The organism is Pseudomonas entomophila, from assembly GCF_029193575.1.
GTDB lineage: Bacteria > Pseudomonadota > Gammaproteobacteria > Pseudomonadales > Pseudomonadaceae > Aquipseudomonas > Aquipseudomonas entomophila_G.
The window spans coordinates 57,303-113,148 of record NZ_JARGCS010000010.1 but is presented as its reverse complement, the minus strand read 5'-3'; the positions used below and the strand labels follow the sequence as shown (position 1 = coordinate 113,148).

General features: G+C 66.4%; 49 protein-coding genes and 2 tRNA genes (2 of these 51 only partly in view). 22 read left to right on the top strand and 29 right to left on the bottom strand.

Translation table 11 applies throughout. The features are described 5' to 3' along the window. A protein-coding gene (locus P0Y43_RS04355; protein WP_275636076.1) for a hybrid sensor histidine kinase/response regulator crosses the window boundary here: on the bottom strand, nt 1-1,823 show its 5' portion. 1,654 nt of this gene lie to the left of the window's left edge; only the first 1,823 of its 3,477 coding nucleotides appear in the window; the start codon lies at nt 1,821-1,823; its stop codon lies beyond the left edge, outside the window. Nucleotides 1,824-1,997: 174 nt separating this feature from the next. Then, the gene (locus P0Y43_RS04350; protein ID WP_275636075.1) at nt 1,998-3,185 is read right to left on the bottom strand and encodes an MFS transporter; all 1,188 of its coding nucleotides are present in this window, start codon (nt 3,183-3,185) and stop codon (nt 1,998-2,000) included. A 171-nt stretch (nt 3,186-3,356) separates the two neighbouring features. Between P0Y43_RS04350 and P0Y43_RS04345 the strand changes: the two genes are divergently transcribed. Then, nucleotides 3,357-4,496, top strand: coding sequence for a TDT family transporter (locus P0Y43_RS04345; RefSeq protein WP_275636074.1), 1,140 nt, complete (start codon nt 3,357-3,359; stop codon nt 4,494-4,496). 174 nt (nt 4,497-4,670) lie between these two features. Next, nucleotides 4,671-6,545: an MFS transporter gene (locus tag P0Y43_RS04340; RefSeq protein WP_275636073.1), complete on the top strand. Its 1,875-nt coding sequence runs from the start codon at nt 4,671-4,673 to the stop codon at nt 6,543-6,545. 16 nt (nt 6,546-6,561) lie between these two features. Here P0Y43_RS04340 and sugE read toward each other — a convergent pair whose 3' ends face one another. From sugE to rdgC, 3 genes are all read right to left on the bottom strand, one after another. Next, on the bottom strand, nt 6,562-6,879 hold the full coding sequence (sugE, locus tag P0Y43_RS04335; protein WP_275636072.1) for a quaternary ammonium compound efflux SMR transporter SugE: 318 nt from the start codon (nt 6,877-6,879) through the stop codon (nt 6,562-6,564). Nucleotides 6,880-7,067: 188 nt separating this feature from the next. Next, complete coding sequence (locus P0Y43_RS04330; RefSeq protein WP_275636071.1) at nt 7,068-8,030, bottom strand: bile acid:sodium symporter family protein; 963 nt, start codon at nt 8,028-8,030, stop codon at nt 7,068-7,070. A 158-nt stretch (nt 8,031-8,188) separates the two neighbouring features. Further along, entirely contained in the window at nt 8,189-9,109 is a 921-nt protein-coding gene (rdgC, locus tag P0Y43_RS04325) for a recombination-associated protein RdgC (RefSeq protein WP_275636070.1), read from the bottom strand. A gap of 206 nt (nt 9,110-9,315) precedes the next feature. Here rdgC and P0Y43_RS04320 point away from each other — a divergent pair. After that, nucleotides 9,316-9,391 (top strand) — tRNA-Val (locus P0Y43_RS04320). A gap of 13 nt (nt 9,392-9,404) precedes the next feature. After that, nucleotides 9,405-9,481 (top strand) — tRNA-Asp (locus tag P0Y43_RS04315). Between the two features lie 124 nt (nt 9,482-9,605). On the opposite strand, the gene P0Y43_RS04310 is transcribed toward P0Y43_RS04315, so the two are convergent. Beyond that, on the bottom strand, nt 9,606-9,986 hold the full coding sequence (locus P0Y43_RS04310; protein ID WP_275636069.1) for a COG4315 family predicted lipoprotein: 381 nt from the start codon (nt 9,984-9,986) through the stop codon (nt 9,606-9,608). A gap of 165 nt (nt 9,987-10,151) precedes the next feature. On the opposite strand from P0Y43_RS04310, the gene P0Y43_RS04305 reads away from it, so the two are divergent. Then, nucleotides 10,152-11,846 (top strand): molecular chaperone HscC, encoded by a 1,695-nt coding sequence (locus P0Y43_RS04305; protein WP_275636068.1) that lies wholly within the window; start codon nt 10,152-10,154, stop codon nt 11,844-11,846. Here the strand turns inward: P0Y43_RS04305 and P0Y43_RS04300 are convergent. The 4 genes from P0Y43_RS04300 to P0Y43_RS04285 form a co-directional block, all read right to left on the bottom strand. Beyond that, nucleotides 11,840-14,482, bottom strand: coding sequence for a molecular chaperone DnaJ (locus tag P0Y43_RS04300; RefSeq protein ID WP_275636067.1), 2,643 nt, complete (start codon nt 14,480-14,482; stop codon nt 11,840-11,842). The genes P0Y43_RS04305 and P0Y43_RS04300 overlap by 7 nt on opposite strands. Continuing rightward, nucleotides 14,479-15,171: a DUF1266 domain-containing protein gene (locus P0Y43_RS04295; protein WP_275636066.1), complete on the bottom strand. Its 693-nt coding sequence runs from the start codon at nt 15,169-15,171 to the stop codon at nt 14,479-14,481. The genes P0Y43_RS04300 and P0Y43_RS04295 overlap by 4 nt, the downstream gene beginning before the upstream one ends. A gap of 153 nt (nt 15,172-15,324) precedes the next feature. After that, a complete protein-coding gene (gene map, locus P0Y43_RS04290; RefSeq protein ID WP_275636065.1) occupies nt 15,325-16,101 on the bottom strand; it encodes a type I methionyl aminopeptidase in 777 nt (258 codons plus the stop codon). Continuing rightward, nucleotides 16,098-16,301, bottom strand: a complete 204-nt coding sequence (locus P0Y43_RS04285; RefSeq protein WP_275636064.1) for a ParD-like family protein — start codon at nt 16,299-16,301, stop codon at nt 16,098-16,100. The genes map and P0Y43_RS04285 overlap by 4 nt, the downstream gene beginning before the upstream one ends. A gap of 308 nt (nt 16,302-16,609) precedes the next feature. On the opposite strand from P0Y43_RS04285, the gene P0Y43_RS04280 reads away from it, so the two are divergent. The 8 genes from P0Y43_RS04280 to P0Y43_RS04245 all read left to right on the top strand — a co-directional run bounded on the left by P0Y43_RS04280 (nt 16,610) and on the right by P0Y43_RS04245 (nt 27,240). Continuing rightward, a complete protein-coding gene (locus P0Y43_RS04280; protein WP_275636063.1) occupies nt 16,610-20,626 on the top strand; it encodes a bifunctional nitrate reductase/sulfite reductase flavoprotein subunit alpha in 4,017 nt (1,338 codons plus the stop codon). Between the two features lie 327 nt (nt 20,627-20,953). Next, the gene (gene nirB, locus P0Y43_RS04275; RefSeq protein ID WP_275636062.1) at nt 20,954-23,506 is read left to right on the top strand and encodes a nitrite reductase large subunit NirB; all 2,553 of its coding nucleotides are present in this window, start codon (nt 20,954-20,956) and stop codon (nt 23,504-23,506) included. After that, nucleotides 23,506-23,859: a nitrite reductase small subunit NirD gene (gene nirD, locus P0Y43_RS04270; protein ID WP_275636061.1), complete on the top strand. Its 354-nt coding sequence runs from the start codon at nt 23,506-23,508 to the stop codon at nt 23,857-23,859. The genes nirB and nirD overlap by 1 nt, the downstream gene beginning before the upstream one ends. A 39-nt stretch (nt 23,860-23,898) precedes the next feature. Further along, the gene (gene pcaQ / locus P0Y43_RS04265; RefSeq protein WP_275636137.1) at nt 23,899-24,831 is read left to right on the top strand and encodes a pca operon transcription factor PcaQ; all 933 of its coding nucleotides are present in this window, start codon (nt 23,899-23,901) and stop codon (nt 24,829-24,831) included. A 151-nt stretch (nt 24,832-24,982) separates the two neighbouring features. Then, nucleotides 24,983-25,708, top strand: coding sequence for an FKBP-type peptidyl-prolyl cis-trans isomerase (locus P0Y43_RS04260; RefSeq protein ID WP_275636060.1), 726 nt, complete (start codon nt 24,983-24,985; stop codon nt 25,706-25,708). Between the two features lie 274 nt (nt 25,709-25,982). Further along, nucleotides 25,983-26,423, top strand: a complete 441-nt coding sequence (locus P0Y43_RS04255) for a YkvA family protein (RefSeq protein WP_275636059.1) — start codon at nt 25,983-25,985, stop codon at nt 26,421-26,423. Nucleotides 26,424-26,521: 98 nt separating this feature from the next. Then, nucleotides 26,522-26,869 carry a helix-turn-helix domain-containing protein gene (locus P0Y43_RS04250; RefSeq protein WP_275636058.1) on the top strand — a complete coding sequence of 116 codons (348 nt, stop codon included), beginning with the start codon at nt 26,522-26,524 and terminating at the stop codon, nt 26,867-26,869. Beyond that, the gene (locus P0Y43_RS04245) at nt 26,866-27,240 is read left to right on the top strand and encodes a hypothetical protein (protein WP_275636057.1); all 375 of its coding nucleotides are present in this window, start codon (nt 26,866-26,868) and stop codon (nt 27,238-27,240) included. The genes P0Y43_RS04250 and P0Y43_RS04245 overlap by 4 nt, the downstream gene beginning before the upstream one ends. A gap of 14 nt (nt 27,241-27,254) precedes the next feature. Here P0Y43_RS04245 and P0Y43_RS04240 read toward each other — a convergent pair whose 3' ends face one another. Together P0Y43_RS04240 and P0Y43_RS04235 are read right to left on the bottom strand one after the other, a co-directional pair. After that, on the bottom strand, nt 27,255-29,018 hold the full coding sequence (locus P0Y43_RS04240) for a GGDEF domain-containing protein (protein WP_275636056.1): 1,764 nt from the start codon (nt 29,016-29,018) through the stop codon (nt 27,255-27,257). A 111-nt stretch (nt 29,019-29,129) separates the two neighbouring features. Beyond that, nucleotides 29,130-31,211 (bottom strand): carboxy terminal-processing peptidase, encoded by a 2,082-nt coding sequence (locus tag P0Y43_RS04235; protein ID WP_275636055.1) that lies wholly within the window; start codon nt 31,209-31,211, stop codon nt 29,130-29,132. 140 nt (nt 31,212-31,351) lie between these two features. Between P0Y43_RS04235 and P0Y43_RS04230 the strand changes: the two genes are divergently transcribed. Continuing rightward, the gene (locus P0Y43_RS04230) at nt 31,352-32,314 is read left to right on the top strand and encodes an NAD(P)H-quinone oxidoreductase (protein ID WP_275636054.1); all 963 of its coding nucleotides are present in this window, start codon (nt 31,352-31,354) and stop codon (nt 32,312-32,314) included. 77 nt (nt 32,315-32,391) lie between these two features. On the opposite strand, the gene P0Y43_RS04225 is transcribed toward P0Y43_RS04230, so the two are convergent. The 6 genes from P0Y43_RS04225 to P0Y43_RS04200 all read right to left on the bottom strand — a co-directional run bounded on the left by P0Y43_RS04225 (nt 32,392) and on the right by P0Y43_RS04200 (nt 37,678). Further along, complete coding sequence (locus tag P0Y43_RS04225) at nt 32,392-33,045, bottom strand: HAD family hydrolase (RefSeq protein ID WP_275636053.1); 654 nt, start codon at nt 33,043-33,045, stop codon at nt 32,392-32,394. A gap of 15 nt (nt 33,046-33,060) precedes the next feature. Next, nucleotides 33,061-34,050, bottom strand: a complete 990-nt coding sequence (locus P0Y43_RS04220; protein WP_275636052.1) for an ABC transporter ATP-binding protein — start codon at nt 34,048-34,050, stop codon at nt 33,061-33,063. A gap of 1 nt (nt 34,051) precedes the next feature. Beyond that, nucleotides 34,052-34,846: an ABC transporter permease gene (locus tag P0Y43_RS04215; protein WP_275636051.1), complete on the bottom strand. Its 795-nt coding sequence runs from the start codon at nt 34,844-34,846 to the stop codon at nt 34,052-34,054. Further along, on the bottom strand, nt 34,836-35,675 hold the full coding sequence (locus tag P0Y43_RS04210) for an ABC transporter permease (RefSeq protein WP_275636050.1): 840 nt from the start codon (nt 35,673-35,675) through the stop codon (nt 34,836-34,838). The genes P0Y43_RS04215 and P0Y43_RS04210 overlap by 11 nt, the downstream gene beginning before the upstream one ends. Next, nucleotides 35,672-36,478: an alkaline phosphatase family protein gene (locus tag P0Y43_RS04205; protein WP_275636049.1), complete on the bottom strand. Its 807-nt coding sequence runs from the start codon at nt 36,476-36,478 to the stop codon at nt 35,672-35,674. Before P0Y43_RS04205 ends, P0Y43_RS04210 begins: the two co-directional genes overlap by 4 nt. 135 nt (nt 36,479-36,613) lie before the next feature. Beyond that, nucleotides 36,614-37,678, bottom strand: a complete 1,065-nt coding sequence (locus tag P0Y43_RS04200; RefSeq protein ID WP_275636048.1) for an ABC transporter substrate-binding protein — start codon at nt 37,676-37,678, stop codon at nt 36,614-36,616. 326 nt (nt 37,679-38,004) lie between these two features. On the opposite strand from P0Y43_RS04200, the gene P0Y43_RS04195 reads away from it, so the two are divergent. Beyond that, nucleotides 38,005-38,718 (top strand): UTRA domain-containing protein, encoded by a 714-nt coding sequence (locus P0Y43_RS04195; protein ID WP_275636047.1) that lies wholly within the window; start codon nt 38,005-38,007, stop codon nt 38,716-38,718. Nucleotides 38,719-38,764: 46 nt separating this feature from the next. On the opposite strand, the gene P0Y43_RS04190 is transcribed toward P0Y43_RS04195, so the two are convergent. The 7 genes from P0Y43_RS04190 to minC form a co-directional block, all read right to left on the bottom strand. Further along, nucleotides 38,765-40,906, bottom strand: coding sequence for a mechanosensitive ion channel family protein (locus P0Y43_RS04190; protein WP_275636046.1), 2,142 nt, complete (start codon nt 40,904-40,906; stop codon nt 38,765-38,767). A gap of 44 nt (nt 40,907-40,950) precedes the next feature. Beyond that, on the bottom strand, nt 40,951-41,118 hold the full coding sequence (locus P0Y43_RS04185; protein WP_170929313.1) for a hypothetical protein: 168 nt from the start codon (nt 41,116-41,118) through the stop codon (nt 40,951-40,953). A 111-nt stretch (nt 41,119-41,229) separates the two neighbouring features. Further along, entirely contained in the window at nt 41,230-42,519 is a 1,290-nt protein-coding gene (locus P0Y43_RS04180; protein ID WP_275636045.1) for a M18 family aminopeptidase, read from the bottom strand. 127 nt (nt 42,520-42,646) lie between these two features. Then, complete coding sequence (locus tag P0Y43_RS04175) at nt 42,647-43,282, bottom strand: RluA family pseudouridine synthase (protein WP_275636044.1); 636 nt, start codon at nt 43,280-43,282, stop codon at nt 42,647-42,649. Nucleotides 43,283-43,387: 105 nt separating this feature from the next. After that, nucleotides 43,388-43,642, bottom strand: coding sequence for a cell division topological specificity factor MinE (gene minE / locus P0Y43_RS04170; RefSeq protein WP_275636043.1), 255 nt, complete (start codon nt 43,640-43,642; stop codon nt 43,388-43,390). A 3-nt stretch (nt 43,643-43,645) separates the two neighbouring features. Next, on the bottom strand, nt 43,646-44,458 hold the full coding sequence (gene minD, locus P0Y43_RS04165) for a septum site-determining protein MinD (RefSeq protein ID WP_275636042.1): 813 nt from the start codon (nt 44,456-44,458) through the stop codon (nt 43,646-43,648). 95 nt (nt 44,459-44,553) lie between these two features. Further along, nucleotides 44,554-45,315 carry a septum site-determining protein MinC gene (gene minC / locus P0Y43_RS04160; RefSeq protein ID WP_275636041.1) on the bottom strand — a complete coding sequence of 254 codons (762 nt, stop codon included), beginning with the start codon at nt 45,313-45,315 and terminating at the stop codon, nt 44,554-44,556. 111 nt (nt 45,316-45,426) lie between these two features. Here minC and P0Y43_RS04155 point away from each other — a divergent pair, with 111 nt between their 5' ends. Continuing rightward, nucleotides 45,427-46,362, top strand: a complete 936-nt coding sequence (locus tag P0Y43_RS04155) for a lipid A biosynthesis lauroyl acyltransferase (RefSeq protein ID WP_275636040.1) — start codon at nt 45,427-45,429, stop codon at nt 46,360-46,362. 84 nt (nt 46,363-46,446) lie between these two features. Then, nucleotides 46,447-47,601 carry a patatin-like phospholipase family protein gene (locus tag P0Y43_RS04150; RefSeq protein ID WP_275636039.1) on the top strand — a complete coding sequence of 385 codons (1,155 nt, stop codon included), beginning with the start codon at nt 46,447-46,449 and terminating at the stop codon, nt 47,599-47,601. 78 nt (nt 47,602-47,679) lie between these two features. Here the strand turns inward: P0Y43_RS04150 and P0Y43_RS04145 are convergent, their stop codons facing one another. Both P0Y43_RS04145 and P0Y43_RS04140 read right to left on the bottom strand, forming a co-directional pair. Next, nucleotides 47,680-48,414 (bottom strand): MlaA family lipoprotein, encoded by a 735-nt coding sequence (locus tag P0Y43_RS04145; RefSeq protein WP_430540221.1) that lies wholly within the window; start codon nt 48,412-48,414, stop codon nt 47,680-47,682. A 73-nt stretch (nt 48,415-48,487) separates the two neighbouring features. Continuing rightward, a complete protein-coding gene (locus P0Y43_RS04140) occupies nt 48,488-49,786 on the bottom strand; it encodes a serine/threonine protein kinase (protein WP_275636037.1) in 1,299 nt (432 codons plus the stop codon). Nucleotides 49,787-50,009: 223 nt separating this feature from the next. On the opposite strand from P0Y43_RS04140, the gene P0Y43_RS04135 reads away from it, so the two are divergent. Then, nucleotides 50,010-50,372, top strand: coding sequence for a hypothetical protein (locus P0Y43_RS04135; protein ID WP_275636036.1), 363 nt, complete (start codon nt 50,010-50,012; stop codon nt 50,370-50,372). A 109-nt stretch (nt 50,373-50,481) separates the two neighbouring features. Here the strand turns inward: P0Y43_RS04135 and P0Y43_RS04130 are convergent, their stop codons facing one another. Beyond that, nucleotides 50,482-52,035: a beta (1-6) glucans synthase gene (locus tag P0Y43_RS04130; protein ID WP_275636035.1), complete on the bottom strand. Its 1,554-nt coding sequence runs from the start codon at nt 52,033-52,035 to the stop codon at nt 50,482-50,484. Between the two features lie 217 nt (nt 52,036-52,252). Here P0Y43_RS04130 and P0Y43_RS04125 point away from each other — a divergent pair, with 217 nt between their 5' ends. From P0Y43_RS04125 to P0Y43_RS04115, 3 genes are all read left to right on the top strand, one after another. Continuing rightward, nucleotides 52,253-53,101 (top strand): glycine betaine ABC transporter substrate-binding protein, encoded by an 849-nt coding sequence (locus P0Y43_RS04125; protein WP_275636034.1) that lies wholly within the window; start codon nt 52,253-52,255, stop codon nt 53,099-53,101. A 244-nt stretch (nt 53,102-53,345) separates the two neighbouring features. Beyond that, on the top strand, nt 53,346-53,657 hold the full coding sequence (locus P0Y43_RS04120; protein WP_275636033.1) for a DUF485 domain-containing protein: 312 nt from the start codon (nt 53,346-53,348) through the stop codon (nt 53,655-53,657). Beyond that, complete coding sequence (locus P0Y43_RS04115; RefSeq protein WP_275636032.1) at nt 53,654-55,318, top strand: cation acetate symporter; 1,665 nt, start codon at nt 53,654-53,656, stop codon at nt 55,316-55,318. Before P0Y43_RS04120 ends, P0Y43_RS04115 begins: the two co-directional genes overlap by 4 nt. A gap of 80 nt (nt 55,319-55,398) precedes the next feature. Here P0Y43_RS04115 and P0Y43_RS04110 read toward each other — a convergent pair whose 3' ends face one another. Further along, nucleotides 55,399-55,551 (bottom strand): DUF3309 family protein, encoded by a 153-nt coding sequence (locus tag P0Y43_RS04110; RefSeq protein WP_275636031.1) that lies wholly within the window; start codon nt 55,549-55,551, stop codon nt 55,399-55,401. Nucleotides 55,552-55,771: 220 nt separating this feature from the next. Here P0Y43_RS04110 and P0Y43_RS04105 point away from each other — a divergent pair, with 220 nt between their 5' ends. Beyond that, nucleotides 55,772-55,846: the start of an SDR family oxidoreductase gene (locus P0Y43_RS04105; protein ID WP_275636030.1), read on the top strand. It continues 735 nt past the right edge of the window; the window shows 75 of its 810 coding nt (coding positions 1-75); its start codon is at nt 55,772-55,774; its stop codon lies beyond the right edge, outside the window.

Sequence of the window (55,846 nt, the reverse complement as noted above, 5' to 3'; positions counted from 1 at the left end):
GCCTTGACCACGGCGCGGGTCGAGGAGGTGCCGAGGACACCGGCCAGGAGCCGCTCGGTGTGTTCGATCCAGTCGCTGTCGGCGTTCTGGTTGGGGTTGAAACCCTTGCCCTGGCGGTAGGCGAAGCGGATGAAGCTCTGCCGCGCGCGCTCCTCGCCGACGAAGCGCGCGGCGAGCTTGAGCAAATCGTCGATCTGCACCGCCAGCAGCGAGCGGCTGTTGGGGCGGGCGCTGGTCTGCTGGCCGATGAAGCGCCCGGCCTGCCAGTGCTCCGACACCCGTGTGCGCGAGAGAATCGACACCCAGGCGAACAGGGTGAAATTGCCCGCCAGCGACAGCACCACGCCCTGGGTCAGCGGGGTGATCGGCAAGCCCAGCGGGTTGCCGTGCAGCCAGGCCAGGCCAGGGAACAGCGTCAACGACCAGCCCAGGCTGTGGGCGGCGATCGGCAGCACCAGGGTGTAGAACCATAGGAAGATCCCGGCGGCCAGGCCCGCGAACACGCCACGGCGGTTGGCCTGCTTCCAGTACAACGCGCCGAACATGGCCGGGGTGAGCTGGGTGACGGCGGCGAAGGCGATTTGGCCGATGGTCGCCAGGCTCGCGGTGGAGCCGAGCAGGCGGTAGCTGACGTAGGCCAGCAGTAGGATCACCACGATGCTTACCCGGCGCACCGAAAGCATCCAGTGGCGGAAGGCCTCGAACGGCCGCTCGGCGGCGTTGCGGCGCAGCAGCCAGGGCAGCAGCATGTCGTTGGAGACCATGGTCGACAGGGCCACCGCCTCGACGATGACCATGCCGGTGGCGGCCGAGGCGCCGCCGATGAACGCCAGCAGCGCCAGGCTCGGGTGCGCCTCGGCCAGCGGCAGGCTGATGACGAAGGAGTCGGAGATGACGGTGCCCGGCAGCAGCATCTGCCCGGCCAGGGCGATCGGCACCACGAACAGCGCCGCCAGCGCCAGGTACAGCGGGAACACCCAGCGCGCCAGGCGCAGGTCCTGGGCTTCGATGTTCTCGACCACGGTGACGTGGAACTGCCGCGGCAGGCAGATGATGGCCATCATCGCCACGGCGGTCTGCACCACCATCGACGGCCAGTTGATGGTCTCCTCCCAGTAGCGCTCCAGGTGAATCGACTGGCGCGCCTGGCTGAACAGGTCGTCGAAGCCGTCGTACAGGTTGAACACCACGAAGGCGCCCACGGCGAGGAAGGCCAGCAGCTTGATCAAGGACTCGAAGGCGATCGCCAGGACCATGCCACGGTGGTGCTCGGTGACGTCCAGGCTGCGTGTGCCGAAGACGATGGCGAACAGCGCCAGCACCAGCGACACCACCAGGGCGGTGTCCTGCACCCGGGTGCCGGTGGCGTCGGCGTTGGCGCCGATCAGCAGGTTCACACCGAGCACGATGCCCTTGAGTTGCAGGGCGATGTAAGGCAGCACGCCGACCAGGCAGATCAGCGCCACCACCACGGCAAGGGTTTGCGACTTGCCATAGCGCGCGGCGATGAAGTCGGCGATCGAGGTGATGTTCTGTTGCTTGCTGATCAGCACCATCTTCTGCAGCACCCAGGGCGCGAACAGCAGCAACAGCACCGGCCCCAGGTAGATCGGCAGGAACGCCCAAAGCTGTTCGGCGGCTTGGCCGACCGCGCCGAAGAAGGTCCAGCTGGTGCAGTACACCGCCAGCGACAGGCTGTACACCCAGGCGCGCAGGCGCGGCGGCAGCGGCGTGCTGCGGCGGTCGCCGTAGAAGGCGATGGCGAACATGATGGCCATATAGGCCAGGGCGACCACGGCGATCAGCCCGCTGGACAACGACATGCAAACTCCGCAGCAAAAAGGTAAACGCAGTCCCGATCAATCAGTCTGGCACGCGGGCACGGGTTCGTCAGCGCAGACGATGGTCGCAGTGGCAGGGCGTCGCAGGGGCCCCACCGATATGGTGGGCTACCTGTAGAGGCGGTCTTGCCCCGCGACAGGGCTGGAATGAACACCCTATCCCCGCAACGCCCCTCGCGTCCCCAGGTAATAGAACAACCCCGCCAGCAGCACCGCCAGCACCAGCAGGTGGAACACCGCCACCGGCGCTCCATGCCCCAGCACGAACCCCACCATCACCGGCCCCAGCGCCGCCCCCAGGTTGGACAGGTTCTGCGCGCCGTAATACACCCCGCGCAGGTGCTCTGGCGCGATCAGGTCGATGAACATGTATTCGGCCGGGATCACGATGATCTCGCCCAGGGTGAACACCAGCATCGCCAGGCACCAGGCCAGCGCCGAACCCGCCACCGAGAAGCCCAGCAGCCCGACGACGAACAGCGCCATCCCCGCCATCAGCCAGGGCATCAGGCGCTGCCGGCTGATGCGTCGGCCGATCAGGTACTGCAGGGCGATCACCGTCACCGCGTTGGTGGTCACCAGCACCCCCACCAGGCGCGCGGCTTCGCTGGCGCTGGCGGTCACCACCAGGTACTGCGAAAGGTAGGCCGTGAACTGGCCGAACACCACGGCGCTGAGCACCCCGCCCAGGGTGAAGCACACCAGCCGGCGGTCCCGTGCCAGCCCCAGGCACACCTGCACGAAGCCCGCCCCTGGTTGTACCGCCGCGCTGGGGCGCAACGCGCGGTCGCCCAGGCGCTGGTAGGCCAGGCACATGCCCAGCCCCATCAGCGCCGACACCAGGAACGGCCAGTGCCCGTCCAGCTCCAGCAGCGCCACCCCCAACAGCGGGCCGACGGCGTAGCCGACGTTGCTCAGGGTGTACTTGATGGCGAACACCTCGGCGCGCTCCTCCACCGGCAACAGGGCGCAGAAGCCCGCCTTGCTGGCGATGTCCACCACCGCCAGCGCCAGGTTGATCAGCACCAGGCAGACGAAGAACAGCGCCGCCGAGCGGCTGGCCACCGCCACCACGAATGCGGCGGCGAACACCAGGGTCGAGGTGGTGATCACCCGGTGATTGCGCAGCGAGTCGACCAGGTGCCCGCCATACAGGCTCAGCAGCGAGGCGACGATCAGCGCGCCGCCGATCAGCAGGCCGATATGGCTGACCGACAGCTGGAAGCTGTCCGACAAGTACACCACCAGGTAGGGCAGGGTGATCGCCCGCGCCAGGGTCAGCACGAAGGTGGTGAGCAACAACAGGCGCACGGTGGCGGGGTAGCGTTTGAGAGCGGCGAGCATTGCCACGTCCTTGTAGTTCGAATGTTTGCCAGAGGCCCCACAGCATATGCCAGCGGCTCTGCATTGCGCTATATCCATAAAATAGATAATAGATAGAGAAATTAACCGTTATATGGATATTCTTCACAGGCATAGGATGAGTCCACCTTACACAAGGACCGGAGCCCTCCCATGCCCTGTATCCAGACCCGCGCACCGTCGTTGCGCCCGTTCAGCCACCTGGCCCACCCCCGTGAAGTGATTCGCCAGTTCACCCCCAACTGGTTCGCCGCGACCATGGGGACCGGCGTGCTGGCCCTGGCGTTTCATCAGTTGGGCATACCGATGCTGGACGGTCTTGCAGAAGGGTTGTGGTGGCTGACCGTGGGGCTGTTCGTCCTGTTCTGCATGCTTTACGGCGTGCGCTGGCTGCTGTTCTTCGACGAGGCGCGACGGATTTTCGCCCACTCCACCGTGTCGATGTTCTTCGGCACCATCCCCATGGGCTTGGCGACGATCCTCAACGGGGCCCTGGCGTTCGGCCTGGCGCGCTGGGGCGAGGGCGTGGTGCCGTGGGTCGAGGCTTTGTGGTGGCTGGACGTGGGCCTGGCGCTGCTGTGCGGGGTAGCCATTCCGTACCTGATGTTCACCCGCCAGGAGCACAGCATCGACCAGATGACCGCCGTGTGGCTGTTGCCGGTGGTGGCGGCGGAGGTGGCGGCGGCCAGCGGCGGGCTGCTGGCGCCGCACCTGGTGGATACGCATCGGCAGTTCCTGGTGGTGGTCACCAGCTACGTGATGTGGGCGGTGTCGCTGCCAGTGGCGTTCAGCATCCTCACCATCCTCATGCTGCGCATGGCCTTGCACAAATTGCCACCAGCCAACATGGCAGCCTCCAGCTGGCTGGCCCTGGGGCCGATCGGTACCGGCGCACTGGGCATGCTGTTGCTGGGTGGCGATGCCCCGGCGATCTTCGCCGCCAACGGTTTGGGAGGCCTGGGCGAGGTGGCGCGTGGCCTCGGCCTGGTGGCCGGGATGGTGTTGTGGGGGGCGGGCTTGTGGTGGCTGTTGACGGCGGTGCTGATCACCCTGCGCTACATGCGCCAGGGCATGCCGTTCAACCTCGGGTGGTGGGGGTTCACCTTCCCGCTGGGGGTGTACAGCTTGGCCACGCTCAAGCTGGCGGCTTGGTTGGGGCTGGGGTTCTTCCTGGTGTTCGGGCAGCTGCTGGTGGTGGCGTTGGCGCTGTTGTGGCTGCTGGTGGCGAGCCGAACCTTGCGCGGGGCCTGGCGGGGGGAGCTGTTCGTATCGCCGTGCATTGCGCAGAAATGAGGGTGACGTCGCTTGCCCCGCGATGACGTCGGTACGGTCAGCCTCGAACCTGACGGTCTGTTCCATCCGCTCGGCGGCAGCGCGCGACTTGCCAGGGTGGGCGTTCCCATGCAGATTTGTGGCTTCTCGCGCCGTGCGTGCCTCCAATGACAAAGCCACTCAGGAACAAGGACGATGAGCCACTCCTCGCAATTCACCTTGCTCGGCAAGCGACGCTTCCTGCCGTTCTTCGTCACCCAGTCGCTGGGTGCCTTCAACGACAACCTGTTCAAGCAGTCGCTGATCCTGGCGATCCTCTACAAGCTGAGCCTTGAAGGCGACCGCTCGATCTGGGTCAACCTCTGCGCGCTGCTGTTCATCCTGCCGTTCTTCCTGTTCTCGGCGCTGGCCGGGCAGTTTGGCGAGAAGTTCGCCAAGGACGCGTTGATTCGCGCGATCAAGCTGGCCGAGATCGTCATCATGGCCATCGGCGCCACCGGCTTCGTCACCCACAACCTCACGCTGATGCTGCTGGCGCTGTTCGCCATGGGCACCCACTCGGCGCTGTTCGGCCCGGTGAAGTACTCGATCCTGCCGCAGGCGTTGCGTGAAGAAGAGCTGGTGGGCGGCAACGGCCTGGTGGAGATGGGCACCTTCCTGGCGATCCTCGCCGGGACCATTGGCGCCGGGGTAATGATGTCCTCGGCCAGCTACGCCACGGTGGTCGCCGGCGGCGTGGTTGGCACGGCCGTGCTCGGCTACCTCGCCAGCCGCTGGATCCCGCGGGCAGCGGCGGTGGCGCCGGGGATGAGGCTGGACTGGAACATCTTCACCCAGTCCTGGGCCACCCTGCGCCTGGGCCTGGGGCAGACCCCAGCGGTGTCGCGCTCGATCGTCGGCAACTCGTGGTTCTGGTTCGTTGGCGCCATCTACCTCACGCAGATCCCGGCCTATGCCAAGGACTGGCTGCATGGCGACGAGACCGTGGTGACCCTGGTGCTGACCCTGTTCTCGGTGGGCATCGCGGTCGGTTCGCTGCTGTGCGAGCGCCTGAGCGGGCGTAAGGTGGAGATCGGCCTGGTGCCGTTCGGTTCGTTCGGCCTGACCCTGTTCGGCCTGCTCTGGTGGTGGCATTCCGGCGACGTGCCGGTGGGCGCGTCGCCCCACGACTGGCTGGCCCTGCTGGGCATGGGCCAGGCCTGGTGGATCCTGGTGTCGATCGTTGGCCTGGGGGTGTTCGGCGGGTTCTACATCGTGCCGCTGTATGCGCTGATCCAGGCGCGCACGCCAGAGGGCCAGCGCGCCCGGGTGATCGCCGCCAACAATATCCTCAACGCGCTGTTCATGGTGGTTTCGGCGATCGTCACCATCGTGTTGCTGAGCCTGGCCGACTTGAGCATCCCGCAGCTGTTCCTGGTGGTGTCGTTGCTCAATATCGCGGTCAACGCTTACATCTTCCGCATCGTGCCCGAGTTCACCATGCGCTTCATGATCTGGCTGCTCAGCCATTCCATGTATCGCGTCGAGCACCGAGACCTCGAGCGTATTCCCGACGAAGGCGCGGCGCTGCTGGTGTGCAACCACGTGTCGTTCGTCGATGCGCTGCTGATCGGAGGGGCGGTGCGGCGGCCGATCCGTTTCGTCATGTACTACAAGATCTACCAGCTGCCGGTGCTCAACTTCGTGTTTCGAACCGCCGGGGCGATCCCCATCGCCGGGCGTAGCGAGGACGAGGCCATCTACGAGCAAGCCTTCGCGCGCATCGCCCAGTACCTGGCGGCGGGCGAGGTGGTGTGCATCTTCCCCGAGGGCAAGCTGACTGCCGACGGCGAGATCGATGTGTTCAAGGGCGGCGTCAACCGCATTCTCCAGGAGACCCCGGTGCCGGTGATCCCGCTGGCGTTGCAGGGCTTGTGGGGGAGCTTCTTCAGCCGTGATCCGGCCAAGGGTTTCCTGCGCCGGTTATGGTCGAGGGTGACCCTGGTGGCTGGCGCCGCCGTCCCGGTGGAGGCGGCGCAGCCCGAGGCGCTGCGCGAGAAGGTCAGTGCCCTGCGCGGTGGCGTCCGCTAGGAAGGGAGGGGAGAGGTCAGCTGGCGCTGACCTTTAGGCCGACCAGGCCGGCGATGATCAGCGCGACACTGAGCAGGCGCACCAGCGCCATGGATTCGCCGAACAGGATGATCCCGGCGATCACCGTGCCGACCGCGCCGACGCCGGTCCACACCGCGTAGGCGGTGCCCAGCGGCAGCTCCTTCATGGCCAGGCCCAGCAGGCCCAGGCTCACGGCCATGGCGGCGACGGTCAATGCGGTGGGAAGGGGGCGGGTGAAACCGTCGGTGTATTTCAGGCCGACTGCCCAGCCGACCTCGAACAGGCCGGCGAAGAACAGGATGATCCAGGACATGGTGAGCCTCCATCGTCTAATGATGGGGCCGTCCCCTGAATGGTCACGCGGTGCGTCGTGAGGCCGTCCTCACAGTGCGCACTATAGTGCACATTTGGCTGGGCGAGGGCAAGCCTGGGGGGACCTGCGGTGTCTGGGCCGGCCTTATCGCGGGGCAAGCCCGCGATAAGGCCCTCCCATACACCAAGTCACTGCGGGGCCGGCGCCCCTTCGACCCCCTTCACCGGCTCCTCCATCCGCCTGAACCAGGTCGACAGCAGTGCCCCGGAAATGTTGTGCCACACGCTGAACAGCGCGCTGGGCACCGCCGCCAGCGGCGAGAAATGCGCCGCCGCCAGTGCCGCGCCCAGCCCCGAGTTCTGCATGCCCACCTCCAGCGCCAGCGACTTGCGTTGGGCCAGCGGCAGCTTGCACAGCTTGCCGGTGAGGTAGCCGAGCAAGAAACCGAAGCTGTTGTGCAGCACCACCACCGCCATGATCAGCAGGCCGGATTCGGCGATCTTCGCCTGGCTGGCCGCCACCACCGCGCAGACGATCATCACGATGCTGACCACCGACACCAGCGGCAATACCTGCACGGCCATCTGCACCCGCGTGCCCAGCAAACGCTGGGCGAGCACGCCGAGGACGATCGGCAGCATCACCAACTGCAGGATCGACCAGAACATGTCCATGAACGAGACCGGCAGCCAGGCCGAGGCCAGGAACCAGATCAGCGCCGGGGTCAGCAACGGCGCCAGCAGCGTGGTCACCGCGGCGATCGCCACGGCCAGCGCCAGGTCGCCCTTGGACAGCCAGACCATCACGTTCGACGCTGTGCCGCTCGGGCAGCAGCCGACCAGGATCACGCCCACGGCGATTTCCGGTGGCAGGTGGAAGGCCTGGCACAGCAACCAGGCGACGCCCGGCATGATCACGAAATGCGCCACCACTCCCAGGGCCACGCGCCAGGGTTGGCGGGCGAGGGCGGCGAAGTCGTCGAGCTTGAGGGTCAGGCCCATGCCGAACATCACCAGGCCCAGCAGCGGCACGATGGCGACCTTCAGGGCGATGAACCATTGCGGCTGCAGGAAGGCCAGGCAGGCGAACAGCAGCACCCAGAGGGCGAAGGTGTTGCCGACGAAGCGGCTGAGGGCGGCGAGGGCGCGCATGGGGAGGTCCTTCTAGGGGTGGAATGTGTGTTGGGTGGGCTGACGCCATCGCGGGGCAAGCCCGCTTCCACAGATACCCTGCCGTCTATGAAAACGGCGGGGTATCCGCGGGAGCAGGCTTGCCCCGCGATGGCGTCGCTACTGACAACCAGGAGCGGTCAGACCCCCTGCGGAATTTCCTCTCCGCCCAACGCCTCGAACAGCGCCGGCAGGAATTCACTGAAGGTCATCATCATCAGCGTGAAGCTCGCATCGAACTGCTGCTGCGCCTCGTCACCGCCATCCTGCTCGGCCTGCTCCTGCAGCAGCTCCTCGAACTTCAGGCGCTTGATCACGGTCTTGTCGTCGAGCACGAACGACAGCTTGTCCTGCCAGGCCAGGGCCAGCTGAGTGACCAGCTTGCCGGTGCTCAGGTGCAGCTGGATTTCCTCGCCGGTCAGGTCCTGGCGCTTGCAGCGCACGATGCCGCCATCTTCGGCGGTGTCGCGCAGTTCGCACTCGTCCAATACGTAGAAGCCTTCGGCGGCCTGTTGCGACTTGACCCAGTCGGTCATGGTCGCGCTCGGGGCGATCTTCACGGTGGCCGGGCGCACCGGCAGCGAGCCCATCACTTCACGCAGGGTCGACAGCAGGTCCTCGGCACGCTTGGCGCTGGCCGAGTTGACCAGGATCAGACCCAGGCGCGGGGCGATGGCGGCGAAGATCATCGAGCGGCGGATGAACGCGCGCGGCAGGAAGGTCTGGATGATGTCGTCCTTGATCTGGTCGCGTTCCTTCTTGTAGACCTTGCGCATCTGCTCGGTCTCGATTTCCTCGACCTTTTCCTTGACCGCGTCGTTGACCACGCTGCTGGGCAGGATGCGCTCTTCCTTGCGCGCGGCGATCAACAGGAACTCACCGCTGACGTGCACCAGCGGGGCGTCCTCGCCCTTGCCGAACGGAGCGATGAAACCATAGGTGGTCAGCTCCTGGCTGGCGCAGGGGCGGGCCGGCTTGCTGGCCAGGGCGGCTTCCAGTGCTTCAGGCTCGAACGGGACGTCCTGGGTCAGACGGTAGGTCAGCAGGTTCTTGAACCACATGAGGGGGTGTCTCTCCTTAATGCATAAGGCGGGCATTATTCTCCGAGTGGGCGTTTGCGGCCAACCCTGTCAGAGGGCCAGCAGTTGCATAAAAGGAAGGAAAAGGGTGGTGGCGCTAGGTCTTTGAAAGTTCTGCAAAATTTTTTTAAAAAAGTGCTTGCCAGGGTGGGGTGTCCTCCGTAGAATGCGCGCCACACCGAGACGAAGGGTGATTAGCTCAGCCGGGAGAGCATCTGCCTTACAAGCAGAGGGTCGGCGGTTCGATCCCGTCATCACCCACCACTCGATGTATAGCGCAGCGGTAGTTCAGTCGGTTAGAATACCGGCCTGTCACGCCGGGGGTCGCGGGTTCGAGTCCCGTCCGCTGCGCCATATTCCAGCTTCCAGGGCCCACTGAACACCCGGAAGCCACAAAAAAAGCGACCTTAGGGTCGCTTTTTTTGTTTCTGCCTTTCGCCAGGCGCGGGTGCCGTACAGGCCCCCGCGCTTCCCAGCCTCAGGGCTTGGCCACGTGCCAGGCCTGGCCCACGCCCTCACCGGTGGTATCACCCGGTTTCGAATCCTTGACCCAGCCGTACAGCGGCAGGTCCTTGTAGGCCCATTGCTTGCTGCCGTCGTCGCGGGTGATCACGGTGTAGCCATCACCGTCCTTGGCGTAGGCGCCGGCGGTCAGCGGTGGCCAGTTCTGTGCGCAGGGGCCGTTGCAGGCGGATTTGCCGGCGCTGTCCTTGGCGAAGGTGTAGAGGGTCATGCCCTTGCTGTCGACCAGGACCTTGCCCAGGGCGGTGTCGGCGACTTTCGCCGGGGTGGCCGCCATGGCCAGGCTGGACAAGCAGGTCAGGGTCAGGGAGAGGGCGAGGGTGGTTTTCTTCAACATGATGGGCCTCTGAGTGTTGGCGTTGTGTGGGTGATGTAGGGAGAACAAGCGGGGGCGGAATTTATTCCAAGGAATTTTTGGGTTGTGGTCGCGGGGCCTATCGCGCCTTCAACTCCCGGCCCCATTGCGGCAGAATCCCCCCATACCGCGAGCAAGAGACCGACCATGCAGGATGCCAGTACCGCTCCATCCGCCCCATTGCTGGGCATCGACCTCGGCACCACCAACAGCCTCATCGCCGTCTGGCAGGACGGCCAGGCGCAGCTGATCGCCAACGCCCTCGGCGAGGTGCTGACCCCCTCGGTGGTCAGCGTCGATGACGACGGCAGCATCCTGGTCGGCAGCGCCGCCCGCGCGCGCCTGACCACCCACCCGCAACGCACCGCCGCCGCCTTCAAGCGCTTCATGGGCAGCGACAAACGCTTCGAGCTCGGTGAGCACCGTTTCACCCCCGAGGAACTCTCGGCCCTGGTGCTCGGCGCGCTGAAGCAGGACGCCGAAGCCTGGCTTGGGCGCCCGGTCAGCGAGGCGGTGATTTCGGTGCCGGCCTACTTCAGCGACGAGCAGCGCAAGCGCACGGTATTCGCCGCGGAATTGGCGGGGTTCAAGGTGCAGCGCCTGATCAACGAGCCGACCGCCGCGGCCATGGCCTACGGCCTGCACGAGCAGAAGTTCGAGCGCACCCTGGTGTTCGACCTGGGTGGCGGCACCTTCGATGTCACCGTGCTGGAGTACGCTCTGCCGCTGATCGAGGTGCACGCCTCCACCGGCGACAACTACCTGGGCGGCGAGGACTTCACTGACGCCCTGCTCGCGGCCTGCCTGCGCGATTGGAACCTCAAGGCCGAAGACCTGGAACCCCAGGCCCTGGCCAGCCTTCACGACGCGATCGAGCAGCTCAAGCGCGAAGCGGGCGAGGGCGGCCGCACCCTGGCCTGGAGCGGCGACGGCCAGGCCCGCGAATGGCTGCTCGACGACCTCAAGCTGCAAGCGATCTGGGCGCCGCTGCTGGCGCGGGTGCGCACCCCCATCGAACAGGCCCTGCGCGACGCGCGCCTGAGCCCGCGCGAACTGGACAGCCTGGTACTGGTCGGCGGCGCCACGCGCATGCCGCAGGTCCAGCAACTGGTGGCCAAGCTGTTCGGCCGTTTGCCCTACCGTCACCTCGACCCGGACACCATCGTTGCCCTCGGCGCCGCCAGCCAGGCGGCTTGCAAGGCCCGGGACGCGGCCATCGACGAGCTGATCCTCACCGACGTCTGCCCCTATACCCTGGGCGTGGCGTCGTCGCGCGGCGAGGAAGTCGCCGGCGCCTTCTCGCCGATCATCGAGCGCAACACCGTGATCCCGACCTCCAAGGTGCAGCGCTTCTACAGCAGCCACCCGGAGCAGACGCACGTGCGCATCGCCGTGTACCAGGGCGAGCGGCCCTGGGTGCGCGACAACATCCTGGTCGACAGCTTCGAGATTCCTCTGCAGCCCACCGGCCAGGTGCAGTCGCTGGACGTGCGTTTCAGCTACGACATCAACGGCCTGCTGGAAGTGGACGTGACGTTCCTGGAAACCGGGCAGAAGCATAGCCACAGCATCGACCGCAGCCCCACCGGGCTGGACGCCGAGGCCCGCCAGGCCAGCCACGAGCGCCTGGCGCGGTTGAAAATCCACCCGCGCGACGCCTTGCCCAACCGCACCTTGCTGGCGCGCTTGGAGCGCGCCTGGATGCAGAGCCTGGGGGATGAGCGCGAATTGATCGGCAGTTGGCTGGATGCCTTCAACGCCGTGTTGGCCAGCCAGCAGGCCGGGGAGATCAGCCGCCAGCGCCAGCAGTTGAGCCAGGCGCTGGACGAACTGCGCTACTGATGGATCAGGCGGCGCAACGCCGCCTGCAGGCCGTCGTCGAGTTGCTGGGGCTTGCCCGGTGAGGCCCCGTAGCGGTTCGCCAGGCGATCCCCCGGCCAGCCCAGCAGCAGCAATGGCAGCACGGGCAGCAGGCGGCTGAACGCCAGCAAGCACAGCAGCACCGGCACCCCCTGGCCGATATCGCGCAGGCGCCGCAGCAGGGCGCTGAGGACCAGCAGCGCGATGACCGCCATCACGGCCGGGCTGCGGCCTGCCGCGCCGACCAGCAACAGCACGATGAGGTGCGCGGCCAAGTCGCCGCGCCCGAGCCGGCTGCCCAGGCGCCAGAACGCCCAGGAGGGCGCCGACGCGCGCGACGCATGGGCCAGCAACAGGCGTTCGGACCACGCCAGCAGCGCCATCAGCGCGCAGCGTAGCCCGGCGTCCTGGTTGCCGTCGTCCTTGCCTTGCTGCAAGCGCAGCAGGCTGCGGGTGCTCGGCGCCTGGCCACGGTTGGCCAGGCTGTGCAAGGCATCCAGGGCTTCGTTGAACAGCTTGGCGTCTACCCCTTCTTCCTGTTCCAGCACGTTGCGCGGCAGATGCGCGGCCTTGCCTTTGGTCAGGCCGTCGCGCAGTGGCACGAACCAGGCACTGTCGTTGTCCAGGGCATCCAGCCGGTCGCGCAGGCGCGCGCGCTGCTCGGCGTCCAGCGCCGGGTCGTGGTACAGCACCGCGCACAGCAGCATGTAGCCCAGGCGGTGGTCGTCGAGCACATCGTCGTTGTCCAGGCACGCCAGCAGTTGAGGTGTGCTGGGCAGGCGTGCGCTGTTGATGGCGTAGCCGAAGGTCAGCAGGTGGCCGGCGACGAACGCCTGCATCGGATCGTGGTTGTCCAGCAAGGCGGGCAGGGCGTTGGCGCCTTCCGGGCTGTGCACTGCCGCTTGCAGTACGCGGTGCAGGCCGGCGAACGGGTGTTCGCTGGGGTAGGTCAGTTGGTCCACCAGGGTATCGGGGATCAAGGCCAGCCAGCGCTCCGGCTGGTCGGCCAGGGCGAGCATGAACAGTTGCTGGCGGTGCCAGGTCCACAGTGCCTCGCCGGCGACCATCGGTGGCAGCAGCACGCCGCAATCGGCCAGTTCGTCCTGGGTGGTCAGGGCGAACGGCACGGTGAACAGCCGGCGCATCTCGAAGTGACGGTTGAGCCCGCGCACGGCCTGGGCCGAATACACCCGCACGCGGCGCAGCCATTCGCGGCACAGCGGGCGCAGTTCGTCGCTTTCGAGGATTTCGGGCAGGGTCTCGGCGGGGTCGTCGCTGTCGCAGAAGCGCTCCAGCGCGCGTGCCACGGGTGATAGCTGCAGCCAGTGCAGGTGCTGACGGGCCTGGCGCTGGAAGCCTTCGAGGATCAGCCCGTCGAGGGCGTCTTCGCTGGGGCGCTCGGCGAGGATGCGTTGCAGCAGCCCGGCCTCGCCGCGCTGCAGGGCCCAGGCCTGCCAATACAGGCGTTGCAGTGCGGGCTCGGCCTGCTCCTGCAGCAGCCAGGCGAGCAGCGGCAGTTCATCGTCGCCGTCCAGGCGCCAGTCGATGAACAGCGCGGCGATGCCGCCCAGTTCCAGGCGCGCGGCCTCGGACCAGCGCGCCAGGGTCTGCGGCGCCTGGGCCGGGCTGCCCCAAGCCTGGGCCGGGTCGGCCAGGTCGTCGGGCCAGGTGTCGGGCTGGGTTTGCTGGTCGAAAGCCTGGATCAGCAGCGGCAGGCGCTGCGGCTGGTGGCGCGCGCATAGGTCGAGCAGCCAACGCTCGGCCTGCGGGTGGCGGTATTCGCGCCACAGCCGCAGCCAGCAGTCCAGGGCCTGCTGCTCGGCGCCGAGGGCGCTCGCCTGGCGCGCCAGCAGGTAGAGCAGGTCAGGGTCGTCCGGTGCCCGGGCCTGTTCAACCTGCACCTGGGCATGCAGGGTCATGCTGGCGATGCCGGCCTGGCTGAACTGCACGCAGACGCGGCGCATCAACGCGGCATCGTCGGGGATCGCCAGGCAAGTGTGCTGGCTGGCGAACTGCTCGTACTCGAACAGCGGGCGCTGCTCGAAGCAGTAGGCCAGGCTGCGGAAGTACCACAGGGTTTCCAGTTGCGCGGTGGGCGGCCAGTCGCGCATCAGCGTGGTGTCGAACGGGTCGGGCTCGTCCAGGCGGGCGAGGAAGGCTTCCACTTCGTGGGCGTCGTCCAGGCGCAGCAGTTGCTCGGCCCAGCCGAAGCGCCGGGCCAGCAGGCTGGCGCAGGCATGGGCGATCGGGCCGCAGTGGCGCAGGTCGTGCAGCAGTTGCCAGCCAAGGTCGTCCAGCGTGTCCAGCGGCAGCTCGTCGAGGGTCAGCGCGTAGCGTTGCCACGCGCTAGGGTCGAAGCGCAGGGTGGGTTCTTCGAGCAGGTGGTGGAAGGCTGTCAGGGCCGGGTGGGGCGGGGTGTCCTGCTCCTCTGCCGCCGGCTCGGCGGGCAGCTCGGCCTCGCGGGCCAGGCGCTGGGCTTGTTCGTAGGCCTCGCGCAGGGCCTGGAAGCCTTCCGGGTCGGTCTCGGGGTGGTGCGCTGGCAGGCGACTGCGGTAGGCCTGGCGAATGATGGCGAGGTCCTGGGTCGGCTCGATGCCCAGGCGGATCCAGCAACTCATGACCAGCATCCTTCTTCCAAGGTGGCAGGGCGCTGCGGCTCGGGCAGCGGCAGGTCCCAGGGCAGGCCGGCGAGCAGTTGGCTGGCGCCGAGCTGGAGGTTGAGCAGGATGCAGCGGTTCCAGTGCTCGCTGCCCTGGCGTTCGAGGTCGGCGGCGAGGGTGGCGTCGCTGCTGTCGGAGACGTTCCACAAGGCCTTGCCGAACAGGTAGCCGGCCAGATAGCTGTCCCAGCGGTTGTAGTAGTGGCGGGCACGCAGGGCCAGGCGGTAGTGCAGGTAGAGGCTTTCTTCGCGGGTTACCAGGTCTTTCTTCAGCCCGGCGCGCAGCAGGAAGCCCATGCGCCCGATGTCCCAGGCGCGGGTGCCGCCGGGGCCGCAGTCGGGAAAGGTGCGCGCGGCGTATTCGTGCTTGATGCGTTCGCGTGGCGGCAAGCGTTCCAGCAGTGCCTGCCACTGGCTGGGCAGGCAGCGTTGGAACTGCCAGTAGGCTTCGCTCAGTTCGGTGGCATGGCCGTTATCGGCCATGCCGAGCATGTCCAGCAATTGCGCGCGGTTGGCGATGCCCCACCAGCGTTCCAGGTCGGTCTTGTCTTCACCTTCGAAGTAGTCGGGGGCGGTGTAGCTGGCGCCGTTGAGCGCGGCCATCGGGGCGGAGAGGGCATGCAGCCAGTGCTGGGCGGTTTCATCCATGAGCGGGTTCCTGGGCCGCGGTAAGGTGCTGGGATTGTAGAGAGGGGGTGTGGGGCGGGGCAATTGCCGGGTTGTCGGTGCAGGCCCTATCGCGGGGCAAGTCGGATCGCCGCACCGCGATAGCGCCCGCACCGGCGCAGTAAAGGCCGTGTTTCAAACGCTGCGCTCTTCCTCGCGCAAGGTCAGCACCTCGAACCCGGTCTCGGTCACCGCCACGGTGTGCTCCCACTGCGCCGACAACGCGCCATCGCGGGTGATCACCGTCCAGCCATCCTTCAACGTGCGTGTGCCGCGCAACCCTTGGTTGATCATCGGCTCGATGGTGAACACCATCCCTGGTTGCAACTTCATGCCCATGCCGCGCTGCCCGTAGTGCAGCACCTGCGGCGCCTCGTGCATCTGCCGGCCGATGCCGTGGCCGCAGTATTCGCGCACCACGCTGTAGCCGGCCGCCTCGGCGAAGGTCTGGATGGCGTGGCCGATGTCGCCGAGGGTGGCGCCGGGGCGGACCTGCTCGATGCCCTTCCACAACGCCTGGTAAGTGGTGTCGACCAGGCGCCGGGCATCGTCGCCGATCGCGCCGAGGCAGTACATCTTCGACGAGTCGGCGATATAGCCGCCCTGTTCCAGGGTGATGTCGACGTTGATGATCGAACCCTCGCGCAGCACCTCGTCGGCCTTGGGCATGCCGTGGCAGACCACCTGGTCCACCGAGGTGTTCAGCGAGTAGGGGAAACCGTACTGGCCCTTGCTCGCCGGGCGGGCCTTGAGGGTTTCGACGATGTAGGCCTCGGCGCGGTCGTTGATCTGCATCGTGGTCACGCCCGGGCGGATGAAACCGTCGAGGTCGGCGAACACCTTGGCCAGCAGTTGGCCGGCGTTGCGCATCAGTGCCAGTTGGGCGGCGTCCTTGAGGGTCACCTTGCTCATTGCAACAGCTCCTTGAGGTTGGCTTGCTCCTGGCGCAGCAGTTGGCGCAGCAGTTCCTGATAGGTGGCCTGGGGGTGCAGCTCGGCGAGCATGCCGATGCGGATCCAGTGCTCGGCCTGGGCGTTGATCGAGCGCGACAGGGCGGCGCTGGCGATGCGCAGGTCTTCGTGGAGGTCGTCGGCGATCTTGACGATGCCCATGGGAGGAGTCCTGTATATGAAACGTATATAGATCATATCGTTGTTGCTGAGGGAGTGCCACCTGGTGGTGCGTTTCGGGCCAGGACAGTGCGTTTTCTGTGCCGGCCTTATCACGGGGCAAGCCTGCTCCCGCACGGATCGCGCCGTTTGGGGGCTGGCCCAGAACTTGCTGATTCAAACCATCCGGAACCGTCAACGCCGATGGCTTCCCCTCATTCTTCACGACAAAGGCGCCGTGTTGCCCCCGCTTGCCATCGCAGGCCGGGGCAGCCGGCGCCTTTTGCGTTTCGCCCACAGGAGTACGCCCCATGAGCAGCAGCGAGGTGCGCAGCGTCTGCCCCTATTGCGGGGTCGGTTGCGGCATCGTCATGAGCGTGGCCGACGGCAAGGTCAGCAAGATCAGCGGCGACAAGCAGCACCCAAGCAACTTTGGCCGCCTGTGCACCAAGGGCCTGACCGCGCACCTGCCGCTGCTGGCCGGGCGCATGGAGCACGCTTTCGTGCGCCAGCAGCGTGCCGTGTCGCCGGTGCGCACCGCGCTGGACGAAGCCATCGCCCAGGCCGCTGGCCGTCTGCGCGCGATCATCGACCAGCACGGCCCCGATGCCGTGGCCTTGTATGTCTCCGGGCAGATGTCGCTGGAGGCCCAGTACCTGGCCAACAAGCTTGCCAAGGGCTTCATCCGCACCCGCCACATCGAGTCCAACTCGCGCCTGTGCATGGCCAGTGCTGGCAGCGGCTACAAGCAGTCGCTGGGCGCCGATGGCCCGCCTGGCAGCTATCAGGACTTCGAGCATGCCGAGGTGTTCCTGGTGATCGGCGCGAACATGGCCGACTGCCACCCGATCCTCTTCCTGCGCCTGCTCGACCGCCTCAAGGCCGGCGCCCGGCTGATCGTCGTCGACCCCCGGCGCAGCGCCACCGCCGACAAGGCCGACCTGTTCCTGCAACTGCGCCCCGGCAGCGACCTGGCGCTGCTCAACGGCCTGCTCTACCTGATGCACCAGAACGGCCACACCGATGCCGACTTCATCGCCCGCCACACCGAAGGCTGGGAGGCGATGCCGGCGTTCCTCGACGACTACACGCCCGAGCGCGTCGCCGCCCTCACGGGCCTTGCCGAGGCCGACATCCGCCAGGCCGCCGAATGGCTCGGCACGGCCGGCGAATGGATGAGCTGCTGGACCATGGGCCTGAACCAAAGCATCCACGGCACCTGGCACACCAATGCGCTGTGCAACCTGCACCTGGCCACCGGCACCCTCTGCCGCCCCGGCAGCGGCCCGTTCTCGCTCACCGGCCAGCCCAACGCCATGGGCGGGCGCGAGATGGGCTACATGGGCCCGGGGCTGCCGGGCCAGCGTTCGGCACTGGTCGACGGCGACCGCGCGTTCGTCGAGCAGCAGTGGCGGTTGGCGCCAGGCAGCCTGCGCAGCGAAGGGGGCGAGGGCACGGTGGCGCTGTTCGAGCAGTTGAAAAGCGGCGAGGTGAAGGCCTGCTGGGTGATTTGCAGCAACCCGGTGGCCAGCGTCGCCAACCGCCAGCAGGTGATCGACGGCCTGCGCCAGGCCGAGCTGGTAATCGCCCAGGACGCCTTCCTCGACACCGAGACCAACCGCTACGCCGACATCCTCCTGCCCGCCGCGCTGTGGGCCGAAGGCGAGGGCGTGATGATCAACAGCGAGCGCAACCTGACCCTGATGCCGCGCGCCGTCAACGCCCCCGGCGAGAGCCTGGAGGACTGGCGGATCATCGCCCGCATCGCCTGCGCCATGGGTTACGCCGAGGCCTTCGACTACCCCGACGCCGAGGCGGTGTTCGACGAGATCCGCCGTTTCTGGAACCCGGCCACCGGCTACGACCTGCGGGGTATCGACTACCCCGCGTTGCGCGAGCGACCGCGCCAGTGGCCCTGCGCCCCTGGTCGGCGTGACGACCGCAGCCCGCTGCGCTACCACAACGATGGCAGCAGCCAGCACCTGCTGCGCGACGCCCAGGGTGCGGCACCGGCGCTGGCCTTCCCGACCGCCAGCGGCAAGGCGCGCTTCTTCGCCCGGCCCTGGTTGCCGCCGGCCGAACTGCCCGATGAGGACTACCCCTGGGTGCTCAATACCGGCCGTGTGCAACACCAGTGGCACACGCTGACCAAGACCGGCAAGGTGCCGAGCTTGAACAAGCTCGAACCCGGCCCCTTTGTCGAGCTCAACCCCGAGGACGCCCAGCGCCTGGGCATCGCCGACAAGGACCAGGTGGCGATTCGCTCGCGGCGCGGCCAGGCGGTGCTGCCGGCGCGCCTCAGCGATCGTGTGCTGGTGGGTAATTGCTTCGCCCCCTTCCACTGGAACGACCTGCATGGCGAGCAACTGGCGATCAACGCCGTGACCTGCGACGCGGTCGACCCAACCTCCCTGCAACCGGCGTTCAAGCATTGCGCCGTGACCCTGGAGCGGGTCGCCGGCGAACGCATCGAAGCCCTCGACCTGACCCGCGCGGAGCCGTCCTCCATGCCCACCGCCACCCTGTCCCGCCTGCTCGGCCTCGACCAACTACCGGTCCCGGCGCTGGCCGAGGACGAGCGCCACTACCTGCAAGGTTTTCTGCTCGGCCTTGGCCAGGCCCGCGCCGAGGGCGTGCCGTGCCTGCCGCCCAGCGCACCGCTGGCGCCGGCCCGACGACTGTTCGTCGATGGCCTGTTGGCCGGGCTGTTCGCCCAGCCCGCTAGCGCTGCCGCGCCAGGCCTCGAGGCGCCGCGCCACCGGGTGCTGTGGGCGTCGCAGACCGGCAACGGCGAGGCGTTGGCCGAGCGCTGCGCCGGGCGCCTGCGCGAAGCCGGGCTGGCGGTGGAGCTGAGTTGCATGGAGGCGGTCAGCCCCGGCCAGTTGCGCGGCGCCGCCAGTGTGCTGCTGATCGCCAGCACGTTTGGTGACGGCGATGCGCCAGACAGCGGTTCGGCGTTCTGGCAGGCGTTGCAGGGCGAGGAGGGTGGCCAGTGCGCCGAGTTGCCCTATGCCGTGCTCGCCCTGGGCGACTCCAGCTACGACCAGTTCTGCGGCTTCGGCCGCAAGCTCGACCAGCGCCTGGCCGAACTGGGCGGGCGGCGCTTGCTGGAGCGGGTCGATTGCGAGCCGGACTTCGACCAGGCCTTCGCCAGCTGGCTGCTGGCCTTGCTGCCGGCCCTGGGCGCGGCGGCCAGCGCTGCCACCGAGCAACCCGTCGCCAGCGGCTTCGACAAGCAGCGCCCGTGCCTGGCGCCGCTGCTGGAGAACCGCCTGCTCAACGGCCCGGGGGCGAGCAAGGAAACCCGCCAGCTGGTGTTCGACCTCAACGGCAGCGGCCTCAGCTACCAGCCTGGCGACGCCCTGGGGGTGTGGCCGCGCAACTGCCCGGCGTTGGTGCAGGAGTTGCTCGGCGCGATGGGCGTCGACGGCCAACGGATGGTCGAGCCACCGGGCTTGCCGCCGATGGCCCTGGCCAATGCGCTGGAGCGGCACCTGGAAATCGCCCGCATCACCCCTGCGCAGCTCGAAGCCTTCAGCCGCGACGCCCAGGCTGGCGAGTTGCGCCGTTTGCTGCAGGCTGAGTGCAAGGCTGAACTCAAGGCGTGGTTGTGGGGCAAGCAACTGGTGGACGTGCTGCGCGCGTTTCCCCAGCAACTGCCGCTGAGCGACTGGTTGGGCCTGCTCAAGCCGCTGCAACCGCGGCTGTACTCGATCAGCTCCAGCCCTGCGGCGCACCCTGGCGAGGTGCATCTGACGGTGTCCACCGTGCGCTATGGCGAGCGCAAGGGCGTGTGCTCGACCTTCCTGGCCGACCGCGCCGAGGCGCTGGAGGTGGCGATTTTCCCCCAGGTGTCGCGGCACTTCCGCCTGCCGGAAAGTGATGCCACGCCGATCATCATGGTTGGCCCCGGCACGGGCATCGCGCCGTTCCGGGCGTTTCTCGAAGAGCGCCAGGCGCGTGGCGCGAGTGGGCGCAACTGGCTGTTCTTCGGCGAGCAGCACGCCGCTTGCGATTTCTACTACCGCGAGCAACTGCTGGCCTGGCAGGCCAGTGGGCATTTGCGCCTGAGCACGGCGTTCTCCCGTGACCAGGCCGAGAAGGTGTACGTGCAGCAGCGCATGCTGGAGGAGGGCGCCGAGCTGTGGCGCTGGCTGGAGGCGGGGGCGTATTTCTACATCTGTGGCGATGCCCAGCGCATGGCCCGCGACGTGGATGCGGCGCTGCGCCAGGTAGTGGCCGAGCAGGGCGGCATGAGCGACGAGGCGGCTGCGGCGTATGTGGAGGGGTTGAGCCGCGACAAGCGTTATCGGCGCGACGTGTATTGAGTGCACCGGGATTGGGCGGTGTGCACCGGGTTGAGGCGGTGAAGGTGCCGGCCCTCTCGCGGGGCTGCCCGCTCCTGCACGCGTGAGGGCACCGCCGAACCTGTAGGCGCGGGCTTGCCCCGCGAGAGGGCCGGCCCGACCAACGAAAATTCCAACCTTGGCACACTCCCTGCTACACCACCCCTACAACACGCCCCGCCGATCAACGGCGATCAGCAGGGGCCTCACACTGATGAGTACAGGCAAAGGCGCCTGGAGCTTCCGCTCCAGGCGCCTTTTTTTGTCTTTGCCGCGGGCAACCCGGCGAACCGTGATCGAGGAACGGCTATGAAGGCAACAGCGAACGACGGGCAACGGCAACGACTGGTCATCGTCGGCAACGGCATGGTCGGCCACCACCTGGTCGAGCAACTGGTCGAGCGCGGCGCCCTGGCGCGCTTCGAGCTGCAGGTGTTCGGCGAGGAGCGCCAACGCGCCTACGACCGCGTGCACCTGTCGGAGTACTTCGGCGGCAGCGACGCCGAGGTCCTGGCCCTGTGCGAGGCGGACTTCTACGAGCGCCACGGCGTGCACCTGCATCTGGGCGAGGCGGTGCTGGAGATCGACCGCGAGCAGCGCGAGATCGTCACCGCCGAGGGCCGCTACGGCTACGACCAGCTGATCCTCGCCACCGGCTCGTACCCCTTCGTGCCGCCGATCGAAGGCTCCAGCGGCACGGCACGCCTGGTCTATCGCACCCTCGACGACCTCGACGCGATCCGCGCCGCCGCCACTGGCGCCCGGCGGGGCGTGGTGGTCGGTGGCGGCCTGCTTGGCCTGGAAGCGGCAAACGCGCTCAAGTCGCTAGGCCTGGAAGCCCATGTGGTGGAGTTCGCGCCACGGCTGATGCCGGTGCAACTGGACGGCGAGGGCGGGGCGGCGCTGCGTGCGCAGATCGAGGCGCTTGGCGTGGGTGTGCACCTGTCGCGCGCCACCCAGTCCATCAGCGCTGGCGAGGGCTACCGCTACCGCATGAACTTCGACGGCGGCGAGCACCTGGAAACCGACCTGGTCGTTTTCTCCGCCGGCATCCGCCCGCAGGACGCCCTGGGTCGTAGCAGCGGCCTGGAGATCGCCGCGCGTGGCGGCGTGGTGATCGACAGCGACTGCCGCTCCAGCGACCCACGCATCTTCGCCATCGGCGAATGCGCCTCATGGAACGGCAGCGTGTTCGGCCTGGTGGCGCCCGGCTACGGCATGGCGCGCAACCTCGCCGCGTTGCTGATCGGTGAAGCGGCGGCGCCCTTCAGCGGTGCCGACATGTCGACCAAGCTCAAGCTGCTGGGGGTCGACGTCGGCTCTATCGGCGACGCCCACGGCGCCACGCCTGGCGCGCGCAGCTACCGCTTCATCGACGAGGCCAATGCCAGCTACCGTCGCCTGGTGGTGGACGCCAGCGGCAAGCGCGTGCTCGGCGCGGTGCTGGTGGGCGATAACAGCTACTACGACACCCTGCTGCAATACGTGCAGAACGGCATCGCCCTGCCGGCCGACCCGGCGGCGCTGATCCTCCCGCAAAGCGGCGGCGTGCCGGCCTTGGGCGCCGACGCGTTGCCCGACAGCGCGACCATCTGCTCGTGCCACAACGTCAGCAAGGGCGCGATCTGCGCGGCCATCGACAGCGGCTGCGGCGACCTCGCCGCGGTCAAGGGCTGCACCAAGGCGGCCACTGGCTGCGGCGGTTGCGCGGCGCTGCTCAAGCAGGTGTTCGAGCATGAGTTGACTGCCCGTGGCGTGACCGTCGACAAGAGCCTGTGCGAGCACTTCGCCTACACCCGCCAGGAGCTCTACGCGCTGGTGCGGGTCGAGGGTATCCGCAGCTTCGACGAATTGTTCGAGCGCCACGGCAAGGGTCACGTCGGCTGCGACATCTGCAAGCCCACCGTGGGCTCGATCCTCGCCTCGTGCTGGAATCAGCCGATCATGGACCCCTCGCTGGTGCCGCTGCAGGACACCAACGACACCTTCATGGCCAACATGCAGAAGAACGGCACCTACTCGGTGGTGCCGCGCATCCCTGGCGGTGAGATCACCCCGGACAAGCTGATCGTGATCGGCCAGGTGGCGAAGAAATACGACCTCTACACCAAGATCACTGGCGGCCAGCGCATCGACCTGTTCGGCGCTCAACTGCACGAGCTGCCACTGATCTGGGGCGAGCTGATCGAGGCCGGCTTCGAGACCGGGCACGCCTATGGCAAGTCGACGCGCACGGTGAAGTCCTGCGTGGGCAGCACCTGGTGCCGCTACGGCGTGCAGGACAGCGTGGCCATGGCCCTGCGCATCGAGGACCGCTACAAGGGCCTGCGCTCGCCGCACAAGCTCAAGTTCGCGGTCTCCGGCTGCACCCGTGAGTGCGCCGAGGCGCAGAGCAAGGACATCGGCGTGATCGCCACCGACAAGGGCTGGAACCTGTACATCTGCGGCAACGGCGGCATGCGCCCGCGCCACGCCGAGCTGTTCGCCACCGACCTGGACGACGAGACCCTGATCCGCCTGATCGACCGCGTGCTGATGTTCTACATCCGCACCGCCGACAAGCTGCAACGCACCTCGGTATGGCGCGAGGGCCTGGAAGGCGGGCTGAATTACCTCAAGGCGGTGATCCTCGACGACAGCTTGGGCCTTGCCGCCGAGCTCGAAGCGCAGATGCAGCACGTGGTCGACCGCTACGAATGCGAGTGGGCCAACGCCCTGAAAGACCCAGAGAAGCTCAAGCGCTTCCGCACCTTCGTCAATGACCAGCGCCCCGACCCTGACGTGCACTTCGTGCGTGAACGCGAGCAGCGTCGGCCGGCAGCAGCGTTGCACCTGATTCCAACCGTCGAGGAGGCTGTCTGATGAACCTTTCCAATGCCGCTGTGGCGCACGATCTTCAATGGCAGGCGGTATGCCAGGTCCAGGACCTGGTGGCCGGCTCCGGCGTGGTGGCCTGGCTGGACGGCGCCCAGGTGGCGCTGTTCTACCTGCCGGGGCAGGGGCTTTACGCGGTGGACAACCGCGACCCGCGTTCGGGGGCGAACGTCATCGGCCGTGGGCTGGTCGGCAGCCTGGGCGGTGAGCTGGTGGTGGCCGCGCCGCTGTACAAGCAGCACTTCAGCCTGAGGGATGGACGCTGCCTGGAAGACCCGGCGCAGGCGTTGCGGGTATGGCCGGCGCGGATCTGCGGCGAGGCGATCGAACTGGCGTGCTGAGCCCTTGCAGCGCGCGGCGTGAAGCTGCAAGCTGCCGGCATGAACCTCGACACCCGCATCAAGTACCGCCACCTGCTGTGCTTCCTGGAGATTGCCCGGCAGGGCAGCCTGGCCCGTGCGGCGGACGTGCTCGCCATCAGCCAGCCAGCGATCTCCAAGGCGCTCAAGGAGTTGGAAGACCTGCTCGAAGCGCGCTTGTTCGAGCGCAGCCGCCAGGGGGTTGAATTGACCCCGGCCGGCACCCGCTTCATGCGCTATGCCGGGCCCAGCGTGCAGGCCCTGCGCGATGGCGTGAGCAGCTTGCGCGGCGAGGCGCGGGCGCCGTCGCAGGTGCGGATCGGCGTGCTGTCGACGGTGGAGGGGCTGCTGATGCCTGAAGTGTTGTGCCGCCTGCACCAGCGCCATGAGGCATTGGTGGTCAGCGTGGTCACCGGCGTCAGCGCGCAGTTGCTTGGGCAACTGCACCTGGGCGAGCTGGAACTGGTGGTCGGGCGCATGACCGATAGCCCGCAGATCCAAGGCTTGTCGTTCGAGCATCTGTACAGCGAATCGATGACCTTGGTGGTGCGCCCTGGCCATCCCTTGCTGGCGCCTCAGCCAGTCGACCGTAGCCAGGTCGGCTGCTATCCGTTGGTGCTGCCCCCGCCGGGCACCACCATCCGCCAGCATGCCGACAGCCTGTTCGTGCAGTGCGGCATCCAGTTGCCGGCGCAACGCCTGGAAACCTTGTCTCTGGCCCTGAGCCGGCGCTACCTGCTGGGCAGCGACGCGGTATGGGTGGCGCCGCGTGACGCGGTGCTGATCGACCTGCAACGTGGTGAACTGACCGAGCTGGACCTGGGGGTGCGCGAGCCGGGCGGCTCGGTGGGCATCTGCCGCAACGCGGCATTGCCCCAGGGGCTGGCGGCGCAGTGGGTGTGCGAGGTGCTGCGTGAAGTGGCGGCGCAATACCGCGACGGCGCCTACCCTTGAGGCCGGCCCCAGCCCAGGATGAAGATCCGTTCACCCACTGAACTTCCACCCCGCAACCGGCTCTCATGCCGGTAGCCATTGGTCATGGCCGCCTGATAAGCTCGCGGCTTTACCCTGATTTGCCCTCATGGCGCATGAACAAGGAACTAGCATGAAACAACATCGTTTGGCGGCTGCGGTTGCCCTGGTTGGCCTGGTCCTCGCAGGTTGCGATGCCCAGACCAGCAGCGTCGAGCTGAAAACGCCAGCACAGAAAGCCTCCTACGGTATCGGCCTGAACATGGGCAAGAGCCTGGCTCAGGAAGGCATGGACGACCTTGATTCGAAAGCGGTGGCCCTCGGCATCGAGGACGCGGTGACCAAGAAAGAGCAGCGCATCAAGGACGAAGAGCTGGTCGAAGCCTTCACCGCCCTGCAGAAACGCGCCGAGGAGCGCCTGGCCAAGGCCAGCGAGGAAGCGGCCGCTGCCGGCAAGAAGTTCCTCGAAGAGAACGCCAAGAAGTCGGGCGTGGTCACCACCGCCTCCGGCCTGCAGTACGAAGTCGTGAAGAAGACCGACGGCGCGCAGCCCAAGCCGACCGACGTCGTCACCGTCCACTACGAAGGCAAGCTGATCGACGGCAAGGTCTTCGACAGCTCCATCGAGCGTGGCAACCCGATCGACCTGCCGGTCAGCGGCGTGATTCCAGGTTGGGTCGAAGGCCTGCAACTGATGCACGTCGGCGAGAAGTACAAGCTGTACATCCCGGCCGAACTGGCCTATGGCGCGCAGAGCCCGAGCCCGCTGATCCCGGCGAACTCGGTGCTGGTCTTCGACCTGGAACTGATCGCTATCAAGGACCCGAGCAAGCCTGAAGCCGAAGCCCAGGCCAAGTAAGCCGCTCGTGGTACCGCCAACGCCCCGTCTCGACGGGGCGTTGTCGTTTCGGCGGGGCTTGACGCGAACCCTGGTGGCCGCGCACTGTCGGAGCAAAGGCGGGGCGCGCGCCTGCTGTGTCGCAAAACGTTTGCCGATATGAAACGGTTGTGTAAAAAACGCCCGATCTAAGCGAGGCCCTTGTCCCGTGGGCACCTGACGCCGGAAACGCCGCCCTGTTCACAAGGTTATCCACAATTAATGTGGATAACCTTCCTGCTCTTCTGGAGGCTCCATGAGCGCACCCTGGAATTTCGTCCGCTTCCTGCCCTTGGCCGAGCGCCTGCTCAGTCGTGGCCGCTTGCCGGCATTGTTGTTCGCCGTGGCGCGCAAGGGCCCGCGGCTGGGCCAACTGCGCGAGGACGTGCGCCTGTTGCAGGCGCTGTGCCTGGCCTGGTGGCGTGGCGAGTACCGGGCGGTGAGCCCGAAGGCGCTGGTGACCATCGTCGCGGGCCTGCTGTACTTCGTCAGCCCCTTGGATGCCATTCCCGATTGGTTGCTGGGGGTCGGTTTTCTCGACGACATCGCCGTGCTCGGCTGGGTGCTCAAGACCGTCTCTGACGAGTTGGCGCGCTTCAAGGCCTGGCGGGACGGCCAGGCACCGGAGCGCCTGCGGGTGGTCGAGCGCCTGCCAGACACGCCCGAGGCGTTGCGCCTGGAAAGGCGTGCCCCTTGAGAAAGCCCGAACTGCACAGATGCCCGCGCTTGGTAATATAATTGGCATAAGCATTATGCCGACGGATTACATGCCGTAATCCCAAGTAAGGGGGTCGTATGGGTATTCAGGTCATCAGCCGGGACGGTCAGCCCGAGTACGCAGTCGTTCCCTGGGCGCAGTACCAGGCACTGCTCCAGGCGGCGGGGCAACCGCCCGCCACGTTCGACGACCCGTCCGCCAGTACCCCGCAAGCCGCACCACCCCGCGCCAGCCTGCCTGCTTTGGGCGAGCTGGCGCAGTTGCGCTTGGCCAAGGGCCTTGCCCCCGAGGCGCTGGCACGCAATGTCGGTATCAGCCCGGCGTACCTGGCGATGATCGAGGCCGGCGAACGCCAGCCGGACGCGGCGATCCTGCGCAGCCTGGCCTGGCACCTGGGCATCGCTGGCTGGAGCGAGCCCTCATGAGCCAGGTCAGGATCAGCCGTCAGCATTGGCAGAGCCTGCTGGGCGAGCTCGACCTGGCCCGCCGTCAACGCCACTTGCTGACCTACCGCGCGCTGCTGGAGCGCCTGCAACTGCCAAGCCCCGCCATGCAGACCCTGACCGCCGCGCTGGAGTACCTGGCGGTACTCGATGCGCGCGCCGAGCAGCCGCTGCGCAGTTCGCTGGTGATCAGCCAGGGCGCCAGCCGCCTGCCGCGCACCGGGTTCTTCGAGTGCGTCGAGCGCCTGGGGCGCTTCTCCGGGCCGGTGGATGGCCTGGAGGCGGCCTCTTGGCATGCCTCGGAGGTGGTGCGGGTGTTCGAGTACAGCTACCCCGAAGAAGTCGCCAGCTGAGCGGCGACGCGCTCCTACAGCGGGTGTTCGGCGCTCATCGTGATCAGGCTCAGGCTCGGCCCGGCGGTGTCCTTGGCCTGACGCTTGGCCTGCGAGGCCAAATCCGCCAGCTGCGCGGCATCCAGCCCGTCGCACGCCTCGCGACACAACCACACCACGCCAATCGACAGTGACAGCAGCGGGAACGTCTCGCGCTGGCCCTGGCGGTTGTGGGCGATGAAGCACCCCGCCTCCAGGTGCTCGGCACGGTAGAAGCGTCGGCACTGCTCCAGGAATGCCTCGATCAAGCCGTGCAGACGCTCCTGCCAGTCCGCCGAGCCGATCACCAGCATGAAGTCGTCACCGCCGATATGGCCGACGAAATCCCGCGTCGGGTCGATGCATTCGCCCAGGCACTGCGCCAGGCACAGCAGCACCTCGTCGCCACGGGCATAGCCGTAGAGGTCGTTGAAGGGCTTGAAACTGTCGATGTCCACGTAGCACACCGCTGCGTCTCGCCGCTGCTCCAGCAGGCGCGCCAGGCATTGCTGGATCGGCACGTTGCCCGGCAGCAGGGTCAGCGGGTTGGCGTAGCGGGCCTGCTGGATCTTCTGTTCGGTGATCAGCTTAAGCACGTCGATCACCCGGCCCATGCCCCGGTAGCGCCCGCCTTGGGTGATGATGAAATCTTCCTCGATACGCTGCCGGGCGCGGCTGGTGAGCAGGCGGCTGACCTGCTGCAAGGACTGGCCGCGCTCCACTGCGAGGAAGTCCTCGCTCATCAGCCGGCTGATCGGTTTGCGCGCGAACAGGTCGGTGCCGAACGGCTTGAGCAGCGCATCGGACAGCGAGTGCCGGTGCACGATGCCGCAGGGCTTACCGTGGTCGTCGAGCACCGCCAGCGAGTTGAGGTTGGCCTGGCGGCGGAAGGCGTCGAGCACCTGCTGGGTGGCGGTGCCCAGCGGCACCGCGGGCTGCTCGATCAGCAGCGCGGCCAGGTCGCCGCCGTCCTCGCCCGCCGGCAGTGCCTGGCCCGGGGGCTGCGGCAGCAGGGTCAGGCCCTCGCGTGGCGGAAACTCCTGCGGGCGGCCCAGCAGGTAACCCTGCAGCAGGTCGACGCCCATCTCGCTGAGCACTGACAATTCCTCGCTCAGCTCGATGCCTTCGGCGATCACCTGGGCGCGCGAAGCGCGGGCGATCTGCAGGATGGAGCCGACGAACTCGCGCTTGAGCGGGTCCTGGTGGATGCCGTCGATGAAGTGGCGGTCGATCTTCACGTAGTCCGGGCGCAGCTCCGACCACAGGCGCAGGCTGGAGTAGCCAGCACCAAGGTCGTCCAGGGCGATGGAAAAACCCATGTCGCGGTAGTGGTGCAGGGCGTTGGACAGCAGTTGGAAATCGTCGGTGGGTGTCTGCTCGGTCAGCTCGATGACCACCCGGCTGGGCGACAGCCCGACCTGTTCGAGCATCTGCAAGGTGCGCCCGGAAGGGTAGTGGGGTTCGAGCAGGGATTCGGGGGAGACGTTGAGGAACAGCTTGCCCTCCAGCCCCAGCTCGCTGAACCGTCGGCAAGCGCTCTCGCGGCACAGCACCTCCAGCTCGCTCAGGCGCCCGGCCTGGCGGGCGATGGCGAACAGGTTCAGGGGCGAGTGCAACGGGCTGTTGGAGGGCCCGCGGCTGAGCGCCTCGTAGCCGAGGATGCGCCGCTGGGTCAGGCAGATGATCGGTTGGAACAGGCTGTGGACGCTACGTTGAGCCAAGATGGCGCTCAATGCGCTGAGCTGTTCGGTGACGGTCATGGCCTGCTTCCTGAAAAAGAAAAGGCCGGGCGCTTGCGCGTCCGGCCCTTCTATTTCACGACAGTCCAATGACTGTTTAATGACAGGTCACACTATTCTGCCATCACTTTTTCAGTGCTTGGCCACCGACGAACTCAGGCTCAGGTAGTCGAGCAGGATGCGACCGGTCTCGGACAGGTAGGCGTCGTCTTCTGGCTTGGTATCGTCCGGCTCGGCGGGCAGGGCGTCCTCGTCTTCCTTCTTCAATTCCTTGAGTGGCTCTTCGCCCTTGGCCTTGCGCCGCACGTTCTCAAGCGCCAGTTGCTTGGCCTCGATCTCGTCGTGACGGGCGCGACGGTCCTGTTCGTTGAGGCTGACGGTCTTCTCGTTCATCAGCTTCTGGGTCAGGGCCAGGCGGTCGCGGATGTAGACGAACTCCGGGTCCTTGTCGCTGCGCGCGTCGTGGCGTGCCTTGAGCTGGGCCAGGAACGGCTTGAACGGGTCGGCCACAGGCTTGACTACCGGGCGGATGGTGTCCCACGGCATGGCCTCGGGCAGGGCGCTCTCGCCGATTTCCTTGGTGTCGATGATCGACGGGTAGTCGATGTCCGGCAGCACGCCCTGGTGTTGGGTGCTCTGCCCGGAGACGCGGTAGAACTTGGCCAGGGTCAGCTTCAGCTCACCGTGGTTGAGCGGCTGGATGGTCTGTACGGTGCCCTTGCCGAAGGTCTGGCCACCGATGATCAGCGCGCGGTGGTAGTCCTGCATGGCGCCGGCGAAGATCTCCGAGGCTGAAGCAGAGAGGCGGTTGACCAGCAGCGCCAACGGGCCCTTGTAGAAGACGCCGGGGTTCTCGTCCTCGAGTACGTCGACGCGGCCGTCGCTGTTGCGCACCAGCACCGTGGGGCCTTTCTCGATGAACAGGCTGGTCAGCTCGGTGGCTTCCTGCAAGGAGCCGCCGCCATTGTTGCGCAGGTCGATGACCACGCCGTCGACCTTCTCCTTCTGCAGTTCGGTGAGCAGCTTCTTCACGTCGCGCGTGGTGCTCTTGTACTCGGGGTCACCGGCACGGTAGGCCTTGAAGTCGAGGTAGAAGGCCGGGATCTCGATGATCCCCAGCTTGTAGTCACGGCCATCCTGCTTGAGCTTGAGCACCGACTTCTTCGCCGCCTGCTCTTCGAGCTTGACCGCCTCGCGGGTGATCGACACCACCTTGCTGGTCTGGTCGTTCGGCGCGTTGCTCGCCGGGATCACCTCCAGGCGCACCACCGAGCCTTTCGGGCCGCGGATCAGCTTGACCACTTCGTCCAGGCGCCAGCCGACCACGTCGACCATTTCCTTGTCGCCCTGGGCCACGCCGATGATCTTGTCGGCCGGGGCCACCTGCTTGGTCTTGGCCGCAGGGCCCGCCGGCACCAGGCGCACGATCTTGACCTGGTCGTTGTCGCTTTGCAGCACCGCGCCGATGCCTTCGAGCGACAGGCTCATGTTGATGTCGAAGTTTTCCGCGTTGTCCGGCGACAGGTAGTTGGTGTGCGGGTCGTAGGACTGGGCGAAGGTATTGATGTAGGCCTGGAAGATGTCCTCGGCGCGGGTCTGGTCCAGGCGCGCCAGCTGGTTCTTGTAGCGCTTGGTCAGGGTTTCCTGGATCTGCTTGGGGTCCTTGCCGGCGATCTTCTGGCGCAGCACCTCGTCCTTGACGCGCTTGCGCCACAGGTCGTCGAGTTCGGCCTCGTTCTTCGCCCAAGGGGCATCCTTGCGGTCGACCAGCAGGGTTTCCTTGGCGGTGAAGTCGATCTTGTCGGCACCCTTGGCGAGTTCCGCCAGGGCGAAGTCCAGGCGTGACTTCACGCGGTCGAGGTAGCGCTTGTAGATGGTGAAGCCGGGGTCGAGGTTACCGCTTTTCAAGAAGTCGTCGAACTGGGTCTTCCACTTGTCGAACTGGGCGATGTCGGCCGCGGTGAAGTAGCTGCGGGCCGGGTCGAGCAGCTTGATGTAGCTGTCGTAGATGATGACCGAGCGGGCATCGTCCAGAGGCGGCTTGCTGTAGTGGTGGCGCTTGAGCAGCTCGACCACGTTGAGGCTGGCGACGATTTCGTCGCGGTCCGGCTGCAGGCTGTCCCACTTGTTGGCGGCGGCCGCATTGCCACCGAGCGCGAGGCTGCCCAGGCCGATCATCAACGCGAGGGCAGAGCTGGGGAGGAAATGCTTCATGCTGATTCGACGTGGAGGCAATTGATCACGCATAGTAGGCCGTCTTTTCCTTCGCCGGTTCCATGGAGCCGGACAAATACTGCAAAAAGCCCGGGACATGGCGTCCCCGGGCTCAGTCATGACTCAACTATGGAGGCACTGTGAAGGCATTGCAAGGCGTTGACGGACATGTGGCCTGGGTCGAGGCCGAGCGCCCGGCCTGTGATGCGGGGCAGGTGCGCATCCGCGTGGCGGCGGCCGGGTTGAACCGTGCCGACCTGTTGCAGCGCGCGGGTCTCTACCCGCCGCCACCGGGTGCCAGCCCGTACCTGGGGCTGGAGTGCGCCGGGGTCGTCGAGGAGGTCGGCGCCGGTGCCGATTGGCGTGTGGGCGACCGCGTTTGCGCGTTGCTGGCCGGTGGTGGCATGGCCGAGGAAGTGGTGGTCGATGCCCGCCACGTGCTGCCCGTGCCCGAGGGCCTGAGCCTGCACGAGGCGGCGGGCATTCCCGAGGTGTACGCCACGGCCTGGCTGAACATCTTCCAGCTCGGTGGCCTCAAGCCGGGCGAGAAGGTGCTGGTGCATGCTGGGGCCAGCGGCGTGGGCTCGGCGGCGATCCAGCTGTGCAAGGCATTCGGCAACCCGGTATGGGTCAGCGTCGGCTCGCCCGAGCGCCTGGCCTACTGCGAGGGCCTGGGCGCCGCCGGGGGCGCGGTGCGCAACCAGAACCTGGAAGCACTGGAGGGCCTTGGGCCGTTCGATGTGATCCTCGATCCGGTCGGGGCCAGCTATGGCGAGCTGAACCTCAAGCTGCTGGCGCGTGATGGGCGCTGGGTGATCATCGGCTTGATGGGCGGGCGCAAGGTCGAGCTGGACCTGGCGATGGTGCTGGGCAAGCGCCTGGAGATCACCGGGTCGACGCTGCGCAACCGTGACGATGGGTTCAAGGCCGAGTTGCTGCGTGAGCTGGGGCAGCAGGTGTGGCCGCTGTTCGCCGAAGGGCGGTTGTCGGCGCAGTTGGTCGACACCTATCCGATTGAGTTTGCCGAGGCGGCGTATGCGGAGTTGGCCAGCAATCAGGTGTCGGGGAAGCTGGTGGTGGTGATCGATCCGGCGTTGGTGTAGTTCATAGCGACGCTATCGCGGGGCAAGCCCGCTCCCGCAGGCCCCTGTGGGAGCGGGCTTGCTCCGCGATGAGGGCTTCAGCTCCAACTCAGAACGGGCCACCCATTGGTCTGCGCATGCTCGCGCAACACCGCGTCCGGGTTCACCACGAACGGATGGTCCACCTTCAGCAACAACGGCAAGTCATTGCGCGAGTCGGAATAGAAACTCGCCCCCTCCAGGTTTTCCTGCTCCTGGTCCAGCCACTCCAGCAGCCGGCTGATCTTGCCCTCACGGTAGGTCAGCACGCCGTGTGTCCTGCCGGTGTACACCCCGTTCAGGGCCTCCAGTTCGATCGCCAGGTACTCGTCCACGCCCAACCGCGCGGCGATCGGGCCGACCAAGTGAGTGCCTGAGGCGGAGATGATCAGAATGCGGTCGCCGCGCTTGCGGTGCTCGGCGATGCAGTGGCAGGCGTCGCCATAGATGATCGGCTCGATCACCTCTTCCACCCACGGCTCCACCAGGTGCTCCACCTCTTCCAGCGTGCGCCCGGCAATCGGCTCCAGGCTGAAGGCCATGTAGTCCTCCATGCGCAGATGACCCTTGCCGTAGGCCTCCATCAGTTCGTGGTCGCGGCGCAGGAAGTCCTTGCCGTCGACCCAGCCCAGTCGGGCCATCTGCTCGCTCCACAACGACGCGCAGTCGCCGTGGATCAGGGTTTCGTCCAGATCGAAGATCGCCAGTGCCATGATTGCAATTGCTCCTTAGGCCACTTCCCGTAGCGCCGTGGGGTCGATCGACAAGGATACCCGCTGCCCGTCCGGGTGCAGGTCGGCGGACGAGCGGTTGAGCACGTCCACCACCAGCTCCACGCCCCGGGCCTCGACACGGTAGCGAATGACGTTGCCCAGCAGGCTGTGGCTGCGCACCTGGCCGTCCAGCTCGCCATGCAGGCTCAGGGTGATCGACTCCGGGCGGATCGCCAGGCGACCGCTCACCGGGCGTTGCAGCAGGCGGCTGGCACTGTCGGGGTCGAGCAGGTTGTAGTTGCCGATGAAGCCGGCGGCGAACACGTCCACCGGCGCGGTGTAGAGGGTTTCGGCATCGCCGCTCTGGACGATGCGCCCCTGGTTCATCAGGACGATGCGGTCCGACATGGTCAGCGCCTCTTCCTGGTCGTGGGTGACGAAGATGGTGGTCAGCCCCAGCTCGCGCTGGATCGCGCGGATCTGCTCGCGCAGGTGCTTCCTGATGCGCGCATCCAGCGCAGACAGCGGTTCGTCGAGCAGCAGCAGGCGCGGGCGGGTGACCAGCGACCGGGCCAGGGCCACGCGTTGGCACTGGCCGCCGGACAGCTGGTGTGGGTAGCGCCCGGCGAAGTTGCCCAGTTCCACCAGTTCCAGGGCCTCGCGCACGCGCACCTGGCTTTCGTCGGCCTTGATCTTCTGCATGCGCAGGCCGAAGGCGACGTTCTGTTCCACGGTCATGTTGGGGAACAACGCGTAGCTCTGGAACACCATGCCGATCCCGCGCTTCTGCGGGCTCAGCGGCACCAGGTCCTGGCCGTCGAGGAGAATCCGCCCGCTGTCCACCGGGGTCAGGCCGGCGATGCAACGCAGCAGGGTGGATTTGCCGCAGCCCGATGGGCCGAGCAGGGTGACGAACTCGCCGCGCTCGATCTCGCAGTCGATGTCGTGGAACACCGGGCTGCCGGCGTAGCTTTTTTGCAGTTTCTGTACGCTGACGAAGCTCATCTCAGGTTTTGTCCTTGTTCAGGCGGTTGGCGACCCAGGTCAGCACCAGCACGAAGGCGAAGTAGGAGATCACCAGCGCGCTGTTGAAGTGGCCGCTGCTGTTGCGCATGTTGTTCAGGTACACCTGCAGGGTCTCGTAGCGAGTGCCGACCAGCAGGTTGGCGAACACGAATTCGCCGAACAGGAAGGAGAACGACAGCAGCAGCGCCACCATCAGGCCCTTGCGCAGGTTCGGCAGCACCACCAGCAACGCCGCCTGCCAGGTGCTGGCGCCGAGCAGTTGGGCGGCGTCCATCAGGTCGCGCAGGTTGATGGCCTGCAGGTTGTTGGTGATTGCCCGGTACATGAACGGCAAGGCGATGGTGAAGTAGGTGCCGATGAGGATCCACGGCGTGCCGACCATGGCCATCGGCCCGCTGCCGTACAGTTGCAGCAGGCCCACCGACGACACCACCGGCGGCACCGCGAACGGCAGCAGGATGAGGACGTTCATCAGGGCGTCGAGCTTGGGGAAGTGGTAGTGCACCACGAACAGCAGCGGCAGGATCAGCACCACCGATAGCAGCAGCGCACCGATGCACACCAGCAGCGACTGGCCGAACGCGGCGAGAAAGCGCGGCTCGCTCCACAGCGCGATGTACCACTTGAAGGTCAGGCCGCTGGGCAACAGGGTCGCCGACCAACTGGTGGCCAGCGAGTAGAGCAGGGTGCCGGCCAGCGGCAGCAGCAGGATGAGGAACAGCAGGTACACCACCACGCGGTGGTACAGGCCGCCCGGGCGGGATTCAGCGCGCATGGTAGCTCCTTTTCAGCAGCCATTGATGGACCACCGTGACCAGCGTCATCAGCCCCACCAGCACCATCGCCAGGGCGCTTGCCAGGTTCGGGTCGAGGGTGATGTCGCCGGCCACCAGGGCGGCGATACGGATCGGCAGCACGTTGAAGTTGCCAGTGGTCAGGGCATAGACGGTGGCGTAGGCGCCCAGGGCGTTGGCCAGCAGGATCACGAAGGTGCCCAGCAGCGCCGGGGTCAGCACCGGCAGGCCGATGTGCCGCCAGAACTGCCAGTGGTTGGCGCCCAGCAGCGCGGCGGACTCGCGCCAGTCTTCACGCAGGGCGTCGAAGGCCGGGTAGAGCAGCAGCACGCCCAAGGGGATCTGGAAGTAGGTGTACACCAGGATCAAGCCGCTCTTGGAATAGATGCTGAAGTCGCCGAGCAGGCCGATCTGCTTGAGCAGCAGGGTCAGCGCGCCGTTGAAGCCGAGCAGGATGATGAAGGCGAAGGCCAGTGGCACGCCGGAGAAGTTGCTGGTCATGTTGGCGAAGGCGCTGACGAAGTCGCGCAGCTTCGAGTCGACCTGGCGCAGCGAGTAAGCGCCGAGGGTGGCGATGACGATACCGAACAGGCTCGACCAGAAGCTGATCTCCAGGCTGCGTTGCAGCGCCTGCAGGTAGAACTTCGAGGCGAACACCTTGCTGAAGTTCTCAAGGCCCCAGCCGCCTTCGCCTTGCAGGCTGTGGATGGTCACCCAGGCCAATGGGGCGATCTGGAAGATGACGAAGAACAGTGCGAACGGAAGCAGGCAAAGCAGGGCCAGGGTGCGGCCACGGTGGCTGGCATTCACTTGAGCAACTCCCGGCAGACCGGTTTGTCATGGGTTGCGCCGAGCAGTTCGCAGAGCGTGCCGCACAGCTCGGTTTGCAGGGGCTTGGCGGCCGGGTCCAGGCTGAACGCCTCACCGAAGACGAACAGCGGCACCTCGCGTTCCTCGGCCAGCAGGCCATTGTGCGAGCGGTCGTTGTTCATGCCGTGATCGGCGGTCACCAGCACCTGGTAGCCCTCTTCGAGCCAGCGCGGCAGGTAGTCGGCCAAGAGGATGTCGGCGCTGCGCGCGGCGTTGCGGTATTGGCTGCTGTCCAGGCCGTGGCGGTGGCCGGCGTCGTCGATGTTCATCGGGTGCACCAGCAGGAAGTTCGGCGCATGGCGGCGGCGCAGGTATTCAGCGTCGGCCAGCAGGTGCGAGTCGGGGTAGTGGTCGGCCCAGTAGAACAGGCCATGCTGGATCGGCAGCTTGGGCGCGTGGGTGTGGCGGTCGCGCAGCGGGTCGAACGGCGAGCGGTTGTACAGCTCGCTGAACCAGTGGTAGGCCGCCGCGGCAGTGCTCAGCCCGGCCTCGCGGGCATAGTGGAACACGCTGCGCTGGTTGGACAGGCGGCTGACGTTGTTGTGCACGATGCCGCTGTCGATCGGTGGCACGCCGGTGAGGATGCATTCATACAGCGGCCGCGACAGCGACGGCAGCTCGCATTCGACGCGGTACAGCGCGGCGCGGTCGGCCTCGACGTAGGCGTGCAGGTGGCCCATGGCGTGGTGGGCAACCTGGTGGTTGAGGCCGTCGAGCAGGACCAGGATGACGTTGTGTTGCATGATTGCTCCGCAGGGTGTCAGTCAATCCGCGTCGCCCTGTTCGCGGGTAAACCCGCACCCACAGGGTTTCGGATGATCCTGTGGGTGCGGGTTTACCCGCGAAAGGGCCGGTTCAGGCGTTAGAGAGCCTGGGCCTTATTCCATTTCGATGATGACCTGCTCCTGCCACTTCTGCGGCAGCGCCTTGGAGGTCGTCTCCCAGGCTGCGGCATCCTTGATCGGCTGCGCCGCCTTGTATTGCTCGTTCGGCAGCAGCTTGGCCTGCACGTCGGCCGGCAGCTTCAGGTGCTCGGCGCGGATCGGGCGGGCATGGCCCATAGCCAGGTTGGTCTGGCCTGCGTCGCTGAAGATGTACTCGCGGGTCAGCTTGGCGGCGTTCGGGTGCTTGGCGTACTTGTTGATGATGGTGGTGTAGCCGGAGGTGATCGAACCGTCCGACGGGATCAGCACTTCAAAGCGCTTGGGGTCGATCTGGTCGCGGTAGCTCAGGCCGTTGAAGTCCCACACCACGCCGACTTCCACTTCGCCCTTCTCCAGGGTCTGGATGGTCGGGTTGGCCAGCGACAGGCGCTTCTGCTGGGCCAGCTTGGTGAACAGCTGCAGGCCCGGGGCGATATTGCTCTCGTCACCCTTGTAGGCGATGGCGGCGGCCAGCACGCCGTTGGCGGCCTGGGCGGCGGTGCCGACGTCACCGATGGCGACCTTGTACTTGCCCTTTTCCAGGTCGTGCCAGCTGGTTGGACGTTCGCCTTCCTTGACCAGGTCCTTGTTGATGATGAACGCGATGGTGCCGGTATAGGCCAGCGCCCAGTGGCCTTCCTTGTCCTTGGCCCAGTCCGGGACCTGGTCCCAGGTGCTCGGCTTGTACGGCTGGGACACGCCCTTGGCCACGGCGATGGGGCCGAAGGCGGCGCCGACGTCGCCGATGTCGGCGCTGGCGTTGTCTTTCTCGGCGTCGAACTTGGCGATTTCCTGGGCCGAGCTCATGTCGGTGTCACTGTGCTTGAGGCCGTACTTCTTGGCCAGGTCTTCCCAGGTGCCTTTCCAGTTGGCCCAGGCATCGGGCATGCCCACGCTGTTGACGGTGCCTTCCTTGCGGGCGGCGTCTTCCAGGGCCTTGAGGTCGGTGCCGGCGGCCATGGCCGAGGTGCACAGGGCGATGGCCGAGCCCAGCAGTGACGCCATGAAGAACTTTTTCATCCGAAGCTCCTTTGGTGGGTGCCTTGCAATCGTTGTTATGACGGGACCTTGCTTGCAGAACGGTTGGTCTAGGTCAGCAAACCTTGAGCCAAGGTAGGCCTGTTCCATGACAATTTGATGTAGGAGTACGCCGTACCCAGGGGGGCGGGCGCCCTGAAAACAAAGCGTAGACCAGAACGCAGCCCTTTATTTTCCGGGGTTGGCCCGAATCTGGCACACCTCTGGCGGGGCCTTTGTCACAGGATGTTCATCAGCCGTGCCTAGGCTTGCACTATTCTCCAACTGCCCTGCTATGGGGCTGGACTAGTCCAGATAGGTAACCTTTGATGCAATCGACCCCGCCGCGGGCGGTAACAGCGATCTGCCATGCCCTGCAGGAGCAGATCGAACATGGCTTGCTGGCACCGGGCGGCAAGTTGCCGGCCGAGCGCAAGCTCAGCGAGGTGTTCGATACCACGCGTATCACCCTGCGCGAGGCGCTGGTCCAGCTGGAAGCCCAGGGGTTGATCTACCGTGAGGAGCGGCGGGGCTGGTTCGTCGCGCCCGAGCGGCTGACCTACGACTTGATCGAACGCAGCCATTTCCACGCCATGGTCCGCGACCAGGGGCGGCTGCCGAGCACCGAGCTGCTGTCGGCGCGCTTGCAGCCGGCGTCTGCGGCGATTTGTGCGCGGCTGCGCTTGCCGGCGTTGTCCAGCGTGGTGCGCATCTGTCGCTTGCGGCGTATCGACGCAAGGGCGGTGTTGTATGCCGAGCATTATCTCAACCCGCGGTATTTCCCCGGGGTTCTCGAACTGGACCTGGCGCAGTCGCTGACCGAGATCTATGCCCGTGAATACGGCATCCGTTACGGGCAGGTGTGTTTCGAGATCCTGCCTACCGCGCTGCCGGTGGACGCGGCCACGGCATTGAAAGTGTCGGCGGGTAGCCCCGGGCTGCACATCACCCGGGTCAACAGCGACCAGCATGGGCATCTGATCGACTGCGACCTGGAATATTGGCGGCATGACGCGATTCGCATCCGCGCCCAAGCGGGGTGACTGAGCCAAGAGCCTTGCAGGGGCGGGCTTGCCCCGCGATAGGGCCCTAGCTGGAGGTCCCGGCCTCCCCCCCTGCCGTCACCACCTGCACCGACAACCGAGGCGTCGCCAGGTCCAGCCCCGTCTCGTCCAACTGCCGCTTCAGCGCCAGGTTGAACGCCCGCGACACCTCCCACTGCTTGATCGGCGCGGTCTTGAACCGTGCCCGCAGCACCGCCGAGCCCGACTCGAAACTCTCCACCCCCTGTAACTCCAGCGGCGACCAGATGTTGCGGCGCATCAGCGGGTCGCTGCGCAGCTTTTGCGCCACCTCGCGAACCAGCGCGATCGCCTGGTCGATGTGCATGCTGTGCGGGATGGCCACGCGGAAGATCGCATAGCCGAACTCGCGCGAGTAGTTCTTGATGCTCTTGATCTCGCTGAACGGGATGGTGTGCACGATGCCGTCGATGTCGCGCAGGCGCACGGTGCGGATGGTCAGGCCCTCGACCGTGCCCAGGTGGCCACCGACATCGACGTAGTCGTCGATCGCCAGGGAGTCCTCGATGATGATGAACAGCCCGGTGATCAGGTCGGCCACCAGCGACTGCGCGCCAAAGCCGATGGCCAGGCCGATCACCCCGGCACCGGCGAGCAGCGGGGTGACGTTCATGCCCATGTTGGCCAGGGCGACGATCACCGCGATGATGAAGATGGTCACGAACAGCACGTTGCGGATCAACGGCATCATGGTCTGCGCGCGAGCGTTGGCCTGGCCCCGGCGCGAGCGCACCAGGGCGTGGTGCACGGCGGTGTCGGCGAGGATCCACACCAGCCAGGCGGCGATCAACGTGCCGGCCAGGCCCAGCAGGCGCACGCTGACGTCATGCCCTTCGCCTTCGGCGAAGTTGATCATCGACAAGCCCCAGATGCGCAGCCCCAGCTCGATGAACGCCAGCCAGATGACCAGGTGCGCCAAGGCGTAGCCGAAGTTGCGCAAGCGTTCGATGTACAGCGCCTGGCGCCGGTTGGCGCGCTTGGGGCTGGCGGCATGCCGGCGCACCAGGCTGTGCAGCACCATGCACACCACCAGCAGCACGATGCACATCAGCGACTGGCGCAGCGCGGTGCTGGTGTCTCCGGCCGAGACGAAGGTGGCGAACAGCGACAGCGCCACCAGCACCAGTGCCGGCACGAACCAGACGTTGCCGAGCACCGAGAGCGTGTCGCTGAGGGTGCGTCGGCTCAGGCGCCGGGACAGCGGCTGGTTGCGGATCAGGTGGGCGATGGGGCGGCGGAAGCGCAGGATGAACAGGCCGGTGCACAGTGCCGCCAGCACGTTGGCCAGGGTCGCGAGGGCGTGTGCCAGGTGGCTGCCCAGGGCCGTGGTCAGGCGTGGGTCGCTCATCGCCTCGCCGAAGGCGGCGAAGCTGCCGATCAGCCACAGCGGACGGAACGCCTGGCGTCGCAGGATGTACAGGGCGCGGTGGCGGTGCGGGCCATCGAGCAGGGAGAAGGCAATCACGCAGATCGCCGAGAAGCAGGTGCCGACCACCAGCGCATAGGCCAGCACCATGGCCATCGACTTGCCCAGCGAGGAGGGCAGGGCGAAGCTCAGGTACACGGTGATCACCAACGCCACCAGCCACGGCCCGAGCTTGCGCAGGGCGAAACGCACCAGGTCCCAGGTGCGTGGGTGCTGGGGCAGTTCCTCGGTGAGGCCGAAGCGCACCCGCACGCGGTGGCCGACCCAGTTGAAGCTGTAGGCCAGCAGGCTCCACACGGCGATGATCGCGGCAAAGCCGAACAGGATCGCCGGCCATTGGTGCACCGGCACCGCCAGCGCGACCAGCTCGGCCTGGGCCTGGTCGATCTCCTGCGACCAGCGCACGAATGGGCTGGCCTCGCCGCTGAACTGCTTTTCCAGGTCGTGCACGGCGTTGCCGATCAGCCCCAGCACGCCCTGTTCGGGGCTGGGCTGGGACTGCTTGCTGGCGTCGCGCAGCTTCTTCAGGTCGGCCAGCAACTTGGCGCGTTGCTGGTCGTTCTCCAGGTTCTTGATGACTTCGTCCAGCGACTTGCCGAGCGGCTCGCTGGCTTGCGGTTGGGCGGGCGCGCTCGGACCGAGCAGGCTGGGCAGGCCGGCGGCGTGGGCCGGGACGGTGAACAGGAACAGCAGCAGGGTCAGGCAACGCAGGAGGGCAGGCACCGGAAAATCTACCTCAGGTCAAACGATTGGCCGAGTTTAGAACGTTATGAGGGTAGTTTCTCCAGGATCTTCCAGCAGGTCAGGCCGAAAATGCCGAGGGTGCCGATCCACATCATCAGCACGCCGATGTTGCGCTCGCGCAGGCTGAAACCGATGGTCAGCAGCATCAGGAACAGGAACACCGGCACGAACAGGGAGAGGAAGGGGGACATGGCGGCAATCCTTTTGCTTGGGGCCTGTCTTAAGCATAGCGGTTGGTGGTGACGCTGGTGGCCCTATCGCGGGCTTGCCCCGCAATAGGGTCGACACTGGCTACATCATTATCACGGCAACTCACGGCTGCGATAGAACGCCGTCAACACCTTCACCAGGTGCCCCAGGTCGTGGCTGCCGCACAACTCGCGGATCGAATGCATGGCGAAGGTCGGCAGGCCGATGTCCACGGTGCGCACCCCCAGGTGGCTGGCGGTGATCGGGCCGATGGTCGAGCCGCAGCCCATGTCGCTGCGCACCACGAAACTCTGCACCGGCACTTCCTCGGCCATGCACAGGTGGCGGAAGAACCCGGCGGTCTCGCTGTTGGTGGCGTAGCGCTGGTTGTTATTGACCTTGATCACCGGCCCCGCGTTGAGCTTGGGCCCGTGGTTGCCGTCGTGCTTGTCGGCATAGTTGGGGTGCACGCCGTGGGCGTTGTCGGCCGATACCAGCAGCGAGCGCTGAATCGTGCGCACGTACTCGTCGCCGTCGGGCAGCAGGCGCTGCAGGGTTTGTTCGAGCATCGGGCCGTCGGCGCCGCAGGCCGAGCACGAGCCGACTTCCTCGTGGTCGGTGCACACCAGCACGCAGGTCTCGTCGCCGTCGTCGGCCAGCAGTGCCTGCAGGCCGGCGTAGCACGACAGCAGGTTGTCCAGGCGCGCGCCAGCGATGAAGTCGCCGTTGAGGCCGATCACGGCGGCGTCCTGGGTGTCGTAGAAGCTCAGTTCGTAATCCAGCACCACGTCGGCGTTCAGCTCGTGCTCGCGTGCCAGTTGCTCGGTGAGCAGGGCGCGGAAGTCCACGCGCTCGTCACCGGCGACCTGGGCGAGTACCGGCGGCAGTTCGTTCTGTGGGTTGATCGGCCAGCCTTCGTTGGCGGTGCGGTTGAGGTGGATGGCCAGGTTGGGAATGATGGCGATCGGCAGCTTGAAGTCCACCAGCTGGCTTTCGACCTTGCCGTCGCGGCGGAAGGTGACGCGCCCGGCCAGCGACAGGTCGCGGTCGAACCACGGTGCGAGCAGGGCGCCGCCGTACACTTCCACGCCCAGTTGCAGGAAGCCCTGGCGTTGCAGCTCGGGTTGCGGCTTGACCCGCAGGCACGGGCTGTCGGTGTGCGCGCCGACCATGCGGATGCCGCTGAGCAGCGGCGAGTGCTTGCCCAGCTTGATGGCGATGATCGAGGAGTCGTTGCGGGTCACGTAGTAGCGACCGCCAGGCACGGTGGCCCAGCTGTCGCGCTCGTCCAGGCGCTGGTAGCCGGCAGCTTCCAGGCGCTGGGCCAGGCTTGCGGTGGCGTGGAAGGGCGTGGGGGAAGCCTTGAGGAAATCGATCAGGCCTTGGTTCAGGGCGTCGCGCATAGGTCACTCCAGACAGCAGTGGCGCGAGTTTAGCGTAATTGGTTGGCAAATTGTGTCGGCCCTATCGCGGGGCAAGTCGGATCGCCGCACCGCCGCTCCTGCAAGGACCGCGCTGTCCGAACGGCCCTCAGAACGGTGCGGGGCACTCGAACCGCAGCCGCTCCCCACTCACCGGGTGGGTGAAGCTCAACAGGCTCGCGTGCAGGCACAACCGCTCGTGGGCGGCCAGCGCCTCGGGGTTGGCGTACAAGCGGTCGCCCAGCAGTGGATGCCCGATCGACAGCATGTGCACGCGCAGTTGGTGCGAACGCCCGGTGATCGGCGTCAGTTCCACCCGGCAGTGATCGCCGCAGCGCTCGACGATGCGCCAGAAGGTCAGCGCGTGCTTGCCTTGCTCGTGGTCCACCACATGGCGCGGCTTGGTCGGTGGGTCGTAGCGCAGCGGCAGGTCGATGCTGCCGCTGTCCAGCGCAGGCTGGCCCCAGCACAGCGCGGTGTAGGCCTTCTCGGTCTCACGGTCGTGGAACTGGCGCGACAGCTCGCGGTGGCTGTCGGCATCGCGGGCCAGCAGGATGATCCCCGAGGTTTCCCAGTCCAGGCGGTGCACGATCAGCGCGTCGGGGTAGCCGTTTTCCTGCAGGCGGGTGATCAGGCAATCCTTGTTGTCCTCGGCACGGCCCGGTACCGAGAGCAGCAGGGTGGGCTTGTTCACCACCAGGATGGCGGCGTCTTCGTGGAGGATGTGGACGTTCGACAGCGGCATTGTTGCGGGTTCTCTCAAATGCCAACGGCGACAGCGAACCCAGCGCTACCACCAGCAGGGGGTAGCTGTGAATTCACTGTCGCCGTGGCGACGGCCCGAAAGCGATCAGCGCTCGGGCAGGGTGATGTTCAGTTCCAGGATCGAGCAGCTGCCCTGGTTCTCCAGGGCCACTTGCACGTCGTCGTTGCCGATGTTGACGTACTTGCGGATGACCTCGACCAGTTCCTTCTGCAAGGCCGGCAGGTAGTCCGGGGTACTGCGTTGGCCGCGTTCGTGCGCCACGATGATCTGTAGACGCTCTTTCGCTACCGACGCGCTGGTCTGTTTCTGCCTGCCACGAAAGAAGTCAAGAAGGTTCATGGTTTATTTGCCTCCAAACAGGCGCGAGAAGAATCCTTGCTTCTGCACGTCAATGAATCGCAGTGGCTTCTCTTTGCCCAGCAGGCGGTCGACAGTGTCGCTGTACGCCTGGCCGGCATCGCTCTGGTCGTCAAGGATGACCGGGATGCCCTGGTTGGAAGCCTTGAGTACGGCCTGGGACTCGGGGATAACACCCTTGAGCTTGATCGCCAGGATCTCTTCGACGTCGGCGATGCTGAGCATCTCGCCTTTCTCGACGCGCTCGGGGTGATAACGGGTGATCAGCAGGTGTTCCTTGATCGGCTCTTCGCCGTTCTCGGAGCGGCGCGACTTGCTCGACAGGATGCCCAGCATGCGGTCGGAGTCGCGTACCGAGGAGACTTCCGGGTTGGTCACGACGATGGCCTCATCGGCGAAGTACATCGCCAGGTGCGCGCCTTTCTCGATACCGGCCGGGGAGTCGCAGATGACGTAGTCGAAGGTTTCCTTCAGCTCCATCAACACCTTTTCCACGCCTTCCTGGGTCAGCGCGTCCTTGTCGCGGGTCTGGCTGGCGGCCAGCACGAACAGGTTCTCCAGGCGCTTGTCCTTGATCAGGGCCTGCTGCAGGTTGGCTTCGCCGTTGACCACGTTGACGAAGTCGTACACCACGCGGCGTTCGCAGCCCATGATCAGGTCGAGGTTACGCAGGCCGACGTCGAAGTCGACGATGACCGTTTTGTGGCCACGCAGTGCGAGGCCGGTGCCGATGGCGGCGCTGGTGGTGGTCTTGCCCACACCCCCTTTGCCGGAAGTAACCACGAGAATCTTGGCCAAGGTGTTTCACCCCTAAATAAACGGGACGTGCGCGTCCCAGCAAATACAAAAAGGCAACAGGGAAAAAGTTGCACTTAAAATGGCGGCAGTATCCGTTAAAGACGGGTGATGTTCAACACATCGCCGATCAGGCTCACCTGCACGCCGGCCCCCCACAACGGGTCGCGGCGCAAGTCTTCGCAAACCTTGTACTGGCCGGCGATGGACACCAGTTCGGCGGTCATCTGCTGGCAGAAGATACGTGCCCGGGTATTGCCCTTGATGCCGGCCAGGGCGCGGCCGCGCATGGCGCCGTACACATGGATGTTGCCATCGGCGAGAAGTTCCGCGCCCGGGCTGACCGAGGCGGTCACCACCAGGTCGCCGCCCTGTGCGTAGATCTGCTGGCCGCCGCGCACCGGCGAGGTGATGATCCGCGTCGGGCGGATCTCCGGCTCGGGCGCCGCGGGTGGCGGGGCGGGGACAGGCTCGGGCTTCTTCACCTCGGGTTCGGGCTCCAGCGGGCGCTCGCGGGCGCCGGACGGCGGCAGCACCGGCAGGTCGATGGCGATCGCCGCAGCGATGTCTTCGATGCGGCTGGCGCGAATCGCCAGGGTGCGCAGGCCATGGTGGCGGCAGATACGCATCAGGCCGGGCAGGTCGATGGCGCCTTCGTCGGCCGGCAGCTTGTCCAGCGCCAGCACCAGCGGCGTGTTGCTGAAGAAGTTCGGGGCCTGGGCCACCTTCGCCGCCAGCTGCCGGTCGAGGGCTTCGAGGTCGTTGCGCGCCAGTTCCAGCACGGTGATGGCAAGCATGCTGCCCTTGAGCTGGAACACGGTGGCGGTGTCGGGGGTCGGGTTGAGGCTCATGGTCTGCATAGACGGCTGGTTACGAAAAAAGTGCCCTGACTTATAACGATAACGCCCGCCACCCGCAACCGCGGCAGAACCGTTGTAGAATGCCCGGCCTTTGTCTTTCCGGATGCTTCAATGGATCGCCCGCGTTTTCGTCCCTCTTTTCTGCACCCGCGCTTCTGGGGCCTGTGGCTCGGCCTGGGCCTGCTGTGGCTGGTGGTCCAGCTGCCGTATCGCGCCCTGCTGTGGCTCGGTAGCGCCCTGGGCGCGGTGATGTACCACCTGGCCGGCGAGCGTCGGCGCATCGCCGCGCGTAACCTGGAACTGTGCTTCCCGGAACTGTCCGGCGACGAACGGCGGCGCCTGCTGAAGGAAAACTTCGCCTCCACCGGCATCGCCTTCTTCGAGATGGCCATGAGTTGGTGGTGGCCCCAGGCCAGGCTGGCGCGCCTTGCGCACATCGAAGGCCTGGAGCACCTGCAGGACGCCCAGCGCGAAGGGCAGGGCGCGATCCTCATGGCGGTGCACTTCACCACCCTGGAGATCGGCGCCGCCTTGCTCGGCCAGGCCCACACCATCGACGGCATGTACCGCGAGCACGGCAACCCGGTGTTCGACTTCATCCAGCGCCGCGGCCGCGAGCGCCACAACCCCGATTCGCTGGCGGTGGAGCGCGAGGACGTGCGCGGCATGCTCAAGCTGCTGCGCAACGGCCGGGCGATCTGGTACGCCCCGGACCAGGACTACGGCGCCAAGCAGAGCCTGTTCGTGCCGCTGTTCGGCATCCCCGCGGCGACGGTCACCGCCACCACCAAGTTCGCCCGGCTGGGCAAGGCGCGGGTGATACCGTTCACCCAGAAGCGCCTGGAAGATGGCAGCGGCTACCGCCTGGTGGTGCACCCGCCGCTGGCGGACTTCCCAGGTGAAACCGAGGAGGCCGATTGCCTGCGCATCAACCAGTGGGTCGAAAGCGTGCTGCGCGAGTGCCCGGAGCAGTACCTGTGGGCGCATCGGCGGTTCAAGTCGCGACCCGAGGGGGCGCCGCGGCTGTATGACAAGAAGAAGCGCTGAAGGCGCGTAGCGGGTGATGGCCCTATCGCGGGCTCGCCCCGCGATAGGGCCGGCCCTGACAACAATCAATCCAGGAAGGACGCGATGGCCCCACCTCCCACCACTGGCCTGATCCTCTCCGGCGGCGGCGCCCGCGCCGCCTACCAGGTCGGTGTGCTGGCCGGCATCGCCGAGTTGCTGCCGCCGGGTGCGGCAAACCCCTTTCCTGTCATCGTCGGCACCTCCGCCGGCGCCATCAACGCCGTGACCTTGGCCAGCGGTGCCACCCGCTTCGGCGAGTCGGTGCAGCGTCTCACCGCCTTCTGGCAAAACGTTCGCAGCCACCTGGTGCTGCGCAGCGACTGGCCAGGGGTGATCCGCCAGGCCAGCCGCTTCGTCAGCCACAGCCTGCTGGGCCTGGGCGGCCAGGTGCCGGTGGCGCTGCTCGACAGCCGCCCGCTGCGCGGCCTGCTGCAGGCGCATCTGGACCTCGACGGCATCGCCCACGCCCTGGCCAGCGAGCAATTGCGTGCGATCGCCGTGACTGCCTTTGGTTATGAATCGGGCCAGGCGGTGACTTTCTACCAGGGCCGCGGCACCATCGAGCCCTGGCTGCGCCATCGGCGCATCGGCGTGCCCACGGCGTTGAGCGTCGAGCACCTGCTGGCCAGCTCGGCCATCCCCCTGCTGTTCGCCCCAGTGCGCCTGGGCGACGAATACTTCGGCGATGGCGCGGTCCGTCAGTCGGCGCCGATCAGCCCGGCCCTGCACCTGGGCGCCAGCCGTGTGCTGGTGGTGGGGGTCAGCGGCAACCCGCAGCGCCCGGCGGCACCGCTGCCGACCCAACGGGTCTTCAGCGGCCAGCAGCCGAGCCTGGCGCAAATCGGTGGGCACATGCTCAACAGCACCTTCATCGACAGCCTGGAGGACGACATCGAGCTGTTGCAGCGCCTGAACCACCTCAGCCACTTGATGCCCGCGCACCTCGACGCGCGGCGCCTGGGCCTGGCGCCGATCGACGTGCTGGTGGTGGCGCCCAGCCAGCCGCTGGATGAGATCGCCGCGCGGCACCGGCGCGAGCTGCCGGCGGCGTTGCGTCTGTTCCTACGCGGGCCGGGAGCGACCAAAACCAGTGGGGCGGGAGTGCTCAGCTACCTGTTGTTCGAGGCGAGCTACTGCAGCGAGCTGATCGAGCTGGGGCGGCGTGATGCCTTGGCCAAGAAGCGCGAGTTGCAGCAGTTCCTGGGGTTGGCGGGCTGAGGCTGGCGGCCCTATCGCGGGGCGAGCCCGGGCCTACAGGGACGGCGCCGTGCCAGGGCCTGCGGTGAGCCTGTGCGCTCACTCGGAGATCTGCAACTTGCGTGACTGGGTATACACGTAGCGCACCTTCTCGTACTCGAACGGCGAGTTGGTCTGCCCATAGCGGAAGTTGGTGGTGTAGCGCCGGTCCACCGCCCGCAGCAGGATGAGCTCCGGGTGGCTCGTGCTGGCCTCGGCCACGTTCAGCAGGTTGGCCTCGCGCTCGCCCACGTAGTCCACCACCAGCCCGGTGGTGTCGCGCAGGTTCGATGGCCCGAGCACCGGCAGCATGATGTACGGCCCCTCCGGCACGCCATAGAAGCCCAGGGTCTGGCCGAAGTCCTCGCTCTGGCGCGGCAGGCCCATCGCCGTCGCCGGGTCCCATAGGCCGCCCACGCCGATGAGGGTGTTAAACATCAGGCGCGCGGTGATTTCCGCCGAGCGCTTGCCCTTGAGCTGCAGCACGCTGTTGAACAGGTTCGGCACGTCGCCGAGGTTATTGAAGAAGTTGCTCACGCCGGTGCGCACGAAGCGCGGGGTGACATAGCGGTAGCCATCGACCAGCGGCAGGAACACCCATTGGTCGAAGCGATAGTTGAAGTGGTAGATGCGCCGGTTCAGCGACTCCAGCGGGTCGTAGATGTTCAGCGCCGCCAGGGTCGAGCGCTCGAACTCGCGCTGGTCCAGCCCAGGGTTGAATTTCAGGTCGCGCAGCGGGTCGAGGAAACCGTCCGACTCCACCGTCGGGGTGTCGACCCCATCGGCCTCGATCACGCTGGTGCGCGGCGCGACTTCCGCCGCCAGTACGCTGCCACTGGCGAGCAGGGCCAGGGCGAGGATCAGTTTTTCAACCACGGAAGAACTCCAGCATGGCGTCGCTGTTGACGCGGTAGTTGAGGTTGCCGCAATGGCCGCCATGGGGGTACAGGGTCAGCCGGTCGCCGAACACCTTGCGCAGGAAGCCGATGTCGCCGGGGCCGAGGATCACGTCGTCGGCGTTGTGCATCACGGCGATCTTCGGGCTGTCGGCGAGGTAGTCCTTGAGCGCGTACAGGCTGACCTGGTCGATCAACTGCAACAGGCTGTTGCCATCGGTGCGCGCCCGCCACATGGGGATCACCTGCTCGGTCAGGTAGCAGTCGAAGTCGCATTGCAGCGCGCGCTTGAAGAACGGCGTGAGGCTGCTGCCCTCGGTGATCGGGAACTTTGGCGGGATGATCAGGCCGCGGCGGTTGATCAGGTCGGAGGTGAAGGCGATGTCGGCCGCCGAGAAGCGGAACGAGGTGCCGATGAGCATGGCCATCTGCTCGTTGGAGAGGTGTTGGCGCGACTTCTGGAAGTCGTAGAGCAGGGCGTCGTTGAGGTCGATGTAGCCCTTGTCCTGGAAGTAACGGGTGAGTTTTTCCAGCATCAGTTCGTAGAAGGTGGTGCTGCGGTCGATGCCCTTGACCTGGGTTTGCACCAGCTTGTCGAGGTTGTTGATCGAGGTGTACAGGTTCACCGGCGGGTTGAGCAGCAGCACGCGCTTGAAGTTGAAGCTGCGCCGGGTTTCGTCCAGGTGGCTGACGAACGCCGCGTCCAGGGCGCCGAGGCTGTAGCCGGTGAGGTAGAAGTCACTGACGGGCAGGCGCGGGTGCTGGGCGCGCACCGCTTGCATCACCCGGTACAGGTCTTCGGCGTCCTCGCGGGTCACGCCGGGGGTGGCGAAGCGCGAGGCAGCGCTCATGAAGTCCCAACTGGTCGGCGAGGACAACTGCACCACATGGTAGCCGGCCTGGTAGAACAGCTTCTTCAGGTACTCGGCGATGTTGCTCGAGTACGGCGCGCCGGTGCCGGCGATGATGAAGATCAGCGGTGCCTCGCGGTCCTGGCGGGCCAGGCGGTACTTGAGCTTCTTCACGGGCCAGAAATTGTCGGGCAGGGTGAATTCGCGTTCCGGGCGCAGGGTCAGGCTGTAGTCGGCCTGGTTGATGTCTTCGTCGCTGGGCAGGGTGGGGCGCTGCGCTGGCGGGGTGGTGGCGATGGTCGCCTCGAACGGGTTGGTCAAGGGGTAGCCATAGGTGGCGGCGTCGATGTCCCGCGCCGAGGCGGTCGCAGCCAGCAGCAGGCCACCGAGCAAGGCGGCGAGGCGCAACGGTCGAAGCATGAGATCCCCCAGAAGAACGGCAAGGCAATAGTGGAGCTAGGACCATGGCGGCCGGGGCAAAGTTGCCAGGTGCGCTGTCCTTTGTCGCACTGGATGTTGCCGCGAAGGTGAGTGGCACGGCAATGGCCATTCAATCGAACATAGACCAGGCCAATGATTTTGCCTTGGCGGGCAGTCCAGGCGATGATGCCGGCCCCTGGTTACATCTTTGCTGGAGTCGCCTATGCCCCGTTCGTTACCCCTGCTTGCCTTGCTGGTATTGCTGCCCTTGTGGCTGGCGGCCAGTTATGGGGTGCGCTACGGGCTGATGGAGGACGGGCAGTGGGTGGGGCTGTGCGCGGGAGCGGAGGCGCACTGGCAGTGCCAGGTGCGTTCGCTGCTTGGGTTGGGCATCCACTTCCAGGTGATCGCCTGGGCGGCGTTGGCGGTGGCCGTGCTGTGCCAGGTGGTGCCGGGGCGTGCCGGGTGGTGGTTGGCAGTGCTGGGGTTGCTGTTCGGGGTGCCGGCGTTGGTGTTGTATACGGCGAGCATCGCGGTGTTCGCGCTGGTGTTGGCGGGGCTGCGGCTGGTGCGGCGGGGTGGCTGACAGGGCTGCGGCGCAGCCCAATCGCAGGGCAAGCCCGCCCCCACAGGTTCACCGCTGATTTCGCAATCGGCGGGGTCTCTGTAGGCGCGGGCCTTGCCCCGCAGGGCCCTCAAACCTTGCGCAGGCTGCGCCACAACGCCGCGACCATCAACCCGCTGACCATCGCCCAGGCCCAGGCCTGGTGGTTGTACAGCCCTTCCTGGTACAGCTGCGGCGCGATGCCCGCGCCGATGATGAACGCCAACAACGCCACCTCGGCCCGTGGCGCTTTCACCGGCCGCAACAGGTACACCAGCGCCGGCAACAGCAGCGCCGCGCTGGGGAAGCTGCGGTAGCGCGGGTCGAAGACCATCGACAGCATGCTCACCGCGGTGGCGAACCCCGCCGCCAGCAGCAGCCACCCCACACGGGCCTCGAGCCAGGCGAACAGGCGTTCGCGCCAACCCTCGCGGCGCGCCACGGCCAGCGCGGCATGGGCCAGCACCAGCAGGTTCAGGGCTGCCAGCAACACCGCCCACAGCCACTCACCGGCAAAGCGTGCGTTGGTGCGCATCAACTCGCCCCACAGGCCAAGGCTGCCGGCGCCGAGCGCTGCGAGCAGCGGCAGCGCAAGCGCCGCCCGCGCATGCGTCGGGCGCCCGGCCAGGGCCAGGGTGGCCAGCGCCAGCAGCCCGCTGGCCAGCAACCACTGCGGCCATAGCGGCAGGTTGCTCACCGGGCCTTCGAGCACCCCCTTGTCCTGCCGGTCGGCGTCGTACAGCCCCCAGTAACCGCCCACCGCGCCTTCGCTGGCGCGCTTCCACGGTTGGTCGAAGGCCTCGATCAGGTTGTAGCGCCAGCCATTGGCCTCGGCGAGGGCGACGAAGCCACGAATGAAGCGCGCCTCGTTGACCCGGCTCGGCTCGGCGGTTTCGCGCTGGCGGCCCTCGCTGGGCCAGCCGGTTTCACCGATCATCACGTCCTTGGGGGCGAAGCGGTTGCCGAACACCTGGCGCACCTCGGCCACGTGGGCCAGGGCGTCGTCGATGCCGCGCGGGTCGTCTTCCCAGTAGGGCAGCAGGTGGATGGTCAGGAAATCCACCGCAGGCGCCACCTGCGGGTGCTGCAGCCAGAACTCCCAGACATCGGCATAGGTCACGGGCACCGAGACCTGGCGTTTCACCCGGGTAATCAGCTCTACCAGGCGTTCGCCGGTGACTTCCTTGCGCAGCAACGCCTCGTTGCCGACGATCACCGCGCTGACCACATCGGAGTTGGCATTGGCCGAGGCGATCAGCGCGTCGACTTCCTTGTCGGTGTCCACCGGGTTGGCGTTGACCCAGGCGCCAAGCATCACTTTCAGACCATGCTTGCGCGCCAGCGCCGGGATCGCCTCGAGGCCGGTCATCGAGTAGGTGCGGATGCACTGGAATCGTTCAGCCAGCAATGCGAGGTCGGCGTCCATGCGTGCCGGACGCAGGCGAAAGGGCTGGTCGAACGGCGACTGGTCCTTGTCGAACGGGGTGTAGGAGGCGCACTGCAACTTGTGCGTCGGGCTGGCCGCATCGGGCAGGTGCACCGGCTTGCCGAGCCCGTACCAGAGCGCGCCGAGGCCGAGCAGGGCGAGTAGGCAGGCGATGAAGTAGAGCGGTGTGCGGGTGTCGCTGGGCATCGGGCGGTCCATCGTCGGGGCATGGGGGCTGCGCGGCGGCCCCGGGGCCTCAGATAGTAGCCTGACGTCAACGCTTTGGCATGCAAGGATCGCGCAGGGCGTGGGTGGGCGATGGCGCTAATGGCACAGTGCTGTCGCTTATCGTTCGTTGGAGGTCGCTGACGGAGCAGGTCGCCCTTTGTTGCAGGTTGATGATGCGATCTCCAAGACCTGACGAGGGGATGCTTTGATGAACATGCGACGTTTCCTGGGGGTGGGCACTGCCCTTGTATTGGCCATGAGCGCTGCACAGGCAATGGCCAAAGAGGTAAGCATCGGTTACGTGGATGGTTGGGCCGACAGCGTCGCGACCACCAACGTGGCCGCCGAAGTGATCAAGCAGAAACTCGGCTACGACGTGAAGTTGCAAGCCGTGGCCACCGGCATCATGTGGCAGGGCGTGGCCACCGGCAAACTCGACGCCATGCTCTCGGCCTGGCTGCCGGTCACCCATGGCGAGTACTGGGCCAAGAACAAGGACAACGTGGTCGACTACGGCCCCAACTTCAAGGACGCCAAGATCGGCCTGATCGTCCCCGAATACGTCAAGGCCAATAGCATCGCCGACCTCAAGACCGACGAAAGCTTCAAGAAAAAGATCGTCGGTATCGATGCCGGCTCCGGGGTGATGCTCAAGACCGACCAGGCCATCAAGGACTACGACCTCACCGGGTACAAACTGCAGGCCAGCTCGGGTGCTGCGATGACCGCCGAACTCGGCCGTTCTTACGACAAGCAGCAATCCATCGCGGTGACCGGCTGGGTGCCGCACTGGATGTTCGCCAAGTGGAAGCTCAAGTTCCTTGAAGACCCCAAAGGCGTGTACGGCGCCGCGGAAACCGTCAACAGCATCGGCAGCAAGGAACTGGCGACCAAGGCACCGGAAGTGGTCGAGTTCCTGAAGAAGTTCAGCTGGCAGTCGAAGGACGAGATCGGCGAAGTGATGCTGGCGATCCAGGAAGGGGCCAAGCCTGAGGCGGCGGCCAAGGACTGGGTGGCCAAGCATCCGGACCGGGTGAAGGAGTGGACCGGCAAGTAACTCCCCGGCCAGAGCGTTTCCATCGCGGGGCAAGCCCGCTCCCACAGGTACACCGCAGCCCTTTTGAACGGCGCGGTCCTCGTAGGAGCGGGCTTGCCCCGCGATTGCGTCGGCTCAGGCGACGCCCAAGGGATCCGGTAAAACAGTGTTTCATCTAAGACTAAGGTCGTCTGGTTGGCGTCCACCGGCAGCATAAAGTTAGGGCGGGTTCTCCCCTTACTGTGTTGCTGCTAGGACAAAAACAATGAACGACAGCATCTACCGCTCGATACAAGAAAGTCCGCGCTTCAAGGAGTTGGTCAGCAAGCGCGAACGCTTCGCCTGGATCCTCTCGGCGATCATGCTCGGCCTCTACTGCGCTTTCATCCTTCTCATCGCCTACGGCCCGCAGATTCTCGGCGCCAAGCTCAGCGTCGGCTCGTCGATCACCTGGGGCATTCCCCTGGGCGTCGGCCTGATCGTCTCGGCGTTCATCCTCACCGCCATCTACGTGCGCCGTGCCAATGGCGAGTTCGATGAGCTGAACAAGGCGATCCTGAAGGAGGCCCAGCAATGATCCGTCATGCCAAAACCTTGGCCGTACTGGCCGGCGGCGCCTTTGCACCCGCCGTGTGGGCCGCTGACGCGATCAGCGGCGCGGTGCAGAAACAACCGTTGAACGTCTCGGCGATCGTCATGTTCCTGGCGTTCGTCTGCTTCACCCTCGGCATCACCTACTGGGCCTCCAAGCGCAACAAGTCGGCCTCCGACTACTACGCCGCCGGCGGCCGCATCACCGGCTTCCAGAACGGCCTGGCGATCGCTGGCGACTACATGTCGGCGGCGTCCTTCCTGGGTATTTCCGCACTGGTGTTCACCTCTGGCTACGACGGCCTGATCTACTCGATCGGCTTCCTCGTCGGCTGGCCGATCATCCTCTTCCTGATCGCCGAGCGCCTGCGCAACCTGGGCAAGTACACCTTCGCCGACGTGGCCTCGTACCGCCTCGGGCAGAAGGAAATCCGCACCCTGTCGGCCTCTGGCTCGCTGGTGGTGGTGGCCTTCTACCTGATCGCGCAGATGGTTGGCGCGGGCAAGCTGATCGAGCTGCTGTTCGGCCTGGACTACCACGTTGCGGTGATCCTGGTGGGCATCCTGATGTGCGCCTACGTGCTGTTCGGCGGCATGCTCGCCACCACCTGGGTACAGATCATCAAGGCCGTGTTGCTGCTGTCCGGTGCCAGCTTCATGGCGCTGATGGTGATGAAGCACGTCGGCTTCGACTTCAACACGCTGTTCTCCGAGGCGATCAAGGTGCACGCCAAGGGCGAGGCGATCATGAGCCCTGGTGGCCTGGTCAAGGACCCGATCTCGGCGTTCTCCCTGGGCCTGGCGCTGATGTTCGGCACTGCGGGCCTGCCGCACATCCTGATGCGCTTCTTCACCGTCAGCGACGCCAAGGAAGCGCGCAAGAGCGTGCTGTACGCCACCGGCTTCATCGGCTACTTCTACATCCTGACCTTCATCATCGGCTTCGGCGCGATCCTGCTGGTCAGCACCAACCCAGCCTTCAAGGACGCCGCTGGCGCCCTGCTGGGCGGCAACAACATGGCGGCGGTGCACCTGGCCGATGCCGTGGGTGGCAGCATCTTCCTCGGCTTCATCTCGGCGGTGGCCTTCGCCACCATCCTGGCGGTGGTCGCCGGCCTGACCCTGGCCGGTGCCTCGGCGGTGTCCCATGACCTGTACGCCAGCGTCTGGCGCAAGGGCAAGGCCAACGACAAGGACGAAATCCGCGTGTCGAAGATCACCACCGTCGCCCTGGGTGTACTGGCGATCGGCCTGGGCATCCTGTTCGAGAAGCAGAACATCGCCTTCATGGTCGGCCTGGCGTTCTCCATCGCCGCCAGCTGCAACTTCCCGGTGCTGCTGCTCTCGATGTACTGGAAGAAGCTGACCACCCGTGGCGCGATGATCGGCGGCTGGCTGGGCCTGGTCAGTGCCGTGGGCCTGATGGTGCTCGGCCCGACCATCTGGGTGCAGATCCTCGGTCACGAGAAAGCCATCTACCCGTACGAGTACCCGGCGCTGTTCTCCATGCTCATCGCCTTCGTGGGCATCTGGTTCTTCTCGGTCACCGACAAGTCCAAGGCCGCTGAAGACGAGCGCGCGCTGTTCTTCCCGCAGTTCGTGCGTTCGCAGACCGGCCTCGGTGCCAGCGGGGCGGTTTCCCACTGATGCCAGGTAGCGCTTGAACGACAACGCCCCGCCTATGCGGGGCGTTGTCGTTTCTGGCCTAAGCCGTCAAACCGCGCGCGTCATATATGGCCGAGCAACAACAGGATGAGCAGAACCACCAGCACCACGCCGACGATGCCGGACGGGCCGTAGCCCCAACTGCGGGAGTGAGGGAAGACCGGTAAGCCACCGATCAGCAGCAGGATCAGGATGATGATGAGGATCGTGGTCATGGGCGGAGTCCTTGCGTGGTTGGGGGTCAAGGGCCTCGAAATGCCGGCCGCTTACTATGTGCGACCTGCGGGGTGGGGCAAAGATTCCGTTCGCGGGTGAGGCCATCGCAGGGCTTGGCCCGGCAACGCATGCCCCTGCATTCAGCATCCTGATAGCGCACCAGCGCCGACCGCCCCTTGGCTAGACTGCCAGCATCCCGACCGTACAAGGCTTGCCTTCATGCACAACCGAATGATGATCACCGGGGCCGGTTCCGGCCTCGGCCGCGAAATCGCCCTGCGCTGGGCCCGCGAG

What these genes read in the sequence shown, in the direction of transcription:
- P0Y43_RS04310 (WP_275636069.1), bottom strand. Translation starts at nt 9,986, where the DNA reads ATGTTGAAGAAAACCACCCTCGCCCTCTCCCTGACCCTGACCTGCTTG.
- P0Y43_RS04195 (WP_275636047.1), top strand. Translation starts at nt 38,005, where the DNA reads ATGCAATCGACCCCGCCGCGGGCGGTAACAGCGATCTGCCATGCCCTG.
- P0Y43_RS04185 (WP_170929313.1), bottom strand. Translation starts at nt 41,118, where the DNA reads ATGTCCCCCTTCCTCTCCCTGTTCGTGCCGGTGTTCCTGTTCCTGATG.
- P0Y43_RS04150 (WP_275636039.1), top strand. Translation starts at nt 46,447, where the DNA reads ATGGCCCCACCTCCCACCACTGGCCTGATCCTCTCCGGCGGCGGCGCC.
- P0Y43_RS04130 (WP_275636035.1), bottom strand. Translation starts at nt 52,035, where the DNA reads ATGGACCGCCCGATGCCCAGCGACACCCGCACACCGCTCTACTTCATC.
- P0Y43_RS04280 (WP_275636063.1), top strand. Translation starts at nt 16,610, where the DNA reads ATGAGCAGCAGCGAGGTGCGCAGCGTCTGCCCCTATTGCGGGGTCGGT.
- map (WP_275636065.1), bottom strand. Translation starts at nt 16,101, where the DNA reads ATGAGCAAGGTGACCCTCAAGGACGCCGCCCAACTGGCACTGATGCGC.
- pcaQ (WP_275636137.1), top strand. Translation starts at nt 23,899, where the DNA reads ATGAACCTCGACACCCGCATCAAGTACCGCCACCTGCTGTGCTTCCTG.
- sugE (WP_275636072.1), bottom strand. Translation starts at nt 6,879, where the DNA reads ATGTCCTGGATCATCCTGTTCTTCGCCGGCCTGTTCGAGGTCGGCTGG.
- P0Y43_RS04340 (WP_275636073.1), top strand. Translation starts at nt 4,671, where the DNA reads ATGAGCCACTCCTCGCAATTCACCTTGCTCGGCAAGCGACGCTTCCTG.
- P0Y43_RS04330 (WP_275636071.1), bottom strand. Translation starts at nt 8,030, where the DNA reads ATGCGCGCCCTCGCCGCCCTCAGCCGCTTCGTCGGCAACACCTTCGCC.
- P0Y43_RS04255 (WP_275636059.1), top strand. Translation starts at nt 25,983, where the DNA reads ATGAGCGCACCCTGGAATTTCGTCCGCTTCCTGCCCTTGGCCGAGCGC.
- P0Y43_RS04285 (WP_275636064.1), bottom strand. Translation starts at nt 16,301, where the DNA reads ATGGGCATCGTCAAGATCGCCGACGACCTCCACGAAGACCTGCGCATC.
- P0Y43_RS04295 (WP_275636066.1), bottom strand. Translation starts at nt 15,171, where the DNA reads ATGGATGAAACCGCCCAGCACTGGCTGCATGCCCTCTCCGCCCCGATG.
- P0Y43_RS04135 (WP_275636036.1), top strand. Translation starts at nt 50,010, where the DNA reads ATGCCCCGTTCGTTACCCCTGCTTGCCTTGCTGGTATTGCTGCCCTTG.
- P0Y43_RS04345 (WP_275636074.1), top strand. Translation starts at nt 3,357, where the DNA reads ATGCCCTGTATCCAGACCCGCGCACCGTCGTTGCGCCCGTTCAGCCAC.
- P0Y43_RS04110 (WP_275636031.1), bottom strand. Translation starts at nt 55,551, where the DNA reads ATGACCACGATCCTCATCATCATCCTGATCCTGCTGCTGATCGGTGGC.
- P0Y43_RS04155 (WP_275636040.1), top strand. Translation starts at nt 45,427, where the DNA reads ATGGATCGCCCGCGTTTTCGTCCCTCTTTTCTGCACCCGCGCTTCTGG.
- minE (WP_275636043.1), bottom strand. Translation starts at nt 43,642, where the DNA reads ATGAACCTTCTTGACTTCTTTCGTGGCAGGCAGAAACAGACCAGCGCG.
- P0Y43_RS04305 (WP_275636068.1), top strand. Translation starts at nt 10,152, where the DNA reads ATGCAGGATGCCAGTACCGCTCCATCCGCCCCATTGCTGGGCATCGAC.
- P0Y43_RS04350 (WP_275636075.1), bottom strand. Translation starts at nt 3,185, where the DNA reads ATGCTCGCCGCTCTCAAACGCTACCCCGCCACCGTGCGCCTGTTGTTG.
- nirD (WP_275636061.1), top strand. Translation starts at nt 23,506, where the DNA reads ATGAACCTTTCCAATGCCGCTGTGGCGCACGATCTTCAATGGCAGGCG.
- P0Y43_RS04120 (WP_275636033.1), top strand. Translation starts at nt 53,346, where the DNA reads ATGAACGACAGCATCTACCGCTCGATACAAGAAAGTCCGCGCTTCAAG.
- P0Y43_RS04175 (WP_275636044.1), bottom strand. Translation starts at nt 43,282, where the DNA reads ATGCCGCTGTCGAACGTCCACATCCTCCACGAAGACGCCGCCATCCTG.
- P0Y43_RS04260 (WP_275636060.1), top strand. Translation starts at nt 24,983, where the DNA reads ATGAAACAACATCGTTTGGCGGCTGCGGTTGCCCTGGTTGGCCTGGTC.
- P0Y43_RS04180 (WP_275636045.1), bottom strand. Translation starts at nt 42,519, where the DNA reads ATGCGCGACGCCCTGAACCAAGGCCTGATCGATTTCCTCAAGGCTTCC.
- nirB (WP_275636062.1), top strand. Translation starts at nt 20,954, where the DNA reads ATGAAGGCAACAGCGAACGACGGGCAACGGCAACGACTGGTCATCGTC.
- minC (WP_275636041.1), bottom strand. Translation starts at nt 45,315, where the DNA reads ATGCAGACCATGAGCCTCAACCCGACCCCCGACACCGCCACCGTGTTC.
- P0Y43_RS04140 (WP_275636037.1), bottom strand. Translation starts at nt 49,786, where the DNA reads ATGCTTCGACCGTTGCGCCTCGCCGCCTTGCTCGGTGGCCTGCTGCTG.
- P0Y43_RS04240 (WP_275636056.1), bottom strand. Translation starts at nt 29,018, where the DNA reads ATGACCGTCACCGAACAGCTCAGCGCATTGAGCGCCATCTTGGCTCAA.
- rdgC (WP_275636070.1), bottom strand. Translation starts at nt 9,109, where the DNA reads ATGTGGTTCAAGAACCTGCTGACCTACCGTCTGACCCAGGACGTCCCG.
- P0Y43_RS04235 (WP_275636055.1), bottom strand. Translation starts at nt 31,211, where the DNA reads ATGAAGCATTTCCTCCCCAGCTCTGCCCTCGCGTTGATGATCGGCCTG.
- P0Y43_RS04215 (WP_275636051.1), bottom strand. Translation starts at nt 34,846, where the DNA reads ATGCGCGCTGAATCCCGCCCGGGCGGCCTGTACCACCGCGTGGTGGTG.
- P0Y43_RS04250 (WP_275636058.1), top strand. Translation starts at nt 26,522, where the DNA reads ATGGGTATTCAGGTCATCAGCCGGGACGGTCAGCCCGAGTACGCAGTC.
- P0Y43_RS04220 (WP_275636052.1), bottom strand. Translation starts at nt 34,050, where the DNA reads ATGAGCTTCGTCAGCGTACAGAAACTGCAAAAAAGCTACGCCGGCAGC.
- P0Y43_RS04200 (WP_275636048.1), bottom strand. Translation starts at nt 37,678, where the DNA reads ATGAAAAAGTTCTTCATGGCGTCACTGCTGGGCTCGGCCATCGCCCTG.
- P0Y43_RS04115 (WP_275636032.1), top strand. Translation starts at nt 53,654, where the DNA reads ATGATCCGTCATGCCAAAACCTTGGCCGTACTGGCCGGCGGCGCCTTT.
- P0Y43_RS04225 (WP_275636053.1), bottom strand. Translation starts at nt 33,045, where the DNA reads ATGGCACTGGCGATCTTCGATCTGGACGAAACCCTGATCCACGGCGAC.
- P0Y43_RS04125 (WP_275636034.1), top strand. Translation starts at nt 52,253, where the DNA reads ATGAACATGCGACGTTTCCTGGGGGTGGGCACTGCCCTTGTATTGGCC.
- P0Y43_RS04245 (WP_275636057.1), top strand. Translation starts at nt 26,866, where the DNA reads ATGAGCCAGGTCAGGATCAGCCGTCAGCATTGGCAGAGCCTGCTGGGC.
- P0Y43_RS04205 (WP_275636049.1), bottom strand. Translation starts at nt 36,478, where the DNA reads ATGCAACACAACGTCATCCTGGTCCTGCTCGACGGCCTCAACCACCAG.
- P0Y43_RS04300 (WP_275636067.1), bottom strand. Translation starts at nt 14,482, where the DNA reads ATGAGTTGCTGGATCCGCCTGGGCATCGAGCCGACCCAGGACCTCGCC.